Raw genomic sequence first — 57,094 nt, forward strand, 5'->3', positions numbered from 1 at the left:
AGATCTTAATCGGAACACCATTCAGCCGATAATATAAATCTTCTCTAAACCGCTTCTTCTCCACCAATTTCCCTAAATCTTTATTTGTTGCCGTAATCACTTGAACATCGATTTCCTGTTCGTTGAGACCGCCGACTTTACGAACTCTTCCTTCTTGCAATACACGGAGTAGCTTCGCCTGAAGTTCAAAAGGCAAATCTCCTATTTCATCAAGGAAAAGCGTACCATAATTAGACAGTTCAAAGAGACCGACCTTCCCACCCTTTTTAGAACTAGTAAACGACCCTTCCTCATAACCAAACAATTCGCTTTCAAGAAGTTCGGCCGGGATTGCAGCACAGTTAACAGGAATAAAAGGAAACTTTGAACGAGGGCCTTCACTATGAATTGCCTGGGCGAACAACTCTTTTCCCGTGCCGCTCTCTCCTTGAATTAAGATGTTTAAATTAGCATACGCTGCTTTTTTTGCCAGTTCTACGGTATCCTTTAACCCGCTATCTTTCCCGATAATATCACTAAACGTATACTTAGTTTGATACATATGACCAACGGTGTTCTCCAGTCTAGCCAATCGTTCCTTACTACGTTTAAGCTCTTTCGTGAGAAAATGAACCTCATTTAAGCTTTTACAAACAGACACTGCCCCAACAATTTCTCCGTGTTTGTACACAGGTGCTGTATCGATTACATATTCGATTTGCCCTTCCCTGCGGTAGATTCCTGCTCTTCGCTTGCCGTCCCTTAAAGCCTTCGGTAGGATCGCCCCTTTGCGCACATCTCTTAAAGGCTTGCCGACAATCGCTTCTGGTTGCACACCTGTAATGTTGGTATATTCTGTATTAACAAACTGTACAATGCCCTGTGAATCGATCACTAAGATCCCATCATTAATGGAGTCAATGGTTTCTTCCAGCCAATCGGTATAATTTTTTTTATAAAAGTCGTTTTTACGAGATCCCTCAGCCACTCAACACTCCCCCAGATATAATTTTTCAGACTATTCTATTATTATCATATCATGTTGAGGGCTTTTAGAATCAAGAAAATATAGGAATTAACCCTTCTAGGCATCACGACCGCTTGATACAAATGGAAAAACCACTAAACTCCAAATACTTTTTTAATTAGAAAGGGAAGCTTATCAAAGTGGTTCGATGCCCCCTGTTCAAGAAAATACCCGAGTGCGGAAGAATATTATATAACGAAGCACCAGTTAGTTTAGAAGATTAATTTTCGAATTTAATTATATTCAGTCTCCATAGGCTAAAATATGGCTAGTGTGCCTGACCCCCGAAGCGTTAACGAACCGGGGGTCAGACGCTTTTAACTCAATTTATTTCAAAATCCACCACTAAACTCATTCCTTTATTCCATTTAAAAAACGCCTTTCCTGTTTCGAAAAAGCGCTTCTTAATGGAACATTAATTCATCTGAATGTTTCACTTTCCATTTCAGTTAACCATTTATCTATTGCTTTGACGGGATAATAATATTCATAGCCAATCTGTATGTATGGAATTTTACTTTTTGTAACGTTACCGTCTTTTTTGGGTAGTAATTTGGCTAATTGCTCTTCATTTATCCCTAAGTATTCTCCTAGTTCTAAATGGCCCATCAATTGTTTATTCGTATCTGTGACCACTTTAACTTGGTTTAATTCCTTCTGGGACTTATCCTCATTGTTTATTGAGGTAGAAACCATCCACGCTCCTACCAAAATGCAAATTCCTAAAAATATTAAAGATAGACTAACTGCTCTTTGTTTCATAGAATCCTCCCAAAAAATCCATCATATTACTGCCTAATACTTAAGTATGGATAAGGCAACTACTTTATGTAACAATCGCCCTCTTTTAAAACAAGACGAACGACTTCCTTATATGCTGAACAAGTAAAGGAAGACCATTGGATCAAAGTAAACAATTATCAAACTGGAAGGCACCGTATGTAAACTCAATTCCGATCAGTTTAATGCTTATATTTTCGATACAACTTATATAACAGAGCTAATACGGTCAGTACGATTGTTATTTTTATTGAAAAACGCAGCACTTCAAGGACATATTCAGTCAAATCTTTTTCATATCCTGTATAACTCCCGTTTAAAGCAGGAACCGTTACGGTTTTATCGATGAATAATATTCCAATAGCAAGCGAGCAAATAAAACCATATACACCGGTTTTCACAAGAAATTTTTCCAAAACACCATCCCCATTAACCAAAATTCCCTAATGTTACTCTAATTTAATTACTATAATACGTAAATAACAGTAAACAGAAAAAAACCCGATCTTATTCGTAAATTGTGCCCCTTTAGCAGAACAAGGGTGCAATACTTATTTCGGAAAAGCCCCCTTATAAAAAGAACGTACTAACTTATGAATTTTTGTAATTGCATTATGTGGGGAAGGACGAATATCAAAAATAATCCAATTAACATATGAACCATATAACTTGTTCTATTCTTACCTTCTCTTAATTCCCATAGACCAATAGTTACAAAATATAAACCGACCATAAACACTATGGCTGATACCAATAGCCACCCCATTAATTCTCTCTCCTTCTTAATTTTCTTCTTGAACAAAACCGCCACGTTAGCGTTTAAGAACATCTCCACAATCCGCATTCTACTTATCATAAATATTCATTTAATCACTTAAGAGCTCTTCAATTATCTGACCCTTTGCTTAAGAATCTTATTCCTATTTAATTTAAGAAAAAACAGCTGTGCTAAGCACCCAGATCTACATGGACCAGAATCAGCCTCAAACTAGTCTCCTTAAAACCCACTATAGCCCCTCAATTATTATTCAAATATGTATTCTAGAAATAAAACACTGTCTAGAACGAAGATCCATAAAAATAAAAAGCACACTTCAATACATAATAATAAAGAAAATCCTTTAATCGACCCTAGTCTTAATTGAAAATAGTAAAACGCTCCCCAAATAACGAATAGAGTAGCGATAAATAGATATTCCCCGGTATAAGGATCTGATTGTGTAACAAATTTCAATCCAAAGTAAAGAAAGAGCCCAAAGACTATTAAGCCTACTAAGAAAATTACATTTGCTATATGTATGAAGGATTTCATTACCTCTACCCCTTTCTATTAACATCTCTTCGACGATATCCCCTTTTTGTCCGATAAGTGTGGTGGTTTATGTAGCAAAACTAATGCGAACCGCTAATTTCAATTTAATAAGAAGCCCTGGGTTGAAACATAAAATAAAAAAAGACACACCATAACGAACATATAGCCCAGGAATGACTTTCGACTTTTATTTAACTCTTCTAGCCCCATTACTAACATTAATCCCCCTAAAAACAATGTCATTATTGGCGATAATTTCAAATTTCCAGTTATTAATGTATAACCAGATATAGCAATAACAAGTATCGATAAGATCATTCTACTAATTTTTAACAAGCTACTCCCCCTGAAATGTAAAATTCTTTTAAATAATACTAATTACTTCAAACCTTAATCGTTTAACTCAATCCTTTCGTTATAAAAAGTCACTTGGACACTCCCACGTGTTCTCTTACTGGTTTAATGTCAAATAGCCAAAAACATCATACTGAACGACAGAGCAAACATCATTTTCCCCATAAACTTTTCAGAAAGCAACAGTATCATACTTCTCTTTTTCTTCTTTTGGCAACGTATTATAACCTGCAATTAAGGAGGAACCTTTCCCATTGATTAAGAAAACTCCTAACCACAAGAAATAATCCAATTACAACACCCCAAACCAATTTCGACTAGCGATACTTTATGATTTTTTTCGATTCCATTCAAAATATGCCTAAAAACCCAATTGACTCACCGCAAAAAGACAAGATACAAAAAATAAAATAAGCGGTTTAGTTGAAAATATGAGCGTGCTCACTATAATAGCGACCCCAAAATTTATGCGTAATGCCCAATCGTCTTTTTTATGAAAAGTCATTAAGATGATTATACGAGAACCACTTCTTTTTATCAGCCCGATTTTGCGGCGAAGAATAGCTGGAATCACAGTCACGAGAAAAAGAACGAATGCCATAGTGATTGTAAGTTTATTCCAAAATCCGTAGTGTTCTATTTAAATTCAGCTCCGTTTTATTTTTGACTCTTCCTTTTTATACGATGACGAACAGGTCGAAGTTTCATGGTAATGGTAACTTACCTAAAATTAAACATTAGACTGATAAGAAATTTTTCGCGACACTCAAAACGGCTAATCTAAAAACTAAAGCACCCGTTTAAAAAGGTTAATTTTCGAATTTAATCATATTCCGTCTCCAGAGGCTCTAAAATAGAATATTCCCAATGTTATTATCCTTAACAGGTACGAGGAGGTGTACTATGGTACCATCATCTAAGTCCATTAAATGTCCATACACCACTCGATTAAACTTTATGGCTGTTGTTGATGCGCTTATTCCATCTAGTTTGATGACATTCCCATCTGGATGGACATTCCAATATGGTGCATTGGATTTGTCTATTTGGAAGTACCTGCTCATGTCTTTTGACAACTTGCCAACGCCATTATCAAGCGAGACCTCTCAACTTCTGGACCTTTCAGTTATATACGAATATAAGGAACGTTATCCACATATCTACAAAGGACTATTTTCAACTTTATCCAGGAATGACAGGTTAAAGGCCATCACCCGTTTAGAAAATCTAGAGGTTCCTCTCGATACTCTTCCTATTCCTTATAAGAATAACCCCACTCTTTTACAGATAATGATCGATTCTTTATATCAACTAACTTTCTTTGGCTACTATTCTGAATGGTACGGGTATGCTGACACCCGCTATAACCCACCCAGTTTCAGGCACCTTCGCACCTATCCAGTAAGCTGGGCCTATACGGGATATCCCGGACCTTCTTTTGGTTATCGAGATTTTAGAGGTTTTTTATTAAAGATGAGAGACTTAGAACCGGAGTGATTTTATATGCGAAAACAGGACGTGATTGTAATCGGGGCAGGCGGTGGCGGGGCCGTAATAGCTAAGGAACTAGGAGAACTTGGGCTACATGTTCTTGTGCTGGAAGCGGGACCGTGGTATGGAAATAGGAAATGGCCTAGTCCAAATACCGAAAAAGGCGAAGTTTGTAGCAGGAGTCCCGATGATTTAGATGTCAACCTCTTCAGGGAGAGTTACGATAAATTAGAAAATAATATGAATGATCTAATAGCAGGAAGACTACGTTGGGGGCCTGCTAATCAGGAAAATCCCCCCTGGAATCGATCATATCAGCAAAGAGGTTTTGTGTGGCAAAATTCGGGAGTGGGTGGTTCTACTCAGCACTATCTAGCAAACTCTCCCCGTGCATTTCCATCTGCTATTGATGGAGAATGGCCTCTAACCTACCGTGAACTGATTCCATTTTACGAGAAAGTTGAAGCTGAGTTACCAGTCGAATTCGCCCCCACTACTTCTAAGGAAGAATTATTTTATTTTGGAGCAAAAAAAGCTGGCTGGAATCTTTTAGCTACTCTCAATGTTGTATCCCCCGGATATCGTCCCCAGCCCAATGCGATTTTGCCACCCAATGCAAACCTTCTTAATCCAGCCTACTCTGAAGAGCAGCTTTCATGGATGGAAGGTTGTACACTTGCGGGCCATTGTATAAATGGCTGCCCCCATGGACCATCTGTTGCAAAAATTGCTAAACGCTCCACGAATGTCAGCTATGTACCCTTAGCTTTAAATACCGGCAATGTGGAGATCCGACCTAATACATTCTCATATGAAGTGATTACTGAAAACCACCCTAAAGTAGGAATAAGGGCAATTGGAGTGAAAATAAGAAATACATGGACTGGTGAAAGGGACGAATTATTTGCCGACTGTATCATTGTAGCAGCCGGGGCGATTGAAACCCCCGGCTGTGGATCAATTCCTCCTTGCCTTTTAACCAATGGGTTGGCAAAGGAATTGTAAATCATAACATGGATATGATTACTGGAGTTTTTAAAGAAAAGGAACTGCTCCCTATATTAGGGAGCACTGATGTAAATCCATTTACCGGTCATACATCCGGTGCTAGGCTAGACTTTCCTGGTTTAGGCTCCATTCAAGTGATTGGAACTAGCCCAGGGTTAATGGCGAGCTTTACTTACGCATTAGGTAAGTCAGAAACTAATAACTCGTTTAAAAAAGGGCGGGTTTTTGGAAAAGAATTAATAGAGTTAATGGCAGAATATAAAAGTTCATTGAATATCTTAATTGTAACGGACGATGAAATTGATAGGAATAACAGTGTCTCTGTTTTACCCGCCACCCTTGATGAAAATGGAGCTATCCCATCGATACGTTATGCTCCGACAAGGAACACTCGAAGAAAAAAGAGGGAATTGGTGAAGATAGCAGCAGACATCCTCCTTCAAGCTGGGGCGAGAAAAGTGGTCCATTCAGATTGGCCAGATGGCTTGATGATTCACATAATGAGTACAATGAGAATGGGCTATGTCGTAGATCAAAACTGTGAATCATTTCAGGTTAGCCGATTATTCATAGCGGATAATAGTGTCCTAAGTAATGGGCTGGGGGGTCAAATCCAACTCTAACAACTCAAGCTTTAGCTATAAGGACTGCTGAGAAAATCTATAAAAAATACTTTTGATATAAAAAAGTGTATCTTCCCGAAACTCAATAACGGATTTAATCAAATAGCTTCTTTAGGAAGCTATTTGTATTGTAATTAACCTCCGATTTGGGATTAAAAAAATCAACTTTTGTTTATGTACGGTACGTTGATCATCCTTTTCCAAATGGTGAGAGGTTGGGTTTTCCTTCAGCAGTTTTTATCCACTCTCAATTTTCATGGCGAACCTTATTCTATAGAAGACCCGTGGATTTTTGTAACATTATTGAGTAACTCTCTGACTTTAGTGGCCAGTTTTAGATTACTATATACAGGAAAACAAATAAGAGTGATACTTGTTTAATACGTTTCGCGTCATTCCACAATCACCCATCGATTTTCCCCGGCTCAATCAGATCCGTATCATCAGGTATGTAACCCAATTGCCTGCCCATTGACACGATTTGCCCTTTGTGATGAAATTCATGAGTAGCCGCATGTGTATAGAGCCAGAGGGGTGTGAGTTCTTCCTTTTCATCTTGCCATGGAACAGGGCCGGTAATACTAAGGTTCCACTGCCCTTCAAAGTCCTCAAGAAATTCGTAAACAAGATTATCTACCTCTTTAAAAATCCGTCGCATGTCTTTCACGTTTCTCACTCGGTCAGGTGTTACCAAAGTGAGCCCTTTTCTAAGGCCAAAATTACCCAACCAGGATTGATAACATTCCGCAACGTGTACATGTAGGTTTCGCATAGAGTTCCGTCCGAATTTATCAAGTTCGTAAGTGTAATGTTCTGTAGTTGGTTTTTCACAATATTGAAACAGTTCTTCCCTAGTGTGCTGAATCCAGTCATACTGTTTCTTCAATACATTCATTGATTCCACACTCCTAAAAAATCAATTCTGATTTGTGAGGGAATAGCATATCGTCGACTCTCCATCGACCACTTTTTAACAGTTCTCTTTCCGTTAATACTATGCAATAAACTGGCCAAATGAACAATGAAGATTGCAATTCTTCCTACAGAAACGCGTCCATTCTTAAAGAAAGATAAAGTTGAAGACTTACATTGATCATCAGCTCTCTCACCCCGATATAATCTCAATATTTTGGGACTTCTTTTGTAACACTTTGCGTACGTACTTTTGATATTTATTCTTGTAAGGATTTCTTTTAATACTCTTCGTATTCAATTTTCCAATCTCATTACGAACATATTTGTCAGAAACGATCAACTTTCTAGATTCATCGTTATTAAGATATTTTTGAAACCATTCATTTCTTTTAAGATATTTAAGATTTTCACCTATTCTCTCTCCCGTTACTTCAGTTATAAATGGTGAAAAAGAAATAATGCTTGCCAAGTCACTTAAAAACCTCACTAACCTCATTAAATCCCACCTCGTATAAAAAGCCTCTCTTTTAAATACGCTTAATTCCATATAAGATTTCATTATTATTAACAGTTCGTTATTCAAGAATTACGAATCTTTTGCTGAATATTATCCTTTGCTTAGAATACCATCAAAAAATTTTACTCCGATTTTAACAACGTTAAGGTAATAAAGCTCAAAATCCACTGTATTAAAATCATACGGCTAACAAATATTACTTTTAAGGAGAATTTTTATAGAAGATTTGTTATTTTTCAGGAGGGAAAAACATGAAAAAAGTAGTTTATGCATGCATGGTTGCCTTATTAGCACTGAACGTCAATATCATGACGACTCACGCTCAAAGTTCTAATAATCACGATACAAAGGGACAGGAACAAGCCGTAGATCAACTCTTATTAGACCTTTTTAATCAGGAGATTGATGATGCAGTCGCCAATTATTATAAGGAGGACTCAATAAACTATCAATATAACTGGTGGGACAAAGATTATGATGTTGTTGAGGTAGATCAAACCGAAAAAGGTCATGTATTGGAGTATGTCCATAATGGCAAAAAGCAACAATTTGCCTATGTAGTAAAGTTTACAGTTCAACCTCAAAAAGACAAAGTATTAGGGACCGATACAATAACCTTCGGTGTCCAACAAGATGCAAATTTAGAACCTAAAATAAAAATGTTAAGTTATGACCATAGTGAACCAAAAAATGAGTAGTATAGACACTGCATTCTGAACTTTACTCCGATTAAAGGTACCTAAAACCCTTTACTCGGAGTATTTGGGGTCTCGCTGTAAAAATGCGCCCATTATGGAGCAATTCTTATATTATCCACCTTGCCTGTCAATAACATCTCCACTTTCGGATAAACCTCTAACAATAACTTCCTTGCCAATTTTAAAGTAATAACGCTTTCCATGTTTTGTAATAATTTCAGCTCTTTCAAATCCATCTTCTTTCTTGGATTTAGTATCTACTTTTACTATTTCATCATTATTCACTTTACCGAACACCACATAAAATTCATGTAGCTCGTTTCCTGTTTTATCATGCTCACGCAGAGACTCAGTATAAACTGTCATATTTTCGTTAACATAATGCGTCCACCCATGTTGACCAATGTTTTCCCATCCTTCTTCATTGTTACCTTTAAAGAAAGCTACTGCAAGTGCTTCATAATTTTCATTAGGCAATTCATCTTTATCCGGTTCAATTATGTACATAATAATAGTTACACCCTCGTGTTCTTCACTATGTAGAACAGTGTTGACTTCATAGGGGATACCTTTTTCAATTGCTTCTTGAAAATCATCATATTTTCCAAGTTCAAAATCAGATACAAGACCCCAGGTAATTAACACTAATGAGACAATAACAATGAGGGCTATGCTAATTAACCTGATCAATTTTAACCCTCCCTAAATTACTCTAAATCTTATTCCAGATAACGGCCTCTAATATTTAACACCAATTATTTCAAAATATGGTGTTAACTCAATACTTTATTCCATTAAAACAGGCGCAATCCCTTGTTCCGCAATGCGCCCGTTTCACAAATAAATTTACTATTTATATATTTACTCTCTCAAATCGATTTTTACTGGTTCTAATTTTACAGGTATATTGCTGCTCAAAGTACCTAAGCTAACTCTTATGACGTAATCGTTTGAATTAAATTTGCCTAAAGAACTAAGATCAAAAGTGCTTCTAAAGCGTAAATCACCCTCACTTAAAACTTTTATAGAATGATCTATCGGTTTTTTATAAATATCCTTTTCTGATTCCTTAACGAGAGTCACATCATGCCGTGCTACATCCTTATAGAAATGGTTTTTTTTATTTTTTTCTTTTCCCTCATTGATTTGAAAATCTATAACCAGCTTATTGTCCTTCTTATTTATACTCTCCAGATTTATCGAGTGATCTTGTCGAGGAGAACTTATTTGAACTGGTGTTTTTTGATTTAACTTCACAAACTGATCTTCTGTTTGTAATGCTACCTTTGGGTGTATTTCAATATAATCGGTTTTCCCTTTAAGCTCTTGCGGAACAATACTTCTTCCTTTTACAATCACTTGGTTGTTCTCTTTTGTTTTCTCTAAATCGATACCGTCCATCGAAATGTGGACCGTATTCCCATGATCATCATAAGCTTCTAATCGAACCTGATCGTTCTCAGCCTCAGCTGGAAAAATTGCTGTATAATCAATTGCTGTTGAAGCCTTTCCTGCTATAATTGAATCGAAATAAACCTTTACATTTGCTTGTTTATTGCTACTTTCCTTGTCAACCATTACAGTTTCATTAGGCAGTTGTTTAATCGGAACATCAAACTTCCACACTCCGTCTTCATCTCCAATTTCTAGAAATTCTAAAGGAAATGTCGTGTCAGCAGGTAACTTTTCTCCTGGAAAGTGCAACTGGATTTGCCCCGTAAATCCATTATCTGTTTGTTCCATATGAACGAGTTCTTTACTATCTGCAATAGCCTTATCTCCATTGAATATTTCATAAAATCCAGTAAGTTTTCCCCTCTGATTCGGATTAACGTCACCAGTTACATCAAAGGTAACACCAATCACAGCCCCATCATAATAAGCACTCGTAACAGTAACATCTATCCCACCATGACTAGCTGTTTCATTTAGCTTGGTAATAAGTTGCTGGGAAGCCAAGTTTCTCCCAACTAAATCATTAAAACCCATATATATTTTCCCTACTAATGGCACGTCAGCCATGACATGAGATACAGAGGGCACAATAAAGCTAGAAGACAGTAACGTAATAGCTGCTGCGGTCGATATAATAAATTTTCTTGTTCGACTCACCTTTTTTTTAGGTTTCGAACCCTCATCCACTTTTCGAATACCTTTTCGGATCGCCTCATTAACATCTTCTTTAGGTATTTCAATCTCTTCATATTTTTCTCGAAATAGCTTTTCCTTCATTGCATCCCACCCCTTCCAGAATAGTCTTCAATTGTTTCTTGCCTCTTTGAAGGTATGTTTTCACCGTATTCTCGGGAATGTCCATGATTTTAGAAATCTCTTTAATTGGAAGGTCATGATAGTAAAACAGGATAATCGCGTCACGGTAAGTATCTCGCAAGCCATTTACGGCCCTTACTAAATCAATATGTTCAACCGTGCTTTGGTTTTTGTTTGAGGGTAAATCACTGACATATTCAAGTGGGATATCTTTCTTCTGCTTTTTCTTCAAATCATAAGCACTATTGATAAGAATCCTTGTCAGCCATGTTAAAAAATATGTATTCTCTTTTAATTTACCAATGGCTAGGAATGCCTTATAAGAGGTTTCTTGTACAATATCCAATGCATCTTCGCGATTACCTGCATAAAGATACGCAGTTCGGTATAATCGGTCGCTATATAGCGAAAGAAGCTTTTCAAATGCTTCTTTGTTTCCTGCTTTAGCTTTTTTTATTAATTTTAAATGCCTCATTCTCACCCTCCTTTACCATTAGAGAAGAATTTGTGTTGAAAAGTTTCAAGTTTTTTAATTTGTGAAAAATGCCATTGCAATAAAAAATACGTGCTAACTCACTCAGTTTAGCACGCTCATATCTTGTTCTTTCTTTACTCCACTATGCGTCTCTTTTACGCAAGACAGTCGCCTATTCTTTACTCAGGGAAAGCACCCAATAACTGAATAAAAATAATATGTATTACAATCTCGAAATGACCCATTATTAAAAGTCCTGACAAATTTTCTAAGAATGCCAACACCAACAGATATCTCCTATTCCTTTACGAACACACTTCTATAAAGTTTCGGGATAATAAACAAAACTGCCCGATTACGAACGTTACCTTTTTGATTTATTTATTTGGAATATTCTACGCTAGGAGAACTTCAACCTAAAAAAATCGAATTCCTTACTATACTAAGGATCCGACTTTCTTAACAGTTATAAAAATTGACTAGTACCTATCCTAGTGGAGCTCTTCCCTTAACCTGCTTTAACGTCGCTACTATAAGAAAGCTAACAATCACTAATAAAAGCCATGAACTCACCTTTCCTAGATGAACGAGACTCCATGCATCGGTTTGGTATGGATATTCCCAAGCTCCAAAGTACGTTGCGATATTTTCGGCTATCCATATAAAAAAACCGATGAGCACAAAAGAAAGGGCGAGTGGCATGCGGTAACGAGTTCCATCAACCTCGTATGTGACCCATGATTGCCAAAAGACGATAATAACAAGTCCGGATAACCAAAAGCGGACATCAATCCAATAATGGTGGGTGAAAAAATTCAAATAAATTGCAGCTGCAAGAGGTACAACTACTAGAAACGGCGGCCACTTAACCAGTTCAACCTTTAATCTCCTCCATGCCTGGCAAAGATAACTCGCTACACTTGCGTACATGAATCCGCTATACAAAGGCACTCCAAAAAATTTGGAATATGCTTCCTCTGGATACGACCAGGAGCCCATATGTACCTTAAAAAGTTCAAGGGCAAGTCCAATAAGGTGAAATACTGTAATAACCTTTAGTTCATCCCGTGTTTCAAGCCTAGAACGCACCATCCACCACTGCATCAGAAGGCAGATGATGAGCAGCCAGTCATACCGTGGCAGGAAGGGAAGTGACATGATTTCTGTAAAGGCCAAAGAGACAAAAATAACGACAGGAAACAAACACGATAAGGCCTGCTCCCAACCAAAACGAACGAGTTGTTTTAGTGGTCTCATGATTTGTGCCTTCAAAGTTTTTTTCTGAGAATCTTTTTGAATGGTTAAATTCATGAGTAACTCCCCTTTTATGACTTTGATTCATTGAAATAATGGGAAATGAAATCTTTCTTTTCCTTTTAATATTAAATATTTCTGCTTTATTAACCTTGGGTATCTTCATCACTTCGGTATTCTAAAATATCTCCAGGTTGACATTCTAAAGCCTTACAGATCGCTTCTAAAGTTGAAAATCGAATCGCTTTTGCCTTTCCATTTTTCAATATAGAAAGGTTTGCCATTGTTATTCCTACCCTCTCTGAAAGTTCTGTTACGCTCATTTTCCTTTTCGCCAACATCACATCAATATTAATTATAATCGCCATGTTATTCACCTCAGACCGTTAAATCATTCTCTGATTTTATATCTATGGCATTTTTTAATAGCTTTTGAAGAAGAGCAGCAAAGACTGCAATCACTAATGAAGCAAAAATAATGATCATTCCGAGTACTATGATACCTGGGGCGTCATCTCTCTCCGCGATGAGATAAAAGAGTGGCATGCCTACCACATACAAAATACTGATTGTGATTGCACAGTATTTTATATTCTTTAAAGTCCTTACAGATAATTCCGAGAAAGCTTTGTTCTTGTCAATATAGCTTAAAAGTTTAAAAGCTTGATACAGAGCAAAGTAAAAAGGTATTGCCGCCGCATACAAATCGATTAAAACGAGATCGTTCATATAAGCAATATCTGGATACAATTCTGCTGCATAATTCGCTATCTCAGGCACTACAAATATGCACAGAGCAAGAATTGGGATTCCAATAAGAATAACAGCTATCTTTAAAAAGAGTGTTGATCCTCGTTTCATAAAAAGCACCTCACTTATTCGTTGTAAATTTGATTTTAGCACTTAGTTTATCGTTTATCAATAAATTATTACCGATTATAATTATATTTTTATTCTTAAATAAATATCCTTTTAACTTTAGACTAAACAATCTGAGCCTTTTCTTTAATAACTCGTTCCATCCTGTTTATATTTGTAACTAGTTCCTTTAAAAACTTCCCTCACATGCCATTCTAAAAGATCTGAACTTGGCTCATGATAAAACAAAAACGGCATCCTAATGTTTTGGATTATGGAAATTCGTCATGATCTTCCTAAAGGTCCCCACCCCACTTACATACTCAGAAACCCTGGCCTTCTTAACATTCGTCATAATAAAAATACCTTTATCAAACAGCTTGTGATGCAGAGAGGTTTGGTTCCCCAAATCGCGTTAACGCATTAACGCGATTTGTCACCGCAGCTTATTCCGCAGCGATTGGTGTCATAGAGTGGTGGACCATGATTTCCACGAACTTCCCCGTCCTTTTAGCTAGACAACAATCTTAAGCTGTTGTTTCTAGGCGTGCACGATATAAAAAATAATAAAATTAGGAGCATGGTGTAATTCGGAGAAAAACGAACAAAATAAAAGCAATATATTTAAAGGTTATTATTTTTTAAACTGTACGTACTAAAATAACTGTATTTATTGTTTGAGTTATACATAGAACAAAGATAAAGTAAGGCCAAAGGAGTGTTTTACAACATGATTAATATTAAATGGAAAAACTTAGGTATAATTGTTGGTTTATCTTTATCTCTTGTAGCAGCGGGTTGTGGTCAGGGAGATACAGATGATACTACGAACAATGCGAATGACAGTGGAGATGAGGCCCCAAATTATAGTGAAGAAGTAGAGTATACGATTACAGGGATAGAACCAGGAGCAGGAATAACAGAACTTGCCAAAAACACTTTAGAGGAATATGAAAACTTAGAAGGTTGGACACTTCAAGAAAGTTCAACAGCAGGTATGATAGGTGCACTGCAAGAGGCAATTCAGAACGAAGAACCAATTGTTGTAACAGGCTGGACTCCGCACTGGATATTCTCTCAATATGATTTAAAGTTCCTAGAAGATCCAAAAGGTACACTTGGCAAAACTGAAAACATCAATACAATAGTAAGGAAAGGCTTAGAAGAGGACATGCCTATTGCTTATCAAATTCTTGATCGTTTCCACTGGGAACCAAAAGATATGGAAACTGTCATGCTTGAAGCGCAAGAATCTTCTTTTGAGGAAGCTGCAAAGAATTGGGTAGAAGAGAATTCGGATAAAGTGGATGAATGGACAAAAGGTGTAGATAAGGTAGACGGAAAAGAAATCGTATTAGTATCAACCCTATGGGAGTCAGAACGTGCTTCCGGCAATGTAATGAAGGTAGTATTAGAACAACAAGGGTACGAGGTATCATTGAAAACTGTAGCTCCAGCAATTGTGTTTCAATCAATAGCTGGCGCGGATGCGGATGCAACCGTAGCTCCATGGTTGCCTACAACCCACGGCTCCTTCTATGAGAAATACAAGGAAGACTTTGTTGATTTAGGTGAGAACTTAACAGGTACAAAAAATGGATTCGTTGTCCCTGAATACATGGACATTGAATCAATTGAGGATTTACAACCAAAAGAATAACGATATAAATAAAGGAGAACTCCTATATTGGAGTTCTCCTTTATTTATACTTTTACATCCTTTTGTTGCTTTGAAATAAAGTTTGATAAAACAGCAGCCAGAAACCCTTATTTCAATAACAGTAAAAATACCCTTATCAAACAGCTTGTGATGCAGAGAACACAGGCTAATCCGTTATCTTCCACATCCGTCCCCCACACTGATGCCACTTAATATGGGCCGCTTCCACTCCAGCATGCTTTTTCCAAATGGTAAGATGTTCGATCTTTCTCTCAGCAGCTGTTTGTCCACTCTCATTCCCCCAACTTTTCAATCCTCCACCTCGACTAGATAAACCCGATTATGAAACGATCCACGCTGGTCACACTTTTCACGACGGATCCTTTCTAACTGTTCTATAGAAGACCCGTGGGTTTTTGTAAAAGTATGGATTAACTCCAGTAAATCAGCTAATTCCTCCAAAGCTTCTTGATCATCTTTTGCTGCAAGATATTCGTTTACTTCTTCTTGGAGCTTGTTTTTCAATGAATCTATGTATTCCTCTTCATTTAATATACGGGTACGAATCGATTTACCTCTCCCTTCGATAATCTCAGGAATTCGGTCACGGACAAGTTTGTTATATATGAGCATTTCTTATCTCACCTACTTTTCAATAGAATAGGTTTCCTATATATGGTTATACAAATTTACTTCATTACCATTCATCTTACTTCTGGTCAATTCACCCTTTTTACAATATCAACCAACTCAGATTTACTTCCATCGGTTAGCGGAACATCCTCAACACAAAGGATTCCTGTTACAGACACCGGGCCACCATATACATAGTCCCCCTTATGATTCTTCACTAAATAAATGTACTCTAACAATTCCTCTAGGCCAGTAATTGCGTACTCTATCCTAGAGGTATTCTTTACTTCCCCGATGACAATCTTGATGATTTTATTTGTGTTTTGATCATATACCTCTAAAAGGAAATCAGGGCGCCCGCGCCATAAATCTTTGGAAGGTGAACGGCCAAAAAACTGGTTTGCAAGTTGATTAGATGTATGGAAAGACTGGTATTTTTGCCGCAAATAAAGATTGTTGCTTTCGGCTATTTCATTTGATGAGATAGCGAAGCGAACTTGATTTGATCCGGTTGAGTCATGATAAAGATGGTAGATTGATGAACCTTTTTCCCAGGAGGCTACCTTGTTTTGTGATCCATCCATTAAATGAAGTTCGCTATCGTCCGTATTATCTTTAATCAGCTGGACGATCCAGTACAACTCGAAAAGCACATCCACATTATCAGGTGCGATGAAGGTTTCTCGGAGTAATGTCCGAATGTCCTCCTCACTGTAATTTCCCCTCACTAGACTACGGTAAGATAACAGTAGTCTTGCTGCATCGCGGTAGAGTTTGTTTCGATGGTTCAACGTTTTATGTACTATACGGTCGGATGCATGAACAGAATCAACTCGCTGCAGGTAAATATTCTTCTTGAAAGCATGGGCAATGTTCCCTTTTAATTGCTGCCACTCCAAAAACCATTTGGCACTTTCGAAACCTTTTATATATGAATCTTTATAAAGACTGGAGTATAAAAGGCCTAGCAGTTCTTTTAATACTAAATTCTCAGGTATATTATAGGAACGAATACTCTCACTGGTTGAAAAAATAGTTCTATCCTTATGATTTCTGGCCATTCGCTCTTTCGTTGTATCTGCCCAGTCCACCTCCCCCCGCACTTCACCAATGTGGGTGTCTTTTTTTGAGGCAGTGTTTGTTTTAAAACGTTTCAAAAGTATCGGCAATTGTCTTGCAAAATCCATCGTTTCATCCTTTAGTAAGAAACGAACGATCAACAGTTGTCCCAGATTGGATATATTTAGATTCATTTTTGAAAAAAATGAATTGATTGTTACTTTTCCTGCCTTTAAATAGCCGTGTAAATATCCAGAAATCTCTTCAAGGATTGCTTCTTCTTGTACACTCATTCAAATCCACCCGCATCGAAGAAGTCATTTACAAAATCAAGGAGATGATTCTGATCGATAACGGCCTCTGTTTCTCCATTCAATCGATTAATGAATTCTTTTATACGATGGACTGGGAGCCCTTCAAATTGTGGCAAAACGTAGAGTATGATAGCAGAAGTAAAGTCATCATTATCCTGAGTATGTCTGGCGATATCTTCTACAATAGCAGGTCCAATCTTTCGGTAGTTATTGATCAGCTTCCAAATTACTGCCAGTGTATCGACATTTGGGTACGTCTCCATTTCCCAGACTTTCAGATACTGCTCAATCAGGTCAGCCGTAATATGATTAGGGATGCCCACCGGAATAAAGGCGAAGCGGCGCATGAATGCATAGCTCATTTCATATAAAGATGCTTTATCTATAGTATTCATCGTCGCAATAATTCGCCAGTCATTTGGAATAATATAAGTGTGATCATCTGGTTCCAGAGAAGTCATTAGTCCCTGGTGCTTCATAATAATGGACTTCCCACGTTTTGATTCAAACGGCAGTGTCACTTCATCCCCAGTTAATACAGAAAACAACGAGCCAAATGCCTTATCGATATCTGCACGATTTATTTCATCGATAATTAACCACTTATTGTCTGGTTGGTTCGTCTCCTTATCCTTCACACATCTCAGAAAGATTCCATCATCAAAATACAGATTCCCTTCTCGATCAGGGCGATAGCCTCCAATCGTTTCATAAGTAGACCAATTAGAAGCTGCCGTTACCATGATTGGTTGAATATCGTACATTTCACATATCTTACTTGCTAGCTTCGATTTCCCCGTACCTGGAGGACCTGTCAAAATAATATGTTTTCCTTTGCGGATGGCGGTCATTACTTGATCCAGAAGGATGTCTAAGTTTTCAAAAACCAGCCCATCTTCCAAACGATCCACATTAAAATTGACTGTAGGAATAGTCTTATCGGTAGCGGGTTGAATAACATCTTCAGTTTTATTTGCCTTCCTGTTATCTTTTGGGCGCTTTTCACCTGTTTCCTTAGTACCTCTCCATTTCCCCTCAATACTAGGTGTATGATAAAAATCTATTTCTGCCTGATATTTATTCTCCAGTTTTTCCCTAATAACGTATAATTGTCCATCTGTATCATCTATTGAATCATCTGTAATCAAATTAGAAAAAGCTTTCACAATCTTATTCTTGTGTCCCCAACTTGCAATTCGTTCAAAATAATTCGGGAGCAATAAATGGAGGATAATATTTTGCATTTGCACCCTTTTCCCTACTTTTTGACGTTCGTTGTCTACGACTGCTTTCAGTTTCATTTCATCACTAAAAATCTCTTTTCTTTCATCAAGTTGGTTACTTTTTAAAGATTCCACAACTAAAACTAAGAAAGACACCTCAAAGTACTTACTTGTGTTGAAGAAAGTTCCTGTAGAACCCAACCCCTGTTCCAACCCCTGAAAAATAGGAAGGGACCGATCGAAATCAATATCCTTCCATGAAGCGATCATTTCTAACTTTCTCATCTTCGTTTCATAGCTTGTTGAGCTTCTCACAGGGTAGATATAATAAATAAACAATAATTCAATCACGAACTTATATGTATCTTCAGACTCATTTTCTAACTGCTTCCTCAATTTATCGTCAAACGAGTCCCCGGATTCATCAGGGCTTTCGATAAATATATTTATAAACCTACTAATATTGTGAGCAGTCCAAATAGGTTCTCCATCCCAAATCAAAGATCCATCATTCAATAAGCAATTTTCTTTCCATTTTTCAGCAGCATCATATACTGCCTTCCTATCGCCTTTTTTCACTTCATAGTAAATCGCCATGTAACTTGATCCCCACTTTAAAAATGTATTCCTTTCCACCTTACTATAACAAACAGAGAGTTCAACACACTAGATCAATATAACTCTAGTAAATCGGCTCACTCCTCAAAGCTTCTTGATCATCTTTTTTGCTGCAAGATATTCGTTTACTTCTTCTTGGAACTTGTTTTTCAATGAATCTATGTATTCCTCTTCATTTAATATACGGGTACGAATCGACTTCCCTCTCCCTTCGATCATCTCAGGAATTCGGTCACGGACGAGCTTGTTATATATGGGCATTTCTTATCTCACCTGCTTTTCAATATACAGAGTTCTTATATATACATAATTAGACATTCCCCCACCATAATCCTCTTACCTGCAACCAAAAATAGATAGATTGCATGATTTTAAATGTTCATTCAATTTGGTACATTGTATACGGTTTCTATTATAATTCAAGGGGGAAAAAGACGGATGAAGAAGAAGCAGTTGTTGACCGTTTTAGCCGCTCCAGTCATGGCGTTTTCATTGTTTCAGGCGGATGAGGTAAAAGCTGAGACGAATTTCGACATGACGCAGTTAAGTGATACAGAGCTTTTGATTGAACAAGACATTATTAAGAAGAAGAAGCAGGCTCAGGTACATAAAAACCCGTATGTGACGCGCCTTGATGTGATGAAGATGTTGAAGCGTGCGAATGAGATGAAGGGGTTAAGTCCGAAAGATGTGTTTTTCTCTGATTCATCAAACAAGTCCAAAGGTGCTAGTCCTAAAGAACCGATCACCCGTATTGATATGGCGAAGTTGTTCACGCTTGCGATGAATGATGGCAATGTTCCTGAAGTGGATCTTGAGGTGTTGAATAACTTTACGGATGCAGAGTCTATTCCTGAGGAAGCGAAGCCGTATGTGGCCTATGCTACTCTAGCAGGTGGGTTTGATATTACGTTTGAAGAAGCGTTTCAACCAAATGAGCCAATGACACTCGATGAAGTGGCAAAGTCGTTCAAACCACTAGTCTTTGATGTCATTGATATTCTTTCTACCAACGACATTCATGGTCATATTACCCAAAACCAGCAATATCAACAGGGCGGCATGGCGTTAATCGGCGGCATTGTTGAGGATTTCCGCTCCGTGAATGCGGATGGTACGGTCGTTGTGGACGGCGGAGATACGATGCAAGGAACTCTTATCTCTAATTCTTTTTACGGAAAATCTACCATTGAAACATTGAATGATATCAAGTACGATGCAGGCGCAATCGGTAACCATGAGTTTGACTGGGGTGTCGATGTCCTGAAGCAGCGCCTGGATGATGCTGCTTATCCCATTCTTGGTGCGAACATTTTTGAAGAAGAAACTGGAGAGCGTCCTGAGTGGGCCAAGCCTTATACCATTGTGGAAAAAGGCGGCTATAAGATAGGGATTATCGGATTTGCAACACCACAAACACCTCAGACGACATTATCCACGCATGTAGAGGGCTTGAAGTTTCCAACGCCTGCCCCAATTGCTGAGGAACTTGCGGCTGAACTTGAAGCAAAAGGTGCCGACATGGTAATGGTAACCTCTCACCTTCCTGGCTGGCATGAGGAAGAAACAGATAAAATTATGGGTGAACTGGCACAACTGGCAAACTCATCTGAAGGCGGACTGGATGCCCTTGTCGGTGGTCACTCCCACGAACGAGTAGCTAGGCATGTGAATGGGATTCCGGTTGTAGAAGCTGACCGTTATACAAACGCGATTGGCCACATTCAGTTGTTTGTCGATCCTGAATCAGAGGAAATCTATGATTCTGAAATCGACATGCTAGAAACATATGAGCACCTAGCTGGTGAAGATGAAAGCGTTCGCGAGATTGTAGACTACTATAAGCAACAAGTAGAAGAAGTAAAGAGCGAGGTCGTTTCCACTACAGAAGGGCCGCTGACTCGTGAACGCAAGTACGGCGACCTTGGTGTCAGCCAGCTTGGAAATATGATTACTGATGCAATGCGTGAACGTGCAAATGCAGACATTGCCTTCCAAAACAGTGGCGGTATCCGCACAGATATTAATGCAGGTGAGATTACGTACGGTGAAGTATTTGAAGTGCTTCCTTTTGACAACTATAACGTAACAGCAGAAATGACTGGGCAGCAGCTTAAGGAAATCTTAGAAGGGCCAGCTCCCGATGATTGGAACTTTATGAAGATTCAGTTTTCAGGAATGAATGTTGTCTATGATCCTTCACAGTCTGATGGAGAGCGCGTGACTTCCATTAAGTTGACTGATGGCACACCTGTTTATACGAATGGTGAATTTTCTGATCAGACGTTTACGGTTGTGACGAACAACTTCCTTTCTACAGGTGAAGGTGATGGTTATACGACCTTTGGTGAAGTGGAATGGGCATCGCATCCTGACTTTCAGCGTGAATTGTTTGCTGATTACTTGCGAGAGATGCAAGCGAGTGGGGAGACGATTGTTCCAGCTGAAGCGTTTGATGGTCGTTTAATTCAAGAGTAATACGAAATAGTTAAGCCAGCAGAATGTGGGGATTCTGCTGGCTTTTTTTACGATCATAATCTAATAATCATCTTCTGTTTTTCATACCATAACTTTAGTTAGGGCGTTATAAATTGACCAACTCGTCACTAGTTCCAAACGCTTTAATAGCTTGGCTACAGACATCGCACCGTAGTTTTAAGAAATTAATCCATAACCAATCCACCATCAACGACTAAGTTTTGCCCCGTAACTGCACGACTCCATGGTGATGCAAAAAATAAGGTTGCATCAGCTAGTTCCTCAGGGGTTGTCACTTGTTTTAACGGCGTATTTTCACTAATCATCTCGAACACTTCATCAGGAGTCGATGCACTTGCATCCGTTTTTTGCAATAACCCGCCCGAAACCATATTCACCGTAATACCATGAGCTCCCACGTCACGAGCCATGTTTCTAGTAAAACCGAGTAATGCCGCTTTGCTTGTATTATAGTCATGATAAGGAACAACAGGGTTTTGAAATAGGTTGGTACCGATGTTAATGATTCTTCCAAATTTCAGGGCGCACATTCCTTCATAAGCTGCTTGTATTGTGTGTAATGCTGCTTTTACACTCCCTTCTAATTGCATTTGGTACTCTTCCCAAGTTACGGTTTCTGCTGTATTCCGGTTAGCGGCATCAAACTTAAAATTAACCAGGGCATTGTTGATGACTGTTGTAACGGCTTGGCCAAAATGCATTTCAGCTTGATCAAACATTGCTTGAACTTGTTCTTTGTCGAGAATATCTGCCTGAACCGCCAAAGCACGGTCACCAATACTTTCAACGACTTCCTGCGCTTTCTTTTCACTTTGATTATAGTTAACAATAACCCTTGCTCCCTCACGTCCGAAAGCTTTGGCAATTTCTGCTCCCAATCCCCTGCTTGCCCCAGTTATCAATACAATTTGATCTTTAATTTCCACTGTTATATTTCTCCTCTCAGTATTCAAAAAATCCCCCATCAATTTCTCAAGTGTGGAAATACTTCCTGAAATGAAACAAATAAAAAACAGCACCACATAAAAGTGATCCTGTTATACCAATTAATCAACATGATTAACGCTAACATCATCACTTCCCTTCGCTGGTATTAACCAAATCAGGTTCAGAGGGTCAAAGAAATGTCATTTCCTTTCTCAGCCAAATGGCTCCCCTAGTGAATATTATTCTTATATTATTTTCTAGAGTTTAACACACAAAGTTAGCCTTGTCTTGTAACATTTAAAATTGGATGTCCATTTGTCAGGGTGGATTCTTGAAATAGATGTAAATGGGATATTTTTCACCTTTTAACGAATACTCTAAGTAAGAAGATAGGAGGTTTTTATATGAAAAATGACTACAAGTTAGCAACTCTTTCAGAGACTGAACGAGAAAAATTAGAAAACCTTGAAAAGGAATTTGGAAAAGTACTCATTGCTTGGGAAGGAAAAAGGTAACCAACCTCCGTATCCCTCACGGCGGTATTTTGTTTCCAGCTTCCTACTAAGCTGGAAACCTTGTCTTTAGCTAACCGAACGACCTTCATCGCTCGGGACTTGAATCCTATAGCTTCGACCCATGCCGGCTACAAAAATAAAACCGTCTCGGGCTTGTCTCGAGACGGTTGGTATATTATCTTAGAGACTTATGTTTTGGACCCTTCTGAGCCTTACTGTCTGTCAATGCAAACGCACTATCTACGGCCGCGTAAGCATTCACATAGCCAGTGCCGACTTCCCACGCTTCATATCCTGGCATGTTCGTAGTAGTTTCTGTCAAGATTTCAAATACTTCGTCAGGGGACAGCGTCGGATTGGCTTCAAGCATCAACATGACTATACCTGCAACGTGTGGCGTAGCCATGGATGTTCCACTTAACGTAGTATAATACGGCAGAAAAGCAGTGGGTATATTTTCTACGTCGGTAGTCGTATTAAGTACTCCTACCGGTGACAGAGTTCTGGTTGACACGATGTTTAAACCTGGAGCTGTTAGGTCAGGCCGGTTGAAATACGTATAGGTTTCACCTTCGATAGTAAACGTGCCGCTTTCACCTTTCACACCGCGGGAAGAAAAATCAGCAAGCTCATTTTCAAAGGTACCTGCTGCCACAGAAATTACCCAAGGCGCGAGAGAATACGGATTCATCGTATCTGCCCCAGGACCAGCATTACCGGCGGCAAATGTCACAACCATTCCCCGTTCATACGCCGCTTTACTAGCAACATTGACTGGACCATTCGGATCGAATTCACCTGATGAACCCCAAGAATTTGTAATAACGCGAATGTCAAATTCCGCCTGATGGGTTAAAGCGTAGTCAAATCCGCCAATAGCATCAAGAATAAAGAGAGCACCGCCGGAACCATAGCCGACTAAATCAGCACCCGGGGCAACACCTTCGTATTTTCCGTTAGACATTTGTCCTGTTCCACCCACAGTACCAGCAACATGTGTCCCATGCCCGGAATTTGTATCCGTGTTCACAACGCCCTCTTGATACGTCACAGGGCCAATATCGCTATAGGCATGTAAGTTAATGGAGCTAAGTACGTTTTCAACCAGATGGGAACCATATTCCAAGTCTGCATGTGTGCCGTCAACCCCGCTATCATGAACAAGAACGGAACCCCCTTCTCCGGTAACAGGAAGACCTTCGTTCCTTTTTGTCATTTGATCATCCGTACGAACCTGATCAACTCCTGTAAGTTCTGTGGCCTTCTCGTTAAAGTAAGACAGCTTTCTGTTCAAGTAGAGAGAACGAACTCCTTCTGCTTGTGCTAATTTATCAATCTGACTTTCTGTTGCTAAGACACCGGCAACTGGAAGGGCCTTCATGGTAACCCCTTCCGTCAATCCAATCTTTTCGAGTAAAGCAACATTTTGAGTAGTTGGGGCTCCTTCACCTTCAAAAGTGACCACCACTTCAAACGGCCCTGTCTCCGTTTCTAATGCTTTATTTAGGTGGGGATCGATAGAAACGTTTACACCTGTTTCAGCATTCACACCTAATCCACTTGGAAAAAGTGAAACAAGTAAGGTCAAGATTGCAGCCAATGATAAAACAATACTTGCTCTTTTCTTCATGTTTGTGAGTCTCCTCCTTTTTATTAATCTTCTAAAATCCTTTTCCGCACTATACTAACACAAAATTTAAAATTTTCAGTATACACGGTTTAAAAAACACCTTTGGAACTAGCATTTGCTAGTTTATGGTTAATGTAAAGGACCAAAATTTATTCCAATTTAAACGAACGGGTATCGGATAGGGAATACATATAAAAAAACGAGCTTGAAAACTTAAGCCCGTTTTTCCGAAATAACTAGATTCATCTCTACAAGTCCCAATGTTTAATAGAGCTTGGATTAATAAATCCATGAAATGTTCCACTCTTCACGAACATTAACCTTAATTAACAACAACTTTTTCCCAATTCACTCGGTCTTCGCTAGTTGGATCATGCTCAATTCTGCTTTCCGCGTTAAAAATCATTGTAGACCGATTTTCCAAATCATAATCCGGCCAACTTGGGATAGCTTGAGTATTTGGGTTACCACTCAGAGCAAAGGCAATCCAAGCCTGATGCATCTGCTCAGACACTTTCTGCCGGTCAGAAGAGTCACCTATCAGAGACTTTGCACTATCAATCGTATTCCAGACAAATGGAATTTCCAAAGCATGACAGGCTTTTAATCTGCCATTAGAAACAGGACTCTGCCAGTCGAAGCGGTACATCCAGACAGGGGCATCCTGTTCCAGTTGCATCTCCGCCAATTTAATTGCTGGATAGAAAAACACACGGAGGGTCATCAGTTGATCATAGAGGGTTTGAGTTAATTTTTCTCCCTTGTCCAAGAATTGATCAGAGATTTTTGGCCACCGTGAGCCAAACGTCCGCCCGAACATGTTCGCAACATCTTTAGGATCTCCGTTTTTCCATATAGGGTCAAAAAAGGTAAAGAGTCGGAATTCATCTTTAGTAGTCCCAATTAAAATAGGAACACCTTTAGCAGCACCTGCGGCCAATGCCTTCTCTGGATGTTCGGGTAAGGACACCCCATCGATGACTGGCTGCAAACTCATCGAAGGAAGAGCAGCGGAAGCTTCCACTAGTTTCTCGATCGGCATATCCACAAGCTTTGATAGTTCATCCGCGCCCACGTCTAAAGAATCCAAAAGATGGTGGGCAACCTTTGTAGCCTTTGATGAGCTTAAAGCATTTTTAGCAGCACCACTTTGCAGGATCGCCTGATGGAATAGTCCTTTTGCTGAAGGGAGTGCCAGTAATACACCAATGCTCATCGCCCCTGCCGATTCGCCAAAAACAGTCACCCGATTAGGGTCCCCACCAAAAGCTTCTATATTTTCCTGTACCCATCGTAAAGCAGCGACTTGATCGAGTATCCCGCAGTTTCCAGAAGTCGCATACTCCTCACCTCCAATTTCGCCTAAGTGAAGAAAGCCCATTATTCCAAGCCGATAATTGATCGTAACGACCACAACGTCACCTTCAGTAGCAAAAGAAGTTCCGTCATAGAAATCGCTAGAACCGGAACCCGAAATAAATGCTCCTCCATGAATCCAGACCATAACAGGACGGCGTTTGTCATCCGCCCCTGGTGACCAAACATTTAAATACAAACAATCTTCACTTGTGTTTTTCGCCTCATTACCCAAAAAATCCGAAATTTCCCTCGAAGGCTGTGGTGAGGCTGGACCGAAATGTGTAGCATCACGGATCCCCTCCCATGATTCAGGTTGTTCAGGCGGCTGAAAACGAAGAGGGCCTAGTGGTGGTTTTGCATAAGGAATCCCCTTCCAAGCATATACCCCTTCAACTTGTTTCCCTTTAACTTTACCGTTAGCTGTTTCGACTACGGTCATTGACATTTCATTTCTCCTTCCCCATTAGGTGGTGAACTAACCAATCATCGATATATGTATTATATTCTATTCAACAGAAAGCCCACTTTTCCTTCAATTAAAGAAACGCCGGCCTCTCTAAAAAAACGTGGCATTAGTGAAATAGATTTCCGTCCTAATTCGATTAGATTCTACCCAGACCAGATAATATTCTTCCCTAACTAAAAAATCTGACGGTGAAACGTACAATAACCACATAAGATGCTTTTAGAGCAAGCAAAGATCCTCATTTAAAGGAAGTGAGTGAAAACAGCAGATATAAACCAACCTAACTTTAATCAGGAATCCCTTTTATCTGAAATTGAATATCCATTCAATCATGGGTATCCAATTTAGGAGAACGTGAATTTCGGCGTGCAGAACGAACTAGAAAGGTAATAGGATTAACATACCCTATCATTGGTCACGGATCTCTCCGCGTTGTTTTCGATCTTAATAATGGATATGTACTAAAAATAGCCAAACGCAAAATAGGGCTGGATAGCATTACAAATGAAGTCAGCTTACACAAAAACTGTCCTCCCCATTTGCGAAAACATCTCTGCCCTGTAAAAGAATTTGGACGTGGCTGGATTATTATGAAGAAAATGAATCCAATCTCTACGATTAATCAGGATTGGAGAGATAAGATTTTAGAGGTAAAAAACGGTTTTTTGAAAAGTGGTATTGAACCGCAAGACCTAAAAAGTGCTAATCTGGCATTGTCTAGTGAGGGAGATATTATCGTCATCGATTACGGAAATTTTACTAGCCGCTGATATTATCCATTAGAGACGATATCATACTGCGTATAAGTGATAAGTGATGCTACCATTTGTCATTATTTGATCAGTTTCTCAGTAATAACACTGTTCTTATGGTAGCAACTATTACCACGCAGCCAGTGTTCATGTTCGTAGTCATCTCTTTCGCTATAAATTTTGGAGCATTGGAATTTGGTATGAGCCCTGCAATAAGAAAATAAAGACCAGCATAATATCGAGATGACGCTGGCCTGATTTTGATGATTGAAAAAAAAGATAGCTAAAGGATTTATTTAGTCTGGCCTTTAGCCTCCCACTCCCTAGATAAGATCCCGTACAACACACAATCATGGTAATGATCATATAAAAATTCACCATCTCTAATCATTCCCTCTTGCTTAAAACCAAGTCTTTTAGGTATACCATTGCTTTTTTGATTATCAACACCACATTGTATTTCAACACGATTCAGCTTATAGTTTTCAAAAGCATAGTTTACTAACGCTTTCACGACCTTGGTCATAACCCCGTAGCCCTGGTATTTTTCAGAGAGCCAGTAACCAATACTCGTTTTTTGGTTGGACCAATCAATACCGTGAAACCCAGCCATACCTGCTAATTTATTTTTGTAAAGAATGCCAGCTTGAAAACCGTCATGAGAGGCGGATTGTTTTAACCACATTTCGATTACAGGCTCATAATCCTTTTCTTGTTTCATGCTATCCACCCAGGGAAGCCACCTTCTTAGAGAATCTCTTGACCCATCCACTAGGGCAAACAACTCTTTGGCATCTTCCTTCTCTAGTAATTTCAATGATAAGTCTGTATCAACATTTAATGTGAACATAACATCCCTCTCGATCAGTTTTAACTTTAGGTTTCATAGAAAATAACTTAAGCCCCGGCTTTGTTTTCAATTTTTCACTCATACCAAGCCTTCTTTGGCCTTGATTTCGGATAACCCTCTTTTTGACGGTACAATTTTCTTTCTTCAGTAAAATCGAACCATTGCTTATTACTTTTAGGGTGATTAGCATAATAGATGACACATCGAATCTGATCTTCTACACATGGATCAGTCCAGACACCAAGATTGCTCTCTAACTTATCGAATAGTTCGGCACCATTTTCATCCTGAATTTCGTGTAAAGAACTGATTCCAAGATTATGTACAATTTTTTCAGCTAACTTCTCGCCAATGGAAGGGACTTGTTGAAAGGCTGCCAACCCTTTTATTAGTCTTGCTCGATTCATCGGCACACAAAGAATCTTAGACAATTCATCTACTTCCTTATTACGAATGTCGCTTATTTTCACTTTTGCCTTCCTCAGTTTAGCTTTTTCATCTTTTTCAAAAGGCAGCTTGATGTTCTTGTTTCCGCTCATCGTTCGCCCTCCTAACACCTTCCATCACTTTGAAATAGAAAAATCCTGATATAGACCAATCCTGTTTCCATATGGGTCTTCAAACGTAGACCATGCCGCCGGTACACCTTCTCTTGTGTTAACCCCTTCAATCTTTACATCCAATTCTTTCATAAGCCGCAGTCTCTCACTTTCAATATTTTCTACCCCTAACCGCAAAGGGCCATTCCCTACTGTCGGCTGTCCTTTTGCAACCTGAAGCCATGCATCTTGTGTGATTTCCCCTCGGCAAAGTCTTCATGGGGAACGAAATCAGGTTTTCTACTGAAAAGCTTCTCGTACCATTTTATACCTTCTTCGTAATCAGATATTCTTACTTGAAATGTTACCCCTGTATTGCTTCCCATGACATAGCCTCCTACGAATTTTTCAAGTTCATGATCAAACCCGATATTTGTTGACTCTATAACTTTCTATTTTTTCCATATAAAATCCTTCTTTGATTCGGCCCTCTGGGAAAAATGTGTAGTATAACTATTGGGATTCGCTGTTCATCACAAGCCTGTATTTTCTAAAACTGCTGTTAAGAAAAATCTTACTAAAGCTAATAAACATAAAAGCGGAGTCTGTCCCTAAGTAGTTTAATTTACTTGGGAACAGACTCCGTAACCACAATCATGTTTTGTCTTAATGTTTTTAAGTGGCCTCAAGTCTTTTTTTCAACCATTGCTCTTGAGCACCTTGAACTTTGAAAATACGAGCTCATAGTATAAACCGGTTACCGTTTGCGTCATTAGAAATATCGGAAAAGAAAAAGGAATCTTATATCCCTTCTGGAATTGAACAATCTCTAGCAAGGTGAAAACCCATTGCATCCCCACACCTATCATGGCCCAAGCCACAATGTACCATATGAAGGTTTTCTTATTAATTCGAAAAGATTCATAAAAGTAAATAAAAAAGTAACTGAACGGCGCAAATAAAAGATAGTACAATAAGTCAAATAAACGATAACCATTCGAATCGTTCAGCTTAAAAAAGTCAACGAGCCCACCGCCGATTGTAAAGTCGAATAAAACCCCAATCGTAAATCCCCATAATAAAAATAATAACGTAATCTCGCGAGCGAACTTTTTAGGAAGCAAGAATAAGACGGCATAACTTACGACAACGAAAAGCAATATGGATATTTCGTTTTTATCAAAACTCCCCCATAAGCTCATGAGTATTTCACCTCACTCTGGGCGCTCTTTCTAAAGAATTTGAGGGAAAAATAAGCTATTACATGAAGACTCAAATAATATATGGCATCATAACCTATGTTCCACTTAATATAATTCGTCATGTTGAAGAAGGTTGAAAAGAACGTCAATAAGAGCAATATTGCTAAAGATGTACTCACATTTAATAAGGATTTGGCGAACGTGTTTGCTCTGCAAAGCAGATTTAATTGCGTTACTAAAATCATAGGAATAATTATACTTCTAAACAATAAAAAAGCGGTATAATCCATTGCGTCCTTTGTTGATTTAATGAGTTTCATCTCTTCATAAATAATCCAAGTCCAATTAATGCTAATCACCAGAATGATCAAAAACACAAAGGTATTTTCGATTATTGACAACTTCTTTGGAATGGCTAAAAAAAGTGCTAATACCAGCCATGAAGTAAAGAAAAACACAGCAAACGCCATAAAGACCCTCCTTCTCATTGCCGTTATTATGTGTTTTTCAAAGCGGAAGTATACGATTCAAAGAACGGTGAGCCTATCTTTAAGTGTCGGTAATTTTTTGTGTTTTTTTGACAATAACCGTTGTCAAAAGATGAGACATGTCCAAGCAGAATAACCAGCGGGGTACGGGGACCCTGCTGGTTTTTTTGCGTATGATCCGATTATTGAAGGGCTAGCCCCTTACGTTCAATAATACTTTTCTGATTCAATAGGCTGGTGAGCCTGCCCAGCTTCCTCTAAAGGGAATTCTTTGCCGATTTTAATGTTCAGCTGTCCATTAGATATGTATTTTAGAATTTCACTTGCAGCTTCGCTTAAAGTCTCTGGCCTTTCTTTTCGTGTAGTTCCTAGACTATACCCCAAGATAGAGCGACAACTTGCATGAAGCTCTTTCGTCTTGAAATTGCCTATTTTCCACTTGAATTGCCGAAGTGAACAAGTCTCCCGTATGTTGCCAAGCAGTTCATGCTTAATTCTGAGGCCTCCCCTGCTAAAGAATCCAGGATAATGTCGCCCCTTTACCATTTGTAAGTTCGTTTACCTTATCCGAAAAACGATCATATAACAAGACGTGATCTGCTCCAGCTTCTTCAATAACTAAAAACTTATCTTTATGACTGACAGTACCAATAACCTGACCTGCTCCTAAAATTTTAGCTAATTGGATGGCTGTTGCCCCCCCAGCTGCTGCATGAATAAGTACATTTTCACCTTGTTCCAATCTTGCTACATCACGGAGAAGCTTATAGGATAAAATTGAAACCGTAGGACAAGCTGCCACTATAGAAAAATTTATATTTTCAGCAACTCCGTAAGTTAGTACATCCCAGGCAACAGCATATTCAGAATAAGATGCTTTTGAAGGAAAAGCAATCACTCGTTGGCCAACAGTTAGGCTTTTCACCTTATCTCCTATGGCTTCAACGGTTCCAGCGATATCCAGTCCAGGTGTTAAAGGAAGGTCTCCCTGCAAAAAGACGTAATCCATCATTCTTAGTTCGACTCTTCGCAATATAAGCACACTGCCTGTATGCGATTCTTTTTATTTAATGACCTTTTTCAAGTAAAATAGATATAAACTGGTTTGCTATAATTAGGCAATCTTAAAGGAAACGATTTCTGGAAAGGGAGAAAAATCACATGAAGAAGATACTATTATCAGTGTTCTTACTATTTGCCGTTATTTTATCAGCCTGTGGTGACCAACAACAGCAAAGCGGCCAAGCTGATACAGATAGTCAACAGGAGGATGTAAATGAAGAGGAAAACACTCAAGATGGAACCCAAGCGGATGGGAACGGTAATCAGGGAGGTTCTGGTGGGATTGCGGCAGGAACACTAGAACCCACACTGGAAGTCAATGGAAAACAGGCATCCTTTCAAATAACGAATCAAACAGAGCGTGTGAAAAAACTTATTCTTCCGGGAAATTCTCCATACACATATGTCATTACTAATGCCGAGGGAAAAACGGTTTTTGAAATATCAAAAAGCAATCCGCAATTTGAGCAAAAGAAACCAGTCACCCTGAAACAAGGAGAGGTCATCGAGTACAAGCTGTCTATCCCCGAAGCTTTGCAGCCAGGGACCTATGATATCACTGCTATTTTGCATACTGAGCCTGTGGTAAAGGCAAAAACTTCATTCACAAGGGAATAGATCTACTTCCCCTCAAGCTTAATAAATAATTTCTCTAAGTCACACTGTAAGAACACCTTCCTATTAAGATGGCTACACAGTAAGGTTGATTGTATAGAAAAGCCCCCTTTTCCAATAAATATATTAGACTAGAGGGCTTGGTATTTTTGTTCCATATGTTTAACCTTGAATATCACGCTTCTTATATCCGATAAAGCCCAAAATCGTTAGAACCATTGCGAAAATTGTTAATATGGAGACATTCGTAACATCCATATCTTCAATGGGAATTTGCGGAATATGCCCATACGGTGATAGTTTACTCACCCATTCCGGAAATTGAAACAAACCGCCCATGTAAACAGCCACAAAGGAAAAGATTAAATATAACCAAGTTAACCCTGTTAATTTTGGCTCCATTCCAACAAACAATACCGCGAAACCAATCATGATCCACGTTGCAGGCAGATACACCATTGCTGCACTATAAAAAGTACTAAAACCGATCGCATCATCCATAACGGCTCCTCCGACAACTCCTAAACCAATTGCTGCAAGGGACAGCATCACAATTCCAACGAAAATAGATAGGATGAAGTAGCTCCCCATTAGGCGCTTACGGGACACCGCTCGACCTAACAAGTGTTCCGTACGATTCTTTTTCTCTTCGGCTTTAAGCTTGAATAGTACCATTAGGGCAGGGATGGTACTAATAATGGAGAGAATTGACATTAACATCGTTATAAACTGTTCTGTTAGCGAAACCCCCTCCACAGGTGTTAAGAGATCTTCCATCATATCTATATTTGCAAAAATGGACTCTAGATCACCTAATACCGAACCATAGGATGCTCCGATCATAAATATGCCTATCCCCCATGCAATTAATCCTGTGCGCTGAATTCTTAAGGCAAGACCGAACGGACTTTGTAAAAATGCAGTGGCATGTTTCCTTCCAGGTTTCGATGGCAAAAATCCAGATCCCAGGTCACGAATCGCATTCAGATAAAGCGCAAGTACAGCTAACACACCCGCCACACCTACCGTTAGTAAAATCGGCCACCAGTAGTTATTAACATAAACTTCCGCACCTAACACCCAGCCAAGTGGGGAAAGCCATGAAAGAGTTTCGTTTCCCACATCGCCAATTGCCCGCATAAGATAGGCGATGCCCAGGACAGCGAACGATAGACCTGTTGCCCCTCGGGAACCTTTCGAAAGTTGGGCAGAAAGTGCAGTGAGGCTTGCGAAGAAGAATCCGGTGGCTCCTAAAGCCGCACCGTATAGAAGGGAGCCCTCTAAATCCATGCTTTCAAGTCCTAACGCGTACAGGCCAAATCCAATTAATAACGCTAATAATACATTCGTGCCAAACAAAACAGAAATTGTGGCATTTAAATTAGCTAGCCGCCCAGCAGGAAGAGACCGAATCATTTCAACACGCCCATCTTCTTCATTCGCCCGTGTATGACGGGTAACAAGTAAAATACTCATAATTCCAACGACTACCGCTGTCATGAGTAATGTTTGATGAGCCATCATAGCTCCGAACGTATAGTTTTCTAACCCATAACCTTGACCGACCATCGCTGTCATGGCAGGGTTACCCATTGTTTCAGCAATAGCCTCTCTATCTTGCTTTGTCGCGTATAAATCAGTAAATGACACGGCCACTAAAAATGTAAAAGCAGATAGCGCCACTAACCAAACAGGAATGCGAATACGATCCTGTCGTACTATGAAACGGGAGAGTTCCATCGATTTACTGTATAACTGTTTTGACATTATGCCTTCCCCCCTGCTCCTGACTTGTTAGCAGGTTGATCCCCCTCGTAATGACGCATGAATAAATCCTCTAAGTTCGGTGGTGCGCTTTCTAATTTTACTACCCCGAACTGACTTACATACTTGATCACATTGTCCATATTAGGGATATCTACTTGAAATGAAAGTGCTTGACCTTTCTCTCTGATATCGTGCACACCTTTTAATTCGTGTAAAGCAGTAATGGGTTGCTTCGTTTCGAGAAGAAAAGTTGTTCTTGTTAAGTGCCTCAACTCATTTAAAGTACCGGTTTCGATCATCTTTCCTTGACGAATGATCCCGACTTTGTCGCACAATTTTTCAACTTCGGATAAAATGTGACTGGAAAGCAGAATACTTTTCCCGTCTCTTTTCGCTTCCAACACGCATTCTTGGAACACCCTCTCCATCAATGGATCAAGCCCCGATGTCGGCTCATCTAAAATATACAAATCTGCATCTGAGGAAAAGGCGGCAACGAGCGCGACCTTTTGCCTGTTGCCTTTTGAATATGTTCCACACTTTTTGGTTGGATCTAAATCAAATTTCTTCGTTAGCTCCTGACGTCTGCTTTTATTTATCGTTCCCCGTAACTTCATAAATAAATCGATCACTTCTCCACCTGTTAAATTCGGCCACAAATTCATATCCCCAGGAACATACGCAATACGCTTATGAATTTCAACTGCTTCTTTCCAAGCATCCATGCCAAAAATCTTTGCTTCCCCTGCTGTTGCCTTTATAATTCCCAGCAACAAACGTATAGTAGTCGATTTCCCAGCACCGTTAGGACCAATGAAACCATAAACTTCCCCTTTATTCACTTCAATGTCAACACCATCTAAGGCAGTAAAATTCCCAAACTTTTTCGTTAAGTTATTTGTTCTAAGGATAGTCATTTCTAATCCTCCTCTATTTATAAAAACATGATTTTAGCACCTCAATATATCCGTGGAATTCCTCCCAATAGGGTTCAAAATCGATTGAGGCCAGTTTTTGACCTTTGAGCCGGTTTGTTAACTCGTTCTGGTATCCTTCCATCGACCAACGAATAAGCTGAAACGCCTTATCTACATCGACATCATCTCGGAATAACCTTCTATCAATCTTTTCATACAGCTTCGAGTAACCTAATTTTTGTAATTCCTCAATTCGAACTTTTAAATCCGCAGGTATTTCTGATTCATCAGTTAATAGGAGGCTGCCCAGGAAATTAAAAATAGCTGGATTCTCTGTATATGCCTTCATTTTGATTCGGGATGCTTGCAGAAGCCGTTCGATAAAATCGGGTTCTGCCGTATCAATAAGGTTTATATACTCATTAATCGTGAAGTCGAGATTGTAATCAATTAGATATTGATAAAGCTCCTTTTTATTTTTGAAATAATAAAAGAGCATTCCCTTCCCTATGCCAGCACTCTTTACCATTCGATTTGTTGAAGCTTGCTCAAATCCGTTCTCACCAAATTCTTTAATAATAACCATGTATAGGCTTTATGATCCTTCCAATACTCTAAGACCTAGTCCAGTCTTATAGCACATCGATCTGCTAACGGACATTGATTACATATAGGTTTTGCTCTACAGTGCTCCTTCGCATGTGCAACTAGAAGGGCATGAAATTCATCAAACAGCCTCAATTCTCTTGGCAACTCCGCTTCCACTTTCTGTCTAAAGACATCATATGATTTTGGCATATCCAATCCGAACCGATAGAAAATCCTTCTGGTATAAGCATCCACTACAAATATTGGCTTTTCAAATGCATAAAGCAGCATAACATCAGCTGTTTCCCGGCCAATACCACTTATGGCCAATAACTCTTTCCGCAATGGCCCTCTTTCCAGCTTTTTTATCTTATCAACGTCATATTCATATGTTCTAAACCACTCTAAATAGGCTTTTATCCTCTTTGCTTTAATATTGAAAAAACCACTTGACCTTATAAGTTGGGCAAGTTCGTCGAGAGGTAATTTTTCAATTGCTTCAGGTTCTAGAAATGGCTTTACTTTTAAGAGGGCTTTCTCAACATTACGCCAGTTAGTGTTTTGAACTAAGATCGCTCCAACCATCATTTCAAATGATGTCTCGGCTGGCCACCAGCCTTGAGGGCCATAATGGTCGAACAGCCTGTCATAGATGATTTGATATTCGTTCTTCATTATTACCTCCGCTTTCTTTCTGTAGCAGTTACATTATATCAGGTTTAATCAGGAGGAATTTTAGGAGCGCATAATGCCATTCCTTCATTCAATCCAAGAAATTCTTCTAAGCTTTTTTCATTAATTAATCTTTATTGCAAATGATAAAGGGGAAGGGTGGTGTTTAATATGGCTAAGGATGTGCTTTGCGAGGTCAATAATTGCATCTATTGGGGTGAAGGCAACGTTTGTAATGCCGATCGGATCTACGTGGTTACCCACAAACAAGCAAGAGCCAGAACAACAGAGGAAACGGATTGTAAAACGTTTGAACCAAAAGGATAATGCTACTCCCTTTAATAAACGACCGAAGAGGCTCTTCTAATTTGGAGGAGCCTTTTTGCCTAAAGTCCATCAAACATCATTTGTTGATCGAAAGACGTAACAAAAATCAACCTTGCCACGAAAGATGATTAGTCGGTTGAAACACTTTCCATAATCTACATAGAATATACGGAGATCTATTACCTATGGAGGTGTTTACATTGATTCATACGGTGAAACCAGGTGAAACACTTACTCAAATATCACAAGATTATCGTACCCCGGTGTCTGCGATTATTCAGGCTAATCCAGCCATTAATCCAAATATCATTTATCCTGGACAGTCCATTGTTATACCAGGCTTTCCGCCCGTAAATACCATCCCATACCACATTGATGTGTCAGTTAACAGTCGCAGGTTAACTTTACTCAGAGATGGTATCCAGCAAAAACAGTACCCGATAGCGGTCGGAAGGATGTTGCACGGGACACCAGTAGGGAGCTTTATAATCATTAATAAAGCGCCCAATCCTGGAGGGCCATTCGGGACGATGTGGATGAGTTTATCGAAAGAGCACTATGGAATTCACGGAACAAATGATCCGAGTTCGATTGGTAAAGCTGTATCAAGAGGTTGTATCCGGATGTACAATAATGATGTAGAGGAATTAGCAAGTATGATTCCAGTCGGAACACCGGTTTCCATACATCTCTGATTTGCTTAATGTGTAGGCTTTTCTGCTTTAATTTAACAATAATCTATCCCATTTTGCCGCTTTTCCATCTTAGTCTGCCTTTGCTAAAATTACCCTTCATTTTCAGTGCATGAATTCATTGCATTTATTCATACTACGGTCAGAGGTGTTAGCAATGAAATTCATGGTCCTATCTTTTCTTTTATTCTTTATACTACCCCAAGAAAATATCACTGACTATTTTTCGGTTACGAATGATGGGGAAACCGTCGCGCGGGTCAACAGAACTGATTTTACCATTCCCTACCTTGATGAAAAGTTCATCGATAAAGTCAGACTCGAAACATTTATGGATGACTTAGACAAGAAATTAGCTAGATCACCAATAAATGCAACTATTGATGGGGATGGTAACATTGTTCAAGGAAAAGCTGGAACTAAGGTAAATCATACAAAATTAGCTAAACGATATTACCATTATTTTTATTCCCATGGTTCAGTGAAGACTACCGTACCTATGATTCCCGACTATCCTCAAGTAGATGGTGAGTTACTCGCAGATATAAGAACACAGCAAATTGGAAACTATCTAACCTTTTTTAAGAAGAGCAACAGTGAACGGACGAACAATATTGATCTTGCGACAAAGGCTATCAATAATCATGTTGTATTCCCTGGGGAGACGTTTTCCTTTAATCAAGTAGTTGGAAAACGAACAAAAGAAAGAGGGTATTTACGCGCCCCCGTTATTGTGAAAGGAGAATTAGCTGAAGACATTGGCGGTGGAATTTGCCAAGTGTCCTCTACTTTATTTAATGCAGCAGATGATGCCGGACTCAAAATTATCGAGCGCTATTCTCACAGTAGGCAAGTCCCTTATGTCCCGCCAGGACGGGATGCTACGGTTAGCTGGTATGGCCCTGATTTCACTTTTAAAAACGACTATAACCAGCCTGTACTAATCCAGGCTAAATCCGTAAATGGCCAAATGACGGTCCAAATCCTCTCTTCAGACAGGCTCAGGCAACATGAATGATGCCCTTAGGATTTCACAAGTTGAAAAAGACACTCCTCGCTCTTCACCCCTATTGATCGACAACAGCACGTGATGCAATAGTATCACCCATCCCTTGCCAGCAACGCAGAGATCGTGTTGTTGGCGGATTGATCATCCATCACTCTTTCGAGAAAAATAAAAGTAAGCCCTTCTAATTTAAATCCATTCAAATCTTAAATACCTACAGGTAAAAAGGGTTCTATGACACTGAACCTCTATCACGACTCTGACAAAACAAACTCTTTGATCAGGACATGCGTGGCTACGCTATCCACAAATTTGAGTATATTAATAGTAAGTCAAAAGATCAAAGGAGGAAATGGAATGGGTAGAAAAAAGAGAGATCAATGGGATCGCAACGACGATCAAACTCAAGGCCTTTTTGATGAAAATGGAAATCAAAGATTTTCTGTTTCAAAGGCAAAAGCAAAAGTAGATTTCGAGAATGAAATTGAAAATGATAATGAGAGTGAAAGCGAGTCAAAGAGCAAAAACTACAATTTTGCCAGCGTTAAAGACAGTGGAAACTCTTATGTTGATGTAGAAGTTGACTCCGAGTCTAAAGCAAAGGTCCGCAAAGAATCCGATGAAGAGCAGGATGATCAAGTAGCAGGCGCTGAAGACGAACAGGACGGTCGACGTCGACGCAAGCATTATGAGTGTTAATAACTAGTTGAAGTGGGATAAATTTATCCCACTTCTATTAAACTTAAAGTGAGGTGACGTTATGGGACGTTCAAATGATAATATGTATCCATTCGAGACTAAGGGCGAGGTTTTACCTTATAGGAACTCGAACGATTCTTCAATTATGTCCAGCGGAAATTCCGATGTTGATGTAAGTGTTCTTGTTGATACGACACCGATGGCCTATGCTATGCTGTGCTCATTATTAGCTTCAGATCAAATGACTGAAAAAGAATTTAGATCAGCTGTTCGGAAACTAGAAGACTTTTCAAAAAGTAAATGTAAATCTAAGAACGATGTTTCTGATAGACTATCCGATGAAAGAAGACGAAGAAAGTAATGATTTGTTTTGCTATCTTCGTATTTTAAGGCTCCAAACATTTAAAATTCCCCCACCATCCCGAATTAAACAAAATAAAGCCCCCCTTCTTAACCATGTATTCAATACTTAGTTCGGGATGGTCAAATTCTTCAAATCAAATGCTTAGAAGACTCCCCTACACTCTAACCATGCTATCAGTGTAACCGCATCTCCCTAAGAAGCCTTACTTTATGAAAATACAAACCCTTCTATTTAGGTATTGTTTTCGACAAAACTCGTGCTATACTATTGGTACATTCGAATATCATATTTTTCATATAATCGCGGGGATATGGCCTGCAAGTTTCTACCGGTTTACCGTAAATGAACCGACTATGAAAAGCAGCAAAGTGTTGAGATGATGCCTGCTCGTGCTCTCTTTTCATTTGTTTTTGTTTTTTCAAAGCTCGAAAAAACTTGCTTCCTCATAGTGTGTGGAAGCAAGTTTTTTTCGGGCTTTTTTTATTTTTCCTAAATACAGAAAGGTGAGAGCAATGGAATTATTAGAACAGAAGATTTTAAATGAAGGACGTGTATTATCCGAGTCTGTTATCAAGGTCGATTCCTTTTTAAATCATCAGATTGACCCTGTATTAATGCAGCAAATTGGAGGGGAATTTGCAGACCGTTTTGCCAATGAAGGGGTTACAAAAATTATAACACTTGAGTCTTCCGGGATTGCGCCAGCACAAATGACAGGTTTAAGCTTAGGTGTTCCAGCTATTTTTGCGAGAAAACGCAAATCACTGACCTTAATCGATCAGCTGTATTCAGCAAGTGTCCATTCATTTACGAAAAATGAAACCAACGAGATATCGGTGTCAAAGGATTATATTACAAGTGATGATAAAGTCCTCATCCTTGATGATTTCCTGGCAAATGGACAAGCTGTGCTAGGGTTAATGAATATTGTTGAACAAGCAGGCGCATCTCTTGCAGGTGTTGGAATTGTGATCGAAAAAGGATTCCAGGATGGAGGAAAGATCCTAAGGGAGCAGGGTATTCGTGTCGAGTCACTGGCAACGATTGCTTCTTTAGCGAATCAGAAAATCACTTTTACTAAGGAAGGTGCATCCGTATGAAAACGGCAGCATTAGGTATTCAACATCTTCTGGCCATGTATGCAGGTGCCATATTAGTTCCGCTCATTGTTGGCGGGGCTTTAGGACTAACTTCTGAACAGCTCACCTATCTGGTGGCGATTGATATTTTAATGTGCGGGGTCGCAACAATCCTGCAGGTTGTGAGTAATCGTTTTTTTGGAATTGGCCTCCCCGTCGTCCTTGGCTGCACGTTTACAGCTGTTGGCCCGATGATTGCCATTGGTGGACAATATGGAATTTCAGCTATTTATGGAGCGATTCTCGTTTCTGGTTTATTTGTCATTGTAATTAGTACGTTCTTTGGAAAATTGGTCCGTTTTTTCCCGCCGGTTGTGACAGGTACAGTTGTCACTGTTATCGGGATTACCCTAATTCCGGTTGCGATCAACAATATGGGCGGCGGCCAAGGTGCAAGTGATTTCGGTTCGATTTCAAATATTTCCCTATCCTTTGGAACGCTATTTTTTATTATCCTTATGTATCGATTCACAGAAGGTTTTATCCGATCGATTTCCATTTTACTAGGCATCATTGCAGGCACCGTCGTCGCAGCCTTTATTGGAAAAGTAGATTTTTCATCCGTAACGGAAGCTTCTGTATTCCACATGGTTGAGCCTTTTTATTTCGGCATGCCGACATTTGAATGGTCTGCGATTGTAACCATGATTCTAGTGGCGATGGTCTCGCTAGTGGAATCGACAGGTGTTTATTTCGCTCTTGGTGATATGACTGAAGAAAAGCTAAAGGAAGCAGATCTTTCGAAGGGCTATCGAGCAGAAGGACTTGCCATTTTACTTGGCGGAATCTTCAACGCATTCCCTTACACAGCCTTTTCTCAAAATGTCGGGTTGATGCACATGACAGGTGTAAAATCCCGTAAAGTGATTCTCGTTACAGGCATCATGTTAATCACACTAGGCTTCATTCCTAAAATTGCCGCCTTAACGACGATTATTCCATCAGCCGTATTAGGCGGAGCCATGATTGCCATGTTTGGAATGGTTATTGCCCAAGGCATCAAAATGCTTAGCAGCGTCATCGCAAACTCCGCTGAGAATTCAATGATTGTCGCCTGTTCGGTTGGAATGGGGCTTGGCGTGACGGTTGTGCCTGAATTGTTCGCTCAATTACCGCAAAGTATTCAAATTTTAACGAGCAACGGCATTGTTGCAGGCAGTGTGACCGCCATTACTCTAAATATTATCTTCAATATGACTCCATCACCAGCAAGAAAAACGGTAACGGTATTACAAGAGAAAGAAGCTTAAACAGAATAGTAATCTAGGTAGGCCAGCAGAATGTTTGATTCTGCTGGCTTTTTTATGTAAGAAGAAAAACCTTATCTATATTCTCTAATGCCATTATTAAAAGCCCCTACATCATTGTTTTCAATCCCAAATAAAGCTTCTTGTAAGGCAAATGTACTTTTATAAAACTTCATTCGTTTCAAAATATGATCTATCCCAGGATAATGACTTGTAAGCATATTTAAAAATTCTTCTCCGTAACTTGATAAGATGCCAGCAAAGTCATACGCTGGATCACCTAAATATGAACCTCCAAAGTCGATAACACCCGTGATTTTGTTTTGATCAGAACTGTATAAAATATTTGAGGCTCCAAAATCTCCATGAATGAGACACGGTGTAAAGTTAAAGTGTGACCCGTCACTTAAATAGGCTTCGAAGCGTTCTGAAGTTTTCCTTTTTGCCTCATCTCTCATATAAGGAAACAACTTAATTTTAAAATCAACGTACAAGTCGGAAATTTCGTTATATGGATTAATCGTTTCTTTCTCAAGAGTTGGCACGACTTTTTTGACTGGAATACTATGTAACTCATTTAAAAACTGAGCTAGCTGATTCGCTATGCCCTGCAAATGACCTGCATTTTTACTAGTAGAGATTAGATTCCTCCAAAATGGCTGACCATCAATCCTTTCATATCCCATGAAAGATCGACCAGGTTCTTTACTTGCAAAGTCTTTATATATCGGTCGAGGAATTGGCAGGGAAACGTACTCATAAATGCCATTTAAAATTTCTATTTCTAATTTTAGATGGTCGATCCCTTCTTTATATTTTGCAAATCGAAACACAAGCGAATCGTTAGCAATGAGTACATCATTGTTTTGTCCACTATCATTCATTTCTGCTGAGTATATATGTAAATTTGGATAACACTGTTTGATCCTATCGACATAGAACTTTTCTTTCTTCATATTCCACCTCCTCATACTTGTTATTATTGGTTTTTAATGACTCCCGAAAACTCACCTCTTACTACTTCCTTTTCCTCCTGATTTCGGCATGAAAAAGAGGCAGTAATCAGGGTTCTCCCACCTTGATTCGCAAATTGGTCAATAATCACTTCACAAAGGATGGTATCCATTGTGAATACTGGCCTGAAAAACTCAAAAGTCATCTTACGGGCGAGGACGTTGTAGTCGCCCCCTACCTTTGTAGGCAATGTAGCCGTAAGTAATCCTTGAACAACCAACCTCCCCCGTTCATCAGGGGTCAGGTGATGAGCACCCTCATCGCCTGAGATCCTTGTGAATAATTCAACATCTTCTTCTGTAAAAGTACGTTCAAATGTAATCATATCTCCAGCTTTTAATGCCATTCCTACTTCCCCCTATTTTAAAAAGCACCTATTAATTCGCCTTATTTAATTTTACTTGTTCAATTTTTTCGCGATAAAAACCCTGTATTCATTACACATTCTATTTTCTTGATAAAAGTCCTGCTAAGTGAGCACTGGTCGCTTTTTGTGATAGTGCTTTGACTAGAGGGAACGTTCATGATCGCTTCATCCAATAGTAATAGTTAAGCCAGCAGAATGTAGAGGTTCTGCTGGCTGGCTGATCCTTATTTAGAGGATATTCCTAATTCAATTTGTTGGCTTTCGTACCTCTAATAATAATCTTGTAAGGAATCTTTTCAATTGAAAGTTCTTCTCTTTTTATCTCAATCACTTGCTTTACGTATTTTTCGATTTCTTCTGCTTGTTTTTTCACCCCCCATGAAAACCACCCATCTGATAACGACGTTTTTATAATGATCTGCAGTGGTTTAGGGTGGAATGAGTAAGCAAATCCACTTACTTTATCAAACTTTTTATCTGTTTCTTCCATGATTGAATGAAAAATAGGCGACCATTTCATGTCTCTTATTTCTGCTTCACTTCTTCTTTCGACTTTTACTGGGTAATCTAAACCTTTCTTGGCAGATACAGTATCGTGTACAAGTCTTTCAATATCTTCCTTAACGTTATTATAATATGACTCCGTTCCTTCAATTTTAATATAAATCATTTGCTTTGACTTCCTTGGGTCAATTCTCATTGCGATAACCTGGTTATACCCCTCTTGTTCTAATACTTTGCGACTGATTTCAAACAATTCATGTGTAAGCTCCTGCAGTCTCCTGTCCTCTTCACTTAAATCCCCAATCCCCCTATCCTCGACTTTCACATGAATAGCAACCTCACCAAAATTGTAGGGTTTTACAACACCTTCAATGAATTGTTTTATTTCACTTTCATGTTCTTTTTTATATCGCTTCTCCTTAACCCTAACGGTCACTGACGGTTGTTTAGAAAAAAAATGGTTATCTATGGAAGTAGAAAGACTGCCTTCAAATCCTTCTTCCTTGAATTTATCGTTTAGTTCTTTGTGGAAAGCTTCTACCTTTTCATTCTTTTCTGCGGTGTCCTTCATACTCTGTTTAATGCTGTCCTTCAAATTTTGACCCTGCGCCGTTTGACTACCACCAAAATAACTACTCATGAAAATAACCAAAGTAAAGGCTAACACCGTTCCTACTAAAATAGTAATCTTCTTCATTCATTCCCCTCCACTTTTGGAAAAATCATGGATAATCATGCTTGTATTTAATATATAGCTCGTTCCTTTAAATATGATATGAATTCTTTTTGATTCCCAATAGACCCTTAATAAGAGGTACAATTAGCCCTGTGATAGAGCTTTTGACTAAATTGTGAAACATTGAGCAAAGGACTTGTATTAAACTCTGAAGCAGATTATACTTAGGTTACAATTAAATATGTGAAATGTTTCACAATACAAATTATTAGGAGGATGAACTCATGAAAATCGCAGTCATAGGTAGCACACACGCTGGCACAGCAGCAGCTACCAATATCGCAAACTTATATCCAGAATCAACAATTACCGTATATGAACGAAACGACAACGTATCTTTTTTATCTTGCGGTCTGGCTTTATATGTGGGTGGTGTCGTCAATGATCCTCAAGGCTTGTTCTACTCCTCCCCTGAAAAAATGAGAGAACTTGGCATCACAATGAAGATGCAGCACGACGTCAAGGAAATCGACACCGATCGCCAGCTGATCCATGCTTCAAATTTAGTTACAGGAGAGTCGGTGACAGACCACTATGACAAGCTCGTTATGACAACAGGTTCTCAAGCCATTACTCCACCGATTGAAGGCATGAATCTCGACAACGTATTGTTTGCGAAGAATTATAACCAGGCGAATACGATCATCGAACGTGCAGAACAGGCTGAACATGTGACGGTCGTCGGTGCCGGGTACATCGGTGTGGAACTCGTCGAAGCTTTCGAAAAAGGCGGCAAACGCGTCACGTTGATCGATGGTGCCGACCGAATTTTGAACAAATATCTTGATCCCGAGTTCACGGACGATGTGGAAGCCGATTTCCGGACACGCAACATCGAACTTGCTCTGTCGCAAACGGTTGAGCGCATCGAAGGTCAGGATGGTTCCGTGAAAAGCGTCATCACCAATAAAGGCAAGTATGAAACTGACCTTGTCATCATGTGTGTCGGCTTCCGCCCGAATACCGGTTTGCTAAAAGGGAAGGTTGATATGCTAAATAACGGAGCTATTAAAGTTAATGACTACATGCAAACGAGTGATCCAGCGATTTTTGCTGCTGGTGACTGTTGTGCCGTCAAGTATAATCCAACCGAAGGGTATGCTTATATTCCTCTTGCAACGAATGCTGTCCGCATGGGAACACTCGTCGCTCGCAATTTAATAGAACCAACGATAGCAAACGTCGGGACACAAGGCACCTCAGGATTGCACATTTACGATTTGAACATGGCCTCTACTGGATTAACCGAAACGTCTGCTTGTCTTATGGGCACTCATGTGAAAAGCGTCACAATCGAAGACAACCACCGCCCTAATTTTATGCCAACAGCGGAAAACGTAAAATTAAAAGTGTCGTTCGACCCAGACACGAGACGCATTCTTGGCGCTCAGGTGTTATCAAAAGCGGATGTCACCCAATCCATCAACACGATCTCGGTCGGTATCCAGCACGGCATGACAATCGACGAACTTGCCTTTGTCGACTTTTTCTTTCAACCACATTTTAATCAACCATGGAACTTTTTGAATAAAGCTGGTTTGGAAGCAAACCTTTCTGTGAAACAACCTGAGTTGGTGTGATGAGGATTGGGATCTCCTGAAGCGCCTAGTGAACGATTCATTCAATATAAAAAAGCGGTGCCTGCATCCTTTCGAGGGAACAGGCACCGTTTGGTAACTTCACTTATTAAATTCAGTCACATCAATACTCTGATTTAATGACCATTTATCCAATTGAACCATTTCTATTTTATCATCAGAAAAAAATTGGATTCCCTCTGAATTTTTACCAGGGTAAATACGAGCAGTCATCACTTTTTCCCCGTTCTGTAAAAAGACCTCGAGGGATGATTGATCAATAAAGACCCTTAAGTGGAGCCGTCCATCCTTTAAAGAAAGGGGAGCTCTTCTTATCCCTCCTGGTCCTGCTCCAGAATGGTTTCTATCAAGAATAAATACTTCCTGTTTCACATCATATAAGAGTTTAGTTTCTTCCGTTTCACTTTCATTACAACGAACTCTCATGCCAAATGCAGAAGCATCTTTTGAATCTATGACAACATTTAGTTCTAAGCTAGTCCCCTCAACACCTTCGAAAGTGCACTCACTCTCAACTTCTACATTTTCGTATGAGATATGATCACACCTCAATGATTTTAACTCTGGCACAGGCACACTCTTTAATTGGCCATCTTCAATCGAAATAATCCTAGGTATAGTTATAGCACCAGCCCAGTAATCATCTTGTTCTGGCATGTCACTTTCCCACATGGCCATCCAAGCTAACAAAATTCTATTTCCCTTATCATCAAAAGTGGTTTGTGGGGCATAAAAATCAAATCCATAATCCAATGGTTGAAAATGATTAAAATCAAATATGCCCTTGTCTACGTCTAAATCTCCTAAAGCATAGACAGATTGATGGAGATTGTGATATAAATCCCCTTCAGGCATCACGCCCTGTGGAGACATCACTAATACATCATAGCCGTCCAGTTGAAAAAGATCGGGACATTCCCACATGTATCCCATATTACCCTTTCCTTTAGCTGCTACATTTAGAAACTCCCAAGAAATTAGATCCTTTGAGCGATAGAGTAATACCTGTCCACCTCGGTCATTCGTTTGGGATCCGACTACACTATAGTAATAGTCTTCTTTTTTCCAAACTTTTGGATCACGGAAATGAAAAGGATGTACATCCCTGAAGGTGCATCTGCTATCACAGGGTTATCAGCCATTTTTTCAAAAAGGGTTCCGTCTTCACTCACGGCGAGACATTGGACTTGCTTTAGATCTGTATCTGGATTGGTCCCTGTCCACCTGTTTCCCGTATAAAAAAGATATAGTCTTCCATCTTTCTCTATGGCGCTGCCTGAAAAACATCCATCTTGATCATAGGATTCACTAGGTGCTAGTGCAATCGGCAGGTGCTCCCAATGAACGAGATCTTTACTCTTCACATGTCCCCAATGCATAGGTCCCCATTCTGCCGAGTAAGGGTGATGTTGATAAAACAAATGAAACTCGTTATTAAACATACAGAAACCATTCGGATCATTCATCCAGAAGGCAGGTGCTGTAACATGATAATTTAATCTCCACTGATCCTCAGTAATTTTTACTCGTGTATTTTTTATCGAATCGGTAGCAAATTGAATTTGTTGCTGGTGTATCAAAGAATCACCTCAAAAATGTTTAGTTAGGTTACGTTATAAACTCTAGATTCAAACGGTTTCAATACGATATGATTGATATCTTCATTTGAATCAGCTTCATAATTACTCATGTACAACTGTTTAGATTTGTTCTTGAAATCTTCCGGCCATTTAAAATCTGCTTCATTAGGGAACAAATTCGTTACAATTAACATCAACTCCCCCTCTAAACTTCTTGTATAAGCATAGATTTGGTCGTGTTCCGGCAAAATGATATGGTAATGACCATAAATTAGAACAGGGTGTTTCTTTCGAATCTGGATAAGCTCTTTATAGTAATGATAAATAGATTTATTGTCCTGAATAGACCTTTCCACATTGATCTCCTTGTGATTAGGATTTATTCCTATCCACGGTTCACCTTCTGTAAACCCTGCATTCCTTTCCCCTGTCCATTGCATAGGAGTTCTAGAATTATCACGTCCTGTTTGCCAAATCACTTCCATAATTTCTCGATGTGATTTACCAGCCTCAATTTCATGGTGATATAAATTCTTTATCGCAACATCATCATAATCCTCTATGGAAGCGAACTGCACATTCGTCATTCCAATTTCTTGTCCCTGATAAATAAAAGGTGTACCTTGCATTAAAAAGTAAAGCGTAGCAAGACACTTAGCTGCTTTATCATGGTACTCCACATCATCTCCCCAAACCGAAACCGCTCTTGGCAAGTCATGATTTTCTAGAAACAATGCGTTCCAACCTACACCATCTAGGCCCGTTTGCCATTTTGTAAAAACATCCTTCAACGCATGGATATCTAAACCCTTACTATCTTTGCCCCATAGATCTACATGCTCAAATTGGAAGATCATATTAAACTTCCCGTTAGCTTCACCAACCCAATTATCGGCCTCATCAACACTTACCCCATTGGCTTCACCAACAGTCATGATGTCATACTTATCAAACGTTTCCTTGTTAAGCTCCTCTAAGAAAGTGTGAATACCTTCCCTATTTCTATGGCCTTCAAAAGATGAAGCGAATTTCTTATTCTTCGGATTAGAAACATCAGGAAAACCAGGCACCTTCTTAATATGAGAAATAGCATCGATACGAAAACCGTCGATCCCCTTATCTAACCACCAATTAATCATTTCATATATATCGTAGCGCACATCTGGATTTTCCCAATTCAGGTCAGGTTGTTTACGTGAAAAAACGTGCATGAAATACTCATCTGTATCGAGATCATATTCCCATGCAGATCCCTCAAAAATTGATGCCCAATTATTAGGCTCTTGCCCATCTTCCCCTGGATGCCAAATATAGTAATCTCTATATGGATTATCTTTAGATGATCTTGACTCGATGAACCAAGGATGCTCATCAGATGTGTGGTTGACAACTAAGTCCATAATTAATCCCATGTTCCGATTATGTACCTCAGTTAAAAGTTGATCAAAATCTGCCATAGTTCCAAACTCATCCATAATCGCTTTATAGTTGCTAATATCGTAACCATTATCATCATTTGGTGAACTATAAACGGGACAAAGCCAAATGACGTCTATTCCTAAATCTGCTAAATAATCTAGCTTCGATATGAGACCTTGGATATCACCAATACCGTCCCCGTTTGAATCTTTGAAACTACGTGGATAAACTTGATAAACGACAGCTTCCTTCCACCACTTTTTATTCATGTTTTCCTCCCCTTGCTCTCTTTCAGACATTGATTAAACTTTATTTTACAGCCCCTTCAGAAACCCCTTTGATAATTTGCTTCTGTGCAAAGAAATAACCGATGATGACTGGGATGATCGCGATCGTCAGCCCTGCCAGTGCCAAATGCCACTGCTTCGTATACTGGCCGAAGAAATAAAACATTTTCAAAGGAATCGTTGCATTGGCTTCACTAAGAACAAGAGAAGGCAACAGATAGTCGTTCCAGATCCAGATTGTATTTAAGATCCCCACCGTCACGGAAATTGGTTTCAGTAGAGGGAAAATGATATACCAAAACAATTGAAAACGGTTGGCCCCATCAATGATCGCCGCTTCGTCCATCGTTTTTGAAACACCTGTCATCGCCCCATGGTAAAGGAAGATCGATAAACTGCACCCAAAGCCAAGGTACATGAAAACTAACCCACCCGCATTCAACATATTCGCTTGACCAAAAATCGATACAAGCGGAATCATCACCGATTGGAAGGGAATCAACATCGCAGCTACAAAGGTGAAAAAGATGATGCCACTAAGCTTACTTTTGTTACGAGCCAAGGCGTATCCAGCCATCGAAGAAAAGAGAATAATGACGGCAATACTCAGTCCCGTGATCAACACCGAGTTGAATAAAGACTTTAGAAACTCCAAGTCAATAAAAGCTTGCTTAAAGTTTTCAAGCGCTAATGATTCAGGCAATCCTAAAACACCACTAAAAATTTCCCGCTTCGTTTTGAACGCATTGACAAGCATCAGATAGAACGGCGCAATCCATAGTAACCCTAAGGCAATACCGAGGATTTCGATTGAGAATAAATTCCGTTTTTCTTTGTTCTTCTTCATTACATCTCAACCTCCCGTTTCTTGTTGTAGTACACCTGGGTCAGCGCAATAACGGCAACGATTAAGAAGAAAATCACCGCTTTGGCTTGGGCATAGGCCATCTGATTGTCTGAAAAGGCTGTGCGAACAATTTCCATCGCAACCATCTGCGTGGAGTTGAACGGCCCGCCATTGGTCAGGGATAAGTTTTGGTCATAAATCTTGAAAGCCATCGACAATGTCAGGAACATACTGACGGTAAAGGCTGGGGCTACAAGCGGGAAGGTAATACTCTTAAACCGCTGCAATCCATTGGCCCCATCGATTTTTGCCGCTTCGATCAAGTCCTTTGGAATATTTTCTAAGTAAGCAATGTAAATGATCATAATATATCCCGCCATCTGCCAGGCTGTTAAAATAACAAGGCCCCAAAAGCCTGTACTCGTCGTCGAAAGCCAGCCTTGCAAATTCTCAATCCCGAATAGGGTACCGATATCGTCGAACACACTGACGAAAATAAACTGCCAGATGAAGCCGAGGATCAAACCGCCAATTAAGTTCGGCATAAAGAATACCGTCCGAAGTAAGTTATTGGTTTTAATATTGCGGGTTACGAGTAGCGCAAGTCCAAGTCCCATGATATTTAGCAGAATGACCGTAACAACGGCAAACTTAACGGTAAACCAAATCGAGCTCATGAATTCGTCTTCTTGAAATAGATTGATATAATGTTCAAATCCTAAAAACTTGGTGGCCGTCAGCCCATTCCAATCGGTAAAGGAAAAGATGAAGCCGTAGATGAATGGAATGACAACAACAAGACCCAACCCGAGAATAACCGGGGTGAGAAAAAGCCAAAACCAAATATTGCGATTGTGCATGTCAAATCCTCCTATTAAACTGAAAAATTGCTGGAATGAATGACCAAGCAAAACTATAAAAATATAGCTAACAAATCAGTAGCTAGTGCTGATTTGTTAGCTTTCTTTCAACTTATTCCTGCCTTAATTTTTTCCACTCCTTACGCGAGTCAGCTTCCACTTCATCCCAGGTAATGTTTTCACTTATATATTTTTGTATATTCACTCCTAAATAATCCCCCACGATACGGGATACCCAAGAAATACCCACCCAGTGGTATTTCCTTCTGAAGCATACTCATAAATCTCCCTAGAAAGAGGATCAGCTATTTTTGAAGTGTCGTAGCCTTCATAAGCAGGTATAAACTTGAAATCATTTAACACAGCTTCTTTTCCAGTTTCAGAAGTATTCATCCAATCTAAAAAGTCCTTAGAGGCCTGAATAACTTCTTCATCGCTATTATTATTTACAGCCCAATAATTCGGAATACCTACAGGCAATTTACCTTCAAATCCCTCCACAGGAATTGGAATGATCCCTATATTGTTTTCTGCAAATTCAGGAGCCAATTGGTGTACAGAAGGGTAAATCCAGTTCCCTTGTTGAATCATGGCTACTTTTCCAAGGGAGAAGTATTCTTCTACTTGTTGTGAGTAATCTAGGCTCAAAGTCGGCTGTATAGAGTATTTGTTCTGCAAATCTACCATTCTTTTAAGTTCGTCACCTTTTTTAAATTCTACCGTTTCTGAATTAAACGCTTCTAAGACTTTTTGATCAAACTCTGGTGCTAAATATACATTGGATAAGTGGTTTCCAGGAACCCATTTCTCTTTCGCAGGAAACGCAAATACCTCTTCGATGCCTAATTTTTCTTTTTGGCTATCCAGTTCTTTAACGGCCTGTTCTAAATCTCCGTAAGTCAAAATTTCATCAGGATTAATTCCCGCTTCTTCGAAGACCTCTTTATTATAAATGAATCCATAACCTTCCTGATTAAATGGAAGTCCATGAACTTCACCGTTTTTAGTTACAGGTTCTAAGGTACCTTCCAAAGCGGCTTCTGCTGCCTTTGTATCAGACAAGTCGGCTAGATACTTCTCGTATTGTGCGGCTTCAGTAGGCCCAGCAATACTAAAAATTTCCGGCTCCTCGCCAGAAGAGAATTTTGTTTTTAGTGCACTAGCATAGTCAGAACCCCCACCAACACTCGTAATCTCGATGTTTACATCTGGATTTTCTTCTTCGTATTTTTGAGCCAGGTTTTCAAATTGGTCGTTAAACTCTACTTTTCCTTGAAAGATTTCTATGTCTATCTGGCCTTCAGAAGCCGACTCCGAGCCTCCTGATGAGAATGAACATCCTGCTAATAGAACACTAGAAGCAAATAAAGACACCATAAGTTTTCCCTTCATTTCATACACTCCCCTTATTTTAATTTTCAAATAAATAATCAAAAAAATATTAAACTCTACATTCTTACTCTCTGTAAGTGCTTTCAAAAGTTATTATACAATAAAAATAATTTATGTCAATCGTTTTCATAAACAAGTATAACAATCATAGTTAATGACTAAATTAAGCATGATATACAAAATAAAAATCCTAATTAATAGGTATTTAAGGAATCTAACAAATCATGGTAACGTTTGACATACAAGATCAGATATTAAATGATATAATACAATAAGTATAATAATAGAGTGACTAAGTATAGTGTGAAATTGGATTGGAGAGTGGCAAGCTATGGTAAGTATAAAAGATGTTGCAAAACTTTCAGGGGTTTCGGTAACAACCGTTTCAAGAGTAATGAATAACAGAGGATATATAGGAAAGGAAACTCGCCTTAAAGTAGAAGAAGCTATGAAGCAACTAGATTACCAACCGAATCAAATCGCACGCGCACTACTTAAGAATCAATCCTACGTTATTGGTGTCATTGTGCCCGATCTTGCACACCCTCTTTTTTCCGAATTGATTAATTGGATAGAGTCATACGCCAGTGAAAGAAATTATAAGCTGTTAATTTGTAATTCGTTACAAGAAAAAGATAAAGAGTCAAATTATATTAGTATGCTTCGACAAAATAGGGTTGATGGGATCATTATGTGTAGTCACACCTTAGAAGTGGATGCATACCGCAGTGTTGGTATGCCGATTGTATCTTTTGATCGTATCCTCTCCTCCTCTATTCCCTATGTAGCCAGCGATAACTACAAAGGTGGGGAAATCGCTACTCAACACTTAATTGATCAGGGATGTAAAAATATACTTCATATCTCTGGGCCTTTGAAATATGAGTTGTTAGCAAACCGCAGAAATGATGCTTTTCAATTAACATGCATGAAACAAGGGATAGAATGGAATTACGTGGAAGGGGCTCATGTACAATCCACCTTTCAAGATAACTGGGATTTCATAGAAGCTGAAATTGCTCCCCTATTGGAGGAATATGATGGTGTATTTTGTAGTAATGATATTATGGCCTACACCCTTTATGTCTATGCTGCAAGGAAAAAAATTAAGGTGCCCGACCAATTAAAGATTATCGGTTACGACTATCATAGCTTTACTAGAATGCTCCAGTATCCTATTTTAACTACCATCAAACAGCCGCTGGATGCTATCGGAAAGATACTTTGCTCTTCATTGATTGAGCAGATTGAGAACCAAAATTCTGACACCCAAAGAAACACCATTCTTGATGTTCAACTAATTAAAGGGGAAACAACATGAATGTAGATCTTGATGGCATACCCTGATGATCAGAGTGTGCTTTTCGCTGACTACTAGCGTGGGAAGCAAGTAGTGAGATGATTATTGGTTATTGCGATTGACGCATGTGAGCGTCGTCGTTTAATTGGATAGTAAAAGAGCCAGCAGAATCCTATAAGGAATTCTGCTGGCTCTTTTAATGGCTAGTTCCCCATGACCGGTAACACTAGATCATCGTGAAGAAAAAAATTATTTTGTTTTCGTTGAGCAACTGTAAAAAAAACAAGGAAAGAAAGACCAAGATTAATGAACGAGTTTGTCGAATATATGTATCTTATTTCCATTAATAAACACTTAAAATGGAATAATAAGTAATATAATTGATTCTATCATCCTTTCAGTAAAAATTTCACTAATATACCAATAAAGCCACTCCCTTAACAGTCCTTAACAGATCGTTAATATACACATTCTATACTAAGAATCGATTCAAACAATAAGAATGCAGAAGGGAGCAAGATAACATGTCTAAGGAAAGATCAATGGATGGGTTGATTCAAAAACTAAATGAGGAAACCTTACAAAAAGACATCGATAGGCGCGGATTTCTTCAAGGAGCAGGGAAAATTGCTGGCATTTCTCTCGGCATGGTGATCGCTCAATCCATGGGTGGAATTCAAGTCGATGCAGAAGCCAAGTTCAATGATTATCCGTTCTCACTTGGAGTGGCTTCCGGTGATCCCCTCCCTGATGGGGTCGTTCTATGGACTAGACTAGCCCCAGAACCTCTCAAAGGAGGAGGAGCCCCTTCACGAAACATCCCGGTGCATTGGGAACTAGCAAAGGATGAACATTTTCGTCGTATTGTGCAGCGCGGAACAGAAGTAGCAAGACCTGAATTAGCACACTCCATCCATGTGGAAGTCGAGAGATTGCAGTCCGATACCGTCTATTTCTATCGTTTCAAGGCCGGAGGTGAATATAGTCAAGTCGGGAAAACGAAGACACTGCCTGCGAATGGCTCCCATGTCTCAAGCCTCACCTTTGCTTTTGCCTCCTGCCAGCAATATGAACACGGCTACTACACAGCCTACAAACATATGGCGAAAGAGGATCTCGATCTTGTTTTCCATCTTGGGGACTACATATATGAATATGGTCCGAATGAATACATTTCCGGTTCAGGAAATGTCAGAACCCACATCGGCCCGGAAATTATGACGTTAGAAGACTACCGTAATCGTCATGCTCAATATCGAACGGATGAGAATCTACAATCTGCTCATGCAGCGTTCCCATGGGTAGTGACCTGGGATGATCATGAAGTGGAAAACAATTATGCTGATACCGTTCCGGAAAAAGGACAGCCCGTGGAGGAGTTTGTGAAGCGCCGTGTTGCTGCTTATCAAGCGTACTATGAACATATGCCGCTCCGTAAATCATCTATGCCTCATGGTGCAGATATGCAGTTATATCGCAGCTTTTCATACGGTGACTTAGCGGATTTCTTTGTACTAGATACTCGACAATATCGCTCAGACCAGGCGAATGGAGATACAAGTTCTTCACAGACAGCGGAGTCGTTAGATCCATCCCGTACCTTGCTAGGCGAAGAACAAGAAAGTTGGTTGCTTGATAAGCTTAACAACTCCCAATCGAATTGGAACGTGATGGCACAGCAAATCTTTTTTGCAAAAAGGAACTATGGACCAAGTCAGGAAGAGCCATTATTCAGTATGGACGGTTGGGACGGGTACACTCCGGCCCGTCAGCGAATCACAGACTTTGTAGATAGTAAAAAATTAAATAACTTGATCGTGCTTACTGGTGATGTCCATGCAAACTGGGCGTCCAACTTGCTCGCAGACTTTAATGATTTGAAATCTCGTGTTTTGGGAGTTGAATTTGTCGGAACCTCCGTTACGTCAGGTGGAAATGGAGCTGATAAACGTGCTGATACCGACCGAATTCTAGCACAGAATGAACACATCAAATTCTTTAACGATTATCGCGGTTATGTTCGCTGCCAGGTCACCCCTACACAATGGAAAACAGACTACCGTGTCCTTCCTTTTGTCACAAACCCGGGCGCTGATATATCTACAAGAGCATCCTTTGTATATGAAAAGGACCAAGCAGGATTGAAAGAGGTATCTGCAACGGTAGTTCCACAAGGTAAACAATCGTCCAATGAAGTGGAAGATGATCGTCATCAAGCCCATGACCGTGCACACAAAAAACAACTAAAAAAAGAAAGACAACCAAATTAAAATACAATTACCCAGATGAAAAGCAGAATAGACTTGGAAAGAGTAGACGGGGGGACTCGCCTACTCTTTTTTTGAACAGAAGAAGGTCATTATTCAAGAAAGGCGAACATTATGCCCAAGTGATGTTAACTCATATTTAACGAAACCTTTCGCTATTCCAATCGTATGAATAGAATGTTCGGGTCTAGATATCCTGATAAGGTACAATTTAGTCATTGTACACCATTATCGAAAGGGGATTACATATGAACAAACGTATTGTTGCAAGTATCATCGCCGCGAGCATACTGTTGATCGCGATTGCATTCCAAAGTATCGGCTTTTTCATGAATAAAAGTTTTTCTGAAAACACGGCATCGATGCTACCAAGCAACCAAAAGCTAGAAGAAAAAGTCATCGAAAGAGGATCGGCTACCAAGCGGATTGCTCAAATCAACCTAGAAGGTACGATTATGAACAACCCGGGATCAAACCCTAATCCTTTCGGGGGCGGGGGCTATCAACACGAGCAATTCATTGAAAGGCTTGAGACCATTAAAGAAGATAACACCATCAAAGGTGTGCTCCTCTACGTGAATTCACCAGGTGGCGGCGTCTATGAAAGTGCCGAAATCCACGAGCAATTGCTCGAAATCAAAGACGCTGGCAAAACAATTTACGTCTCCATGGGAGGAATGGCTGCTTCAGGAGGCTATTACATCTCAGCACCTGCACATCGAATTTTCGCCTCAAACGAAACGTTCACAGGTTCTCTCGGGGTCATTATGCAAAGTATCAACTACCAGGAATTAGCCAATAATTTTGGTGTGAAGTTCAATACATTTAAAAGCGGAGAGTTCAAAGATATCATGAGCCCGACGAAACCAATGTCAGAGGAAGAACGCCAAATCATCCAATCTCTTGTCGATGAATCCTATGAAGAGTTTGTCGATGTCATTGCAGAAGGACGCAACATGCCGGAAGACAAGGTTTATGACCTTGCAGATGGCCGCATTTATTCGGGGAAGCAAGCTGTCGAGAACGGCCTCGTGGACGAAATTGGCTTCAAGGATGACGCATTGAGTGCTTTGAAGGAAGAAATCGGCGGAGATCCACAAGTAATTGAATATAAGAATAATAGCATTGGGTCCTTTTTCGGCCTGCCGCTGGCGAAAAGTTTGCTGCCGAACAGTGAAATCCGCTTCATCGAACAGCTGATCAGTAACCGCCAAGGTCCAACATTAATGTATATGTATAGCGAATAAAGGAGGGGTGGAAAATATGGAGACTACCGAACAACAAACAGCAGACATGACAGTCATGAATATGTTCAAAAGCCAAAAAAATGATATCCAACGGGTGTTATATGCCGGATTCGGGACCCGTCTCGTCGCCTATTTGATTGATCTGATTGTCATTTGGGGAGTGAATTCCATTGTGACAAGACCGCTCCTCAACTTATTCAATCTCGAGGAAGCTAAACTCTGGATCAACATGTTCAGTGCTTCGAACATTATGACATCCATCATCTTTTTCCTTTATTTTATCCT

At 39.4% G+C, this 57,094-nt stretch carries 61 protein-coding genes, 3 pseudogenes and 2 riboswitches (2 of these 66 running past the window's edge); of the genes and pseudogenes, 20 read left to right on the plus strand and 44 right to left on the minus strand.

All coding sequences use genetic code 11. The features are described from left to right. From MUO15_RS09830 to MUO15_RS09855, 6 genes are all read right to left on the minus strand, one after another. Positions 1 to 967: the 5' portion of a sigma-54 interaction domain-containing protein gene (locus MUO15_RS09830; RefSeq protein WP_245035472.1), read on the minus strand. The gene continues 407 nt to the left of window position 1, outside the view; only the first 967 of its 1,374 coding nucleotides appear in the window; it begins with the start codon at positions 965 to 967; the stop codon falls past the left edge of the window. 459 nt (positions 968 to 1,426) lie between these two features. Beyond that, positions 1,427 to 1,768 (minus strand): hypothetical protein, encoded by a 342-nt coding sequence (locus MUO15_RS09835; RefSeq protein WP_245035474.1) that lies wholly within the window; start codon positions 1,766 to 1,768, stop codon positions 1,427 to 1,429. 200 nt (positions 1,769 to 1,968) lie between these two features. After that, the gene (locus MUO15_RS09840; RefSeq protein ID WP_245035476.1) at positions 1,969 to 2,187 is read right to left on the minus strand and encodes a hypothetical protein; all 219 of its coding nucleotides are present in this window, start codon (positions 2,185 to 2,187) and stop codon (positions 1,969 to 1,971) included. Between the two features lie 623 nt (positions 2,188 to 2,810). Further along, positions 2,811 to 3,098 carry a hypothetical protein gene (locus tag MUO15_RS09845; RefSeq protein ID WP_245035478.1) on the minus strand — a complete coding sequence of 96 codons (288 nt, stop codon included), beginning with the start codon at positions 3,096 to 3,098 and terminating at the stop codon, positions 2,811 to 2,813. Between the two features lie 99 nt (positions 3,099 to 3,197). Continuing rightward, positions 3,198 to 3,416 (minus strand): DUF3953 domain-containing protein, encoded by a 219-nt coding sequence (locus MUO15_RS09850; RefSeq protein WP_318036228.1) that lies wholly within the window; start codon positions 3,414 to 3,416, stop codon positions 3,198 to 3,200. Between the two features lie 208 nt (positions 3,417 to 3,624). Continuing rightward, complete coding sequence (locus tag MUO15_RS09855) at positions 3,625 to 3,744, minus strand: DUF3784 domain-containing protein (RefSeq protein WP_245035480.1); 120 nt, start codon at positions 3,742 to 3,744, stop codon at positions 3,625 to 3,627. A gap of 611 nt (positions 3,745 to 4,355) precedes the next feature. Here MUO15_RS09855 and MUO15_RS09860 point away from each other — a divergent pair. The 3 genes from MUO15_RS09860 to MUO15_RS21940 are packed head-to-tail and all read left to right on the plus strand — an operon-like array spanning position 4,356 to position 6,574. Beyond that, positions 4,356 to 4,949, plus strand: coding sequence for a hypothetical protein (locus MUO15_RS09860; RefSeq protein WP_245035482.1), 594 nt, complete (start codon positions 4,356 to 4,358; stop codon positions 4,947 to 4,949). 6 nt (positions 4,950 to 4,955) lie between these two features. Next, the gene (locus MUO15_RS21935; protein WP_318036216.1) at positions 4,956 to 5,948 is read left to right on the plus strand and encodes a GMC family oxidoreductase N-terminal domain-containing protein; all 993 of its coding nucleotides are present in this window, start codon (positions 4,956 to 4,958) and stop codon (positions 5,946 to 5,948) included. 8 nt (positions 5,949 to 5,956) lie between these two features. Beyond that, positions 5,957 to 6,574 carry a GMC oxidoreductase gene (locus MUO15_RS21940; protein WP_318036217.1) on the plus strand — a complete coding sequence of 206 codons (618 nt, stop codon included), beginning with the start codon at positions 5,957 to 5,959 and terminating at the stop codon, positions 6,572 to 6,574. A gap of 403 nt (positions 6,575 to 6,977) precedes the next feature. Here MUO15_RS21940 and MUO15_RS09870 read toward each other — a convergent pair whose 3' ends face one another. Together MUO15_RS09870 and MUO15_RS09875 are read right to left on the minus strand one after the other, a co-directional pair. Continuing rightward, entirely contained in the window at positions 6,978 to 7,469 is a 492-nt protein-coding gene (locus MUO15_RS09870) for a DinB family protein (RefSeq protein WP_245035484.1), read from the minus strand. 210 nt (positions 7,470 to 7,679) lie between these two features. Further along, positions 7,680 to 7,985, minus strand: a complete 306-nt coding sequence (locus tag MUO15_RS09875; RefSeq protein WP_245035486.1) for a hypothetical protein — start codon at positions 7,983 to 7,985, stop codon at positions 7,680 to 7,682. Positions 7,986 to 8,257: 272 nt separating this feature from the next. Between MUO15_RS09875 and MUO15_RS09880 the strand changes: the two genes are divergently transcribed. Beyond that, positions 8,258 to 8,704 (plus strand): DUF3888 domain-containing protein, encoded by a 447-nt coding sequence (locus tag MUO15_RS09880; protein ID WP_245035488.1) that lies wholly within the window; start codon positions 8,258 to 8,260, stop codon positions 8,702 to 8,704. A gap of 111 nt (positions 8,705 to 8,815) precedes the next feature. Here the strand turns inward: MUO15_RS09880 and MUO15_RS09885 are convergent, their stop codons facing one another. The 6 genes from MUO15_RS09885 to MUO15_RS09910 form a co-directional block, all read right to left on the minus strand. Beyond that, positions 8,816 to 9,394 (minus strand): hypothetical protein, encoded by a 579-nt coding sequence (locus tag MUO15_RS09885; RefSeq protein ID WP_245035490.1) that lies wholly within the window; start codon positions 9,392 to 9,394, stop codon positions 8,816 to 8,818. Positions 9,395 to 9,565: 171 nt separating this feature from the next. Then, positions 9,566 to 10,936 (minus strand): DUF4179 domain-containing protein, encoded by a 1,371-nt coding sequence (locus MUO15_RS09890; RefSeq protein ID WP_245035492.1) that lies wholly within the window; start codon positions 10,934 to 10,936, stop codon positions 9,566 to 9,568. Next, the gene (locus MUO15_RS09895; RefSeq protein WP_245035494.1) at positions 10,905 to 11,450 is read right to left on the minus strand and encodes a sigma-70 family RNA polymerase sigma factor; all 546 of its coding nucleotides are present in this window, start codon (positions 11,448 to 11,450) and stop codon (positions 10,905 to 10,907) included. The genes MUO15_RS09890 and MUO15_RS09895 overlap by 32 nt, the downstream gene beginning before the upstream one ends. Positions 11,451 to 11,936: 486 nt before the next feature. Then, the gene (locus tag MUO15_RS09900; RefSeq protein WP_245035957.1) at positions 11,937 to 12,707 is read right to left on the minus strand and encodes a DUF817 domain-containing protein; all 771 of its coding nucleotides are present in this window, start codon (positions 12,705 to 12,707) and stop codon (positions 11,937 to 11,939) included. Between the two features lie 143 nt (positions 12,708 to 12,850). Next, complete coding sequence (locus tag MUO15_RS09905) at positions 12,851 to 13,072, minus strand: helix-turn-helix domain-containing protein (protein WP_244751757.1); 222 nt, start codon at positions 13,070 to 13,072, stop codon at positions 12,851 to 12,853. 10 nt (positions 13,073 to 13,082) lie between these two features. Further along, a complete protein-coding gene (locus MUO15_RS09910; protein ID WP_245035496.1) occupies positions 13,083 to 13,565 on the minus strand; it encodes a DUF2975 domain-containing protein in 483 nt (160 codons plus the stop codon). A gap of 727 nt (positions 13,566 to 14,292) precedes the next feature. On the opposite strand from MUO15_RS09910, the gene MUO15_RS09915 reads away from it, so the two are divergent. Further along, positions 14,293 to 15,222 carry a glycine betaine ABC transporter substrate-binding protein gene (locus MUO15_RS09915; protein WP_245035498.1) on the plus strand — a complete coding sequence of 310 codons (930 nt, stop codon included), beginning with the start codon at positions 14,293 to 14,295 and terminating at the stop codon, positions 15,220 to 15,222. 117 nt (positions 15,223 to 15,339) lie between these two features. On the opposite strand, the pseudogene MUO15_RS22165 reads toward MUO15_RS09915, so the two are convergent. From MUO15_RS22165 to MUO15_RS09940, 5 genes and pseudogenes are all read right to left on the minus strand, one after another. Continuing rightward, positions 15,340 to 15,454: pseudogene (locus MUO15_RS22165) on the minus strand (HNH endonuclease); the annotation flags it as partial. Positions 15,455 to 15,531: 77 nt separating this feature from the next. Beyond that, positions 15,532 to 15,855, minus strand: coding sequence for a nucleoside triphosphate pyrophosphohydrolase (locus tag MUO15_RS09925; RefSeq protein WP_245035502.1), 324 nt, complete (start codon positions 15,853 to 15,855; stop codon positions 15,532 to 15,534). 86 nt (positions 15,856 to 15,941) lie between these two features. After that, positions 15,942 to 17,207, minus strand: a complete 1,266-nt coding sequence (locus tag MUO15_RS09930) for a hypothetical protein (protein ID WP_245035504.1) — start codon at positions 17,205 to 17,207, stop codon at positions 15,942 to 15,944. After that, a complete protein-coding gene (locus tag MUO15_RS09935) occupies positions 17,204 to 19,048 on the minus strand; it encodes an AAA family ATPase (RefSeq protein ID WP_245035506.1) in 1,845 nt (614 codons plus the stop codon). The genes MUO15_RS09930 and MUO15_RS09935 overlap by 4 nt, the downstream gene beginning before the upstream one ends. Positions 19,049 to 19,153: 105 nt before the next feature. Then, complete coding sequence (locus MUO15_RS09940; protein ID WP_245035508.1) at positions 19,154 to 19,330, minus strand: nucleoside triphosphate pyrophosphohydrolase; 177 nt, start codon at positions 19,328 to 19,330, stop codon at positions 19,154 to 19,156. A 177-nt stretch (positions 19,331 to 19,507) separates the two neighbouring features. On the opposite strand from MUO15_RS09940, the gene MUO15_RS09945 reads away from it, so the two are divergent. Beyond that, entirely contained in the window at positions 19,508 to 21,547 is a 2,040-nt protein-coding gene (locus tag MUO15_RS09945) for a bifunctional metallophosphatase/5'-nucleotidase (RefSeq protein ID WP_245035510.1), read from the plus strand. Positions 21,548 to 21,732: 185 nt separating this feature from the next. Here MUO15_RS09945 and MUO15_RS09950 read toward each other — a convergent pair whose 3' ends face one another. The 3 genes from MUO15_RS09950 to MUO15_RS09960 form a co-directional block, all read right to left on the minus strand. After that, positions 21,733 to 22,494, minus strand: a complete 762-nt coding sequence (locus tag MUO15_RS09950) for a 3-oxoacyl-ACP reductase (protein WP_245035512.1) — start codon at positions 22,492 to 22,494, stop codon at positions 21,733 to 21,735. Between the two features lie 136 nt (positions 22,495 to 22,630). Then, a riboswitch (TPP riboswitch) is annotated at positions 22,631 to 22,736 on the minus strand. A 449-nt stretch (positions 22,737 to 23,185) separates the two neighbouring features. Then, positions 23,186 to 24,640 (minus strand): S8 family peptidase, encoded by a 1,455-nt coding sequence (locus MUO15_RS09955; protein ID WP_245035514.1) that lies wholly within the window; start codon positions 24,638 to 24,640, stop codon positions 23,186 to 23,188. A gap of 322 nt (positions 24,641 to 24,962) precedes the next feature. Beyond that, complete coding sequence (locus MUO15_RS09960) at positions 24,963 to 26,444, minus strand: carboxylesterase/lipase family protein (protein WP_245035516.1); 1,482 nt, start codon at positions 26,442 to 26,444, stop codon at positions 24,963 to 24,965. Between the two features lie 611 nt (positions 26,445 to 27,055). Between MUO15_RS09960 and MUO15_RS09965 the strand changes: the two genes are divergently transcribed. After that, complete coding sequence (locus MUO15_RS09965) at positions 27,056 to 27,235, plus strand: hypothetical protein (RefSeq protein ID WP_245035518.1); 180 nt, start codon at positions 27,056 to 27,058, stop codon at positions 27,233 to 27,235. A 274-nt stretch (positions 27,236 to 27,509) separates the two neighbouring features. On the opposite strand, the gene MUO15_RS09970 is transcribed toward MUO15_RS09965, so the two are convergent. The 8 genes from MUO15_RS09970 to MUO15_RS22175 form a co-directional block, all read right to left on the minus strand. Further along, the gene (locus MUO15_RS09970; protein WP_245035520.1) at positions 27,510 to 28,067 is read right to left on the minus strand and encodes a GNAT family N-acetyltransferase; all 558 of its coding nucleotides are present in this window, start codon (positions 28,065 to 28,067) and stop codon (positions 27,510 to 27,512) included. Positions 28,068 to 28,141: 74 nt separating this feature from the next. Beyond that, positions 28,142 to 28,606: a helix-hairpin-helix domain-containing protein gene (locus MUO15_RS09975; protein WP_245035522.1), complete on the minus strand. Its 465-nt coding sequence runs from the start codon at positions 28,604 to 28,606 to the stop codon at positions 28,142 to 28,144. A 24-nt stretch (positions 28,607 to 28,630) separates the two neighbouring features. Further along, a complete protein-coding gene (locus tag MUO15_RS21640; RefSeq protein WP_256464178.1) occupies positions 28,631 to 28,759 on the minus strand; it encodes a hypothetical protein in 129 nt (42 codons plus the stop codon). Between the two features lie 56 nt (positions 28,760 to 28,815). Next, a complete protein-coding gene (locus MUO15_RS09980; RefSeq protein WP_245035524.1) occupies positions 28,816 to 28,992 on the minus strand; it encodes a hypothetical protein in 177 nt (58 codons plus the stop codon). 312 nt (positions 28,993 to 29,304) lie between these two features. Then, complete coding sequence (locus MUO15_RS09985) at positions 29,305 to 29,808, minus strand: hypothetical protein (RefSeq protein WP_245035526.1); 504 nt, start codon at positions 29,806 to 29,808, stop codon at positions 29,305 to 29,307. Beyond that, entirely contained in the window at positions 29,805 to 30,278 is a 474-nt protein-coding gene (locus MUO15_RS09990) for a hypothetical protein (RefSeq protein WP_245035528.1), read from the minus strand. Before MUO15_RS09990 ends, MUO15_RS09985 begins: the two co-directional genes overlap by 4 nt. Positions 30,279 to 30,503: 225 nt before the next feature. Next, entirely contained in the window at positions 30,504 to 30,842 is a 339-nt protein-coding gene (locus MUO15_RS22170) for a zinc-binding dehydrogenase (RefSeq protein ID WP_245035530.1), read from the minus strand. After that, positions 30,808 to 31,308 (minus strand): quinone oxidoreductase family protein, encoded by a 501-nt coding sequence (locus MUO15_RS22175; RefSeq protein WP_245035532.1) that lies wholly within the window; start codon positions 31,306 to 31,308, stop codon positions 30,808 to 30,810. The genes MUO15_RS22170 and MUO15_RS22175 overlap by 35 nt, the downstream gene beginning before the upstream one ends. Positions 31,309 to 31,457: 149 nt before the next feature. Here MUO15_RS22175 and MUO15_RS10005 point away from each other — a divergent pair, with 149 nt between their 5' ends. Then, positions 31,458 to 31,976: a BsuPI-related putative proteinase inhibitor gene (locus MUO15_RS10005; protein WP_245035534.1), complete on the plus strand. Its 519-nt coding sequence runs from the start codon at positions 31,458 to 31,460 to the stop codon at positions 31,974 to 31,976. 159 nt (positions 31,977 to 32,135) lie between these two features. Here the strand turns inward: MUO15_RS10005 and MUO15_RS10010 are convergent, their stop codons facing one another. Genes MUO15_RS10010 through MUO15_RS10025 form a run of 4 tightly spaced genes read right to left on the minus strand, consistent with a single transcriptional unit; the run spans position 32,136 to position 35,920 of the window. Next, complete coding sequence (locus MUO15_RS10010; RefSeq protein ID WP_245035536.1) at positions 32,136 to 33,740, minus strand: ABC transporter permease; 1,605 nt, start codon at positions 33,738 to 33,740, stop codon at positions 32,136 to 32,138. Continuing rightward, entirely contained in the window at positions 33,740 to 34,657 is a 918-nt protein-coding gene (locus MUO15_RS10015; RefSeq protein WP_245035538.1) for an ABC transporter ATP-binding protein, read from the minus strand. Before MUO15_RS10015 ends, MUO15_RS10010 begins: the two co-directional genes overlap by 1 nt. Before the next feature lie 13 nt (positions 34,658 to 34,670). Beyond that, on the minus strand, positions 34,671 to 35,243 hold the full coding sequence (locus MUO15_RS10020; RefSeq protein ID WP_245035540.1) for a TetR/AcrR family transcriptional regulator: 573 nt from the start codon (positions 35,241 to 35,243) through the stop codon (positions 34,671 to 34,673). 35 nt (positions 35,244 to 35,278) lie between these two features. Then, complete coding sequence (locus MUO15_RS10025) at positions 35,279 to 35,920, minus strand: endonuclease III domain-containing protein (protein ID WP_245035542.1); 642 nt, start codon at positions 35,918 to 35,920, stop codon at positions 35,279 to 35,281. 168 nt (positions 35,921 to 36,088) lie between these two features. Here MUO15_RS10025 and MUO15_RS10030 point away from each other — a divergent pair, with 168 nt between their 5' ends. The 7 genes from MUO15_RS10030 (at position 36,089) to MUO15_RS10060 (ending at position 41,394) form a co-directional block, all read left to right on the plus strand. Continuing rightward, the gene (locus tag MUO15_RS10030; RefSeq protein WP_245035544.1) at positions 36,089 to 36,244 is read left to right on the plus strand and encodes a DUF1540 domain-containing protein; all 156 of its coding nucleotides are present in this window, start codon (positions 36,089 to 36,091) and stop codon (positions 36,242 to 36,244) included. 200 nt (positions 36,245 to 36,444) lie between these two features. Then, the gene (locus tag MUO15_RS10035; protein WP_245035546.1) at positions 36,445 to 36,939 is read left to right on the plus strand and encodes a L,D-transpeptidase family protein; all 495 of its coding nucleotides are present in this window, start codon (positions 36,445 to 36,447) and stop codon (positions 36,937 to 36,939) included. 154 nt (positions 36,940 to 37,093) lie between these two features. Then, complete coding sequence (locus MUO15_RS10040; RefSeq protein WP_245035548.1) at positions 37,094 to 37,954, plus strand: VanW family protein; 861 nt, start codon at positions 37,094 to 37,096, stop codon at positions 37,952 to 37,954. Between the two features lie 345 nt (positions 37,955 to 38,299). After that, positions 38,300 to 38,641, plus strand: coding sequence for a hypothetical protein (locus tag MUO15_RS10045; protein WP_245035550.1), 342 nt, complete (start codon positions 38,300 to 38,302; stop codon positions 38,639 to 38,641). Between the two features lie 61 nt (positions 38,642 to 38,702). Beyond that, complete coding sequence (locus MUO15_RS10050) at positions 38,703 to 39,002, plus strand: hypothetical protein (protein ID WP_245035552.1); 300 nt, start codon at positions 38,703 to 38,705, stop codon at positions 39,000 to 39,002. A 275-nt stretch (positions 39,003 to 39,277) separates the two neighbouring features. After that, positions 39,278 to 39,379, plus strand: a riboswitch (purine riboswitch). A gap of 138 nt (positions 39,380 to 39,517) precedes the next feature. Then, entirely contained in the window at positions 39,518 to 40,105 is a 588-nt protein-coding gene (locus MUO15_RS10055; protein ID WP_245035554.1) for a xanthine phosphoribosyltransferase, read from the plus strand. Then, complete coding sequence (locus MUO15_RS10060) at positions 40,102 to 41,394, plus strand: nucleobase:cation symporter-2 family protein (RefSeq protein ID WP_245035556.1); 1,293 nt, start codon at positions 40,102 to 40,104, stop codon at positions 41,392 to 41,394. The genes MUO15_RS10055 and MUO15_RS10060 overlap by 4 nt, the downstream gene beginning before the upstream one ends. A 71-nt stretch (positions 41,395 to 41,465) precedes the next feature. Here MUO15_RS10060 and MUO15_RS10065 read toward each other — a convergent pair whose 3' ends face one another. The 3 genes from MUO15_RS10065 to MUO15_RS10075 all read right to left on the minus strand — a co-directional run bounded on the left by MUO15_RS10065 (position 41,466) and on the right by MUO15_RS10075 (position 43,973). After that, positions 41,466 to 42,347 (minus strand): phosphotransferase family protein, encoded by an 882-nt coding sequence (locus tag MUO15_RS10065; RefSeq protein ID WP_245035558.1) that lies wholly within the window; start codon positions 42,345 to 42,347, stop codon positions 41,466 to 41,468. A 23-nt stretch (positions 42,348 to 42,370) separates the two neighbouring features. Then, positions 42,371 to 42,751, minus strand: a complete 381-nt coding sequence (locus MUO15_RS10070) for a hotdog family protein (protein ID WP_245035560.1) — start codon at positions 42,749 to 42,751, stop codon at positions 42,371 to 42,373. Between the two features lie 262 nt (positions 42,752 to 43,013). Next, complete coding sequence (locus tag MUO15_RS10075; RefSeq protein ID WP_245035562.1) at positions 43,014 to 43,973, minus strand: hypothetical protein; 960 nt, start codon at positions 43,971 to 43,973, stop codon at positions 43,014 to 43,016. 263 nt (positions 43,974 to 44,236) lie between these two features. Here MUO15_RS10075 and MUO15_RS10080 point away from each other — a divergent pair, with 263 nt between their 5' ends. Then, entirely contained in the window at positions 44,237 to 45,592 is a 1,356-nt protein-coding gene (locus tag MUO15_RS10080) for an FAD-dependent oxidoreductase (RefSeq protein ID WP_245035564.1), read from the plus strand. A 99-nt stretch (positions 45,593 to 45,691) separates the two neighbouring features. On the opposite strand, the gene MUO15_RS21950 is transcribed toward MUO15_RS10080, so the two are convergent. From MUO15_RS21950 to MUO15_RS10105, 7 genes and pseudogenes are all read right to left on the minus strand, one after another. Next, positions 45,692 to 46,267 (minus strand): GH32 C-terminal domain-containing protein, encoded by a 576-nt coding sequence (locus tag MUO15_RS21950; protein ID WP_318036229.1) that lies wholly within the window; start codon positions 46,265 to 46,267, stop codon positions 45,692 to 45,694. After that, positions 46,244 to 46,639, minus strand: a pseudogene (locus MUO15_RS21955) (glycoside hydrolase family 32 protein); the annotation flags it as partial. The gene MUO15_RS21950 and the pseudogene MUO15_RS21955, both read right to left, overlap by 24 nt. 8 nt (positions 46,640 to 46,647) lie before the next feature. Further along, positions 46,648 to 47,190: a glycoside hydrolase family 32 protein gene (locus MUO15_RS21960; RefSeq protein WP_318036218.1), complete on the minus strand. Its 543-nt coding sequence runs from the start codon at positions 47,188 to 47,190 to the stop codon at positions 46,648 to 46,650. 23 nt (positions 47,191 to 47,213) lie between these two features. After that, complete coding sequence (locus MUO15_RS10090; protein ID WP_245035566.1) at positions 47,214 to 48,878, minus strand: glycoside hydrolase family 13 protein; 1,665 nt, start codon at positions 48,876 to 48,878, stop codon at positions 47,214 to 47,216. Positions 48,879 to 48,918: 40 nt separating this feature from the next. After that, positions 48,919 to 49,743: a carbohydrate ABC transporter permease gene (locus MUO15_RS10095; protein WP_245035568.1), complete on the minus strand. Its 825-nt coding sequence runs from the start codon at positions 49,741 to 49,743 to the stop codon at positions 48,919 to 48,921. Then, the gene (locus MUO15_RS10100; protein ID WP_245035570.1) at positions 49,743 to 50,603 is read right to left on the minus strand and encodes a carbohydrate ABC transporter permease; all 861 of its coding nucleotides are present in this window, start codon (positions 50,601 to 50,603) and stop codon (positions 49,743 to 49,745) included. Before MUO15_RS10100 ends, MUO15_RS10095 begins: the two co-directional genes overlap by 1 nt. Before the next feature lie 112 nt (positions 50,604 to 50,715). Next, positions 50,716 to 51,995: pseudogene (locus MUO15_RS10105) on the minus strand (ABC transporter substrate-binding protein). Positions 51,996 to 52,326: 331 nt separating this feature from the next. On the opposite strand from MUO15_RS10105, the gene MUO15_RS10110 reads away from it, so the two are divergent. The 4 genes from MUO15_RS10110 to MUO15_RS10125 all read left to right on the plus strand — a co-directional run. Further along, complete coding sequence (locus MUO15_RS10110; RefSeq protein ID WP_245035571.1) at positions 52,327 to 53,316, plus strand: LacI family DNA-binding transcriptional regulator; 990 nt, start codon at positions 52,327 to 52,329, stop codon at positions 53,314 to 53,316. Between the two features lie 503 nt (positions 53,317 to 53,819). Next, positions 53,820 to 55,565 carry an alkaline phosphatase D family protein gene (locus MUO15_RS10115; protein ID WP_245035573.1) on the plus strand — a complete coding sequence of 582 codons (1,746 nt, stop codon included), beginning with the start codon at positions 53,820 to 53,822 and terminating at the stop codon, positions 55,563 to 55,565. Positions 55,566 to 55,810: 245 nt separating this feature from the next. Beyond that, the gene (gene sppA, locus MUO15_RS10120) at positions 55,811 to 56,809 is read left to right on the plus strand and encodes a signal peptide peptidase SppA (RefSeq protein WP_245035575.1); all 999 of its coding nucleotides are present in this window, start codon (positions 55,811 to 55,813) and stop codon (positions 56,807 to 56,809) included. Between the two features lie 16 nt (positions 56,810 to 56,825). Further along, on the plus strand, positions 56,826 to 57,094 hold the 5' portion of the coding sequence (locus MUO15_RS10125; protein ID WP_245035577.1) for an RDD family protein. Its footprint extends 268 nt past the window's final position; only the first 269 of its 537 coding nucleotides appear in the window; the start codon lies at positions 56,826 to 56,828; its stop codon lies beyond the right edge, outside the window.

The sequence above is a fragment of the Halobacillus amylolyticus genome (assembly GCF_022921115.1).
Classification (GTDB): Bacteria; Bacillota; Bacilli; order Bacillales; family Halobacillaceae; genus Halobacillus_A; species Halobacillus_A amylolyticus.

Bases quoted from the DNA above. Each gene is read 5' to 3' on its own strand.
- MUO15_RS10045 (WP_245035550.1), top strand. From the start codon at position 38,300: ATGGGTAGAAAAAAGAGAGATCAATGGGATCGCAACGACGATCAAACT.
- MUO15_RS09980 (WP_245035524.1), bottom strand. From the start codon at position 28,992: ATGGGAAGCAATACAGGGGTAACATTTCAAGTAAGAATATCTGATTAC.
- MUO15_RS21935 (WP_318036216.1), top strand. From the start codon at position 4,956: ATGCGAAAACAGGACGTGATTGTAATCGGGGCAGGCGGTGGCGGGGCC.
- MUO15_RS10040 (WP_245035548.1), top strand. From the start codon at position 37,094: ATGAAATTCATGGTCCTATCTTTTCTTTTATTCTTTATACTACCCCAA.
- MUO15_RS10100 (WP_245035570.1), bottom strand. From the start codon at position 50,603: ATGCACAATCGCAATATTTGGTTTTGGCTTTTTCTCACCCCGGTTATT.
- MUO15_RS09870 (WP_245035484.1), bottom strand. From the start codon at position 7,469: ATGAATGTATTGAAGAAACAGTATGACTGGATTCAGCACACTAGGGAA.
- MUO15_RS10010 (WP_245035536.1), bottom strand. From the start codon at position 33,740: ATGTCAAAACAGTTATACAGTAAATCGATGGAACTCTCCCGTTTCATA.
- MUO15_RS10005 (WP_245035534.1), top strand. From the start codon at position 31,458: ATGAAGAAGATACTATTATCAGTGTTCTTACTATTTGCCGTTATTTTA.
- MUO15_RS10060 (WP_245035556.1), top strand. From the start codon at position 40,102: ATGAAAACGGCAGCATTAGGTATTCAACATCTTCTGGCCATGTATGCA.
- MUO15_RS09905 (WP_244751757.1), bottom strand. From the start codon at position 13,072: ATGGCGATTATAATTAATATTGATGTGATGTTGGCGAAAAGGAAAATG.
- MUO15_RS09925 (WP_245035502.1), bottom strand. From the start codon at position 15,855: ATGCTCATATATAACAAACTTGTCCGTGACCGAATTCCTGAGATTATC.
- MUO15_RS10015 (WP_245035538.1), bottom strand. From the start codon at position 34,657: ATGACTATCCTTAGAACAAATAACTTAACGAAAAAGTTTGGGAATTTT.
- MUO15_RS21950 (WP_318036229.1), bottom strand. From the start codon at position 46,267: ATGCCAGAACAAGATGATTACTGGGCTGGTGCTATAACTATACCTAGG.
- MUO15_RS09965 (WP_245035518.1), top strand. From the start codon at position 27,056: ATGAAGAAAATGAATCCAATCTCTACGATTAATCAGGATTGGAGAGAT.
- MUO15_RS10095 (WP_245035568.1), bottom strand. From the start codon at position 49,743: ATGAAGAAGAACAAAGAAAAACGGAATTTATTCTCAATCGAAATCCTC.
- MUO15_RS10110 (WP_245035571.1), top strand. From the start codon at position 52,327: ATGGTAAGTATAAAAGATGTTGCAAAACTTTCAGGGGTTTCGGTAACA.
- MUO15_RS10065 (WP_245035558.1), bottom strand. From the start codon at position 42,347: ATGAAGAAAGAAAAGTTCTATGTCGATAGGATCAAACAGTGTTATCCA.
- MUO15_RS09975 (WP_245035522.1), bottom strand. From the start codon at position 28,606: ATGAGCGGAAACAAGAACATCAAGCTGCCTTTTGAAAAAGATGAAAAA.
- MUO15_RS10020 (WP_245035540.1), bottom strand. From the start codon at position 35,243: ATGGTTATTATTAAAGAATTTGGTGAGAACGGATTTGAGCAAGCTTCA.
- MUO15_RS09935 (WP_245035506.1), bottom strand. From the start codon at position 19,048: ATGGCGATTTACTATGAAGTGAAAAAAGGCGATAGGAAGGCAGTATAT.
- MUO15_RS10055 (WP_245035554.1), top strand. From the start codon at position 39,518: ATGGAATTATTAGAACAGAAGATTTTAAATGAAGGACGTGTATTATCC.
- MUO15_RS09895 (WP_245035494.1), bottom strand. From the start codon at position 11,450: ATGAGGCATTTAAAATTAATAAAAAAAGCTAAAGCAGGAAACAAAGAA.
- MUO15_RS09915 (WP_245035498.1), top strand. From the start codon at position 14,293: ATGATTAATATTAAATGGAAAAACTTAGGTATAATTGTTGGTTTATCT.
- MUO15_RS09990 (WP_245035528.1), bottom strand. From the start codon at position 30,278: ATGGCGTTTGCTGTGTTTTTCTTTACTTCATGGCTGGTATTAGCACTT.
- sppA (WP_245035575.1), top strand. From the start codon at position 55,811: ATGAACAAACGTATTGTTGCAAGTATCATCGCCGCGAGCATACTGTTG.
- MUO15_RS09845 (WP_245035478.1), bottom strand. From the start codon at position 3,098: ATGAAATCCTTCATACATATAGCAAATGTAATTTTCTTAGTAGGCTTA.
- MUO15_RS09880 (WP_245035488.1), top strand. From the start codon at position 8,258: ATGAAAAAAGTAGTTTATGCATGCATGGTTGCCTTATTAGCACTGAAC.
- MUO15_RS21640 (WP_256464178.1), bottom strand. From the start codon at position 28,759: ATGAAAGAATTGGATGTAAAGATTGAAGGGGTTAACACAAGAGAAGGT.
- MUO15_RS10025 (WP_245035542.1), bottom strand. From the start codon at position 35,920: ATGAAGAACGAATATCAAATCATCTATGACAGGCTGTTCGACCATTAT.
- MUO15_RS09970 (WP_245035520.1), bottom strand. From the start codon at position 28,067: ATGTTCACATTAAATGTTGATACAGACTTATCATTGAAATTACTAGAG.
- MUO15_RS09890 (WP_245035492.1), bottom strand. From the start codon at position 10,936: ATGAAGGAAAAGCTATTTCGAGAAAAATATGAAGAGATTGAAATACCT.
- MUO15_RS09900 (WP_245035957.1), bottom strand. From the start codon at position 12,707: ATGAGACCACTAAAACAACTCGTTCGTTTTGGTTGGGAGCAGGCCTTA.
- MUO15_RS09955 (WP_245035514.1), bottom strand. From the start codon at position 24,640: ATGAAGAAAAGAGCAAGTATTGTTTTATCATTGGCTGCAATCTTGACC.
- MUO15_RS09910 (WP_245035496.1), bottom strand. From the start codon at position 13,565: ATGAAACGAGGATCAACACTCTTTTTAAAGATAGCTGTTATTCTTATT.
- MUO15_RS10050 (WP_245035552.1), top strand. From the start codon at position 38,703: ATGGGACGTTCAAATGATAATATGTATCCATTCGAGACTAAGGGCGAG.
- MUO15_RS09860 (WP_245035482.1), top strand. From the start codon at position 4,356: ATGGTACCATCATCTAAGTCCATTAAATGTCCATACACCACTCGATTA.
- MUO15_RS09850 (WP_318036228.1), bottom strand. From the start codon at position 3,416: ATGATCTTATCGATACTTGTTATTGCTATATCTGGTTATACATTAATA.
- MUO15_RS09875 (WP_245035486.1), bottom strand. From the start codon at position 7,985: ATGAGGTTAGTGAGGTTTTTAAGTGACTTGGCAAGCATTATTTCTTTT.
- MUO15_RS09940 (WP_245035508.1), bottom strand. From the start codon at position 19,330: ATGCCCATATATAACAAGCTCGTCCGTGACCGAATTCCTGAGATGATC.
- MUO15_RS21940 (WP_318036217.1), top strand. From the start codon at position 5,957: ATGGATATGATTACTGGAGTTTTTAAAGAAAAGGAACTGCTCCCTATA.
- MUO15_RS22175 (WP_245035532.1), bottom strand. From the start codon at position 31,308: ATGATGGATTACGTCTTTTTGCAGGGAGACCTTCCTTTAACACCTGGA.
- MUO15_RS09985 (WP_245035526.1), bottom strand. From the start codon at position 29,808: ATGAGCTTATGGGGGAGTTTTGATAAAAACGAAATATCCATATTGCTT.
- MUO15_RS10115 (WP_245035573.1), top strand. From the start codon at position 53,820: ATGTCTAAGGAAAGATCAATGGATGGGTTGATTCAAAAACTAAATGAG.
- MUO15_RS22170 (WP_245035530.1), bottom strand. From the start codon at position 30,842: ATGGTAAAGGGGCGACATTATCCTGGATTCTTTAGCAGGGGAGGCCTC.
- MUO15_RS10090 (WP_245035566.1), bottom strand. From the start codon at position 48,878: ATGAATAAAAAGTGGTGGAAGGAAGCTGTCGTTTATCAAGTTTATCCA.
- MUO15_RS10080 (WP_245035564.1), top strand. From the start codon at position 44,237: ATGAAAATCGCAGTCATAGGTAGCACACACGCTGGCACAGCAGCAGCT.
- MUO15_RS09930 (WP_245035504.1), bottom strand. From the start codon at position 17,207: ATGAGTGTACAAGAAGAAGCAATCCTTGAAGAGATTTCTGGATATTTA.
- MUO15_RS10070 (WP_245035560.1), bottom strand. From the start codon at position 42,751: ATGGCATTAAAAGCTGGAGATATGATTACATTTGAACGTACTTTTACA.
- MUO15_RS10075 (WP_245035562.1), bottom strand. From the start codon at position 43,973: ATGAAGAAGATTACTATTTTAGTAGGAACGGTGTTAGCCTTTACTTTG.
- MUO15_RS09945 (WP_245035510.1), top strand. From the start codon at position 19,508: ATGAAGAAGAAGCAGTTGTTGACCGTTTTAGCCGCTCCAGTCATGGCG.
- MUO15_RS10030 (WP_245035544.1), top strand. From the start codon at position 36,089: ATGGCTAAGGATGTGCTTTGCGAGGTCAATAATTGCATCTATTGGGGT.
- MUO15_RS09960 (WP_245035516.1), bottom strand. From the start codon at position 26,444: ATGTCAATGACCGTAGTCGAAACAGCTAACGGTAAAGTTAAAGGGAAA.
- MUO15_RS09835 (WP_245035474.1), bottom strand. From the start codon at position 1,768: ATGAAACAAAGAGCAGTTAGTCTATCTTTAATATTTTTAGGAATTTGC.